Raw genomic sequence first — 57,671 nt, forward strand, 5'->3', positions numbered from 1 at the left:
CTGTGGTTGAGCGATAAACCCTGCCCATTTGTCGATACAAAACCCTTGATCTGATTAAAGTCATCTACTTTTGTTGAAAAGCAAGAAGAGAAGACTATGCAGTATTGGCTATATATCCCAACATTCCTTCAACTCAACTGGGCAGAGCAATTGCTTTGGGTAGCTGCGGTAGTATTTACGATCTTGCTGAGCATTTTTTTGATCCTGCAGTTTTTGATCAGAGATCAAGAACAAGGATGGCAAGCCCCTAAAATTATCGATGCCCGGGTCATTCTAACTTTCTTTGCTTTTTGGGCCTGGACGAGCTTACTTGCCCACGTGTGGGAGCCTGGTTTAATTATTTCACTGATCGACGGCTTGCCTTTTGGTATTATTGCGGCAATGTTTCCTTTCTTGATTTTGCGCTTGCGCAAACCCGTCAAAAAAATTGTGCCCTCAAAAAAACTGGATTTCAACTACCAAGAGGCCTTGTCCAGTACCGGAGAGGTTTTGCAGTACATCCCACCCCACCAGGAAGGACTTGGGCGCGTACACATCAACTTGCGCAGAGCACCATATGCATTGGATGCCATTTCCATTGGCGTTGAAATCAAACCCGGTGATTCTGTTCGGGTAGTGGATATTGTAAACGACCACATTCTGGTCGTAGAGCCGCTTCAAAACATTGGCCCCCAAGCACCATTTTAATAATTCCGCTGACTTCTTTATATTTGGCCTTATTCTCCCAGATCAAAACCGTTCAACCATGACTTTGAATGACCTACTCGTGTATGTCGGCAATCACCCCGAGGCCGTTGTTTTGTATTTTGCCATTTTGCCCATTGCAGCCTTGCTTTTGGCCTGGATAGCAGGAGCAGAAGGGCGCAATGCTCCCTGGAACCTGATCTATTCTTCCATTATTTACCTCAGTGCGGTACCCGGTATTTTTGCACTTTCCTTGAACGTATACCTCTTTTTGTTTGAACGGGGAAGCATCATGAATACCGACATTTATACCCAGGTTTTGCCCATTGTGTCGATGATTCTGACCCTGAACATTGTACGCCGCAATGTAGATTTGAATTACATTCCTGGATTTGAAAAACTATCTGGTTTGTTGGTACTCATTGCCGCAACCATTGGCTTGATGTGGCTGGTAGATCGCACCCGGATTTTTGCGATCATCAGCATGCCTTTTTCCGCAGTAATTCTGATTTTTGTTGCCTTGATGCTGGCCTTGCGGTTTGGGTACCGTCAAACATTTGGAAGGAAAGCATAAGAAAAATGGGTATTGCTAATTGAAATTATAATCATCGTCATCGCCTCCATCCTGTTCTTTGCGGAGGCGCTCTGGACTTACCCGGAAAGTATACTCCCGATCAACGGTATATCCAAAAGTGGCGTGTGGCAGCAAACGCATCAGGAATTTGCTAACCAGTTTTAATTTACTAGCTTGCATGCCAACGGTGAAGTCACTTCCATCTGCCAACTTGAAATGCAGCGTGCCTTTGCGAAAAAAATGAACGCCAAAACTTGTACGCTCGGTGAGTACAGAATAAACCCACACAATATGTTGGGGTTGATACCGAAGATAATTGAGCAGCAAGTGGTTGTCGATGCGTAAATTAGCAGTGGTATCTACTACCAATTTACCGCCAACCATACTGAGACCCAAACCAATGATGGAGAAAACGATATTCATCTTAAACGTCAGCACACAAAGACCTGAGCCAAAAGCAAGCAATACGAGGCTCATGGCAAACTGCATGCGCAGTTCACGTAAAATGGCATTGCGCAAATTGCGCATTGCGGGGTGACGGTAAAGTGTTTCTCTGTTCAAAATGATGCAATTGAAAAAATAAACAACAAAATGTTGTTTGGCAAAATAAATTTGCCGTATATTTAACGCAAAAATACCACTCTTTTCGTTCTTTTGAACTGATTTGCAGTAGTTTTTAATATTTTTTTAACATTGGAGCAAATGGCAGAACAGCAAGTGAGTTACAACGAGGACAATATCCGCTCGTTGGATTGGAAAGAGCACATTCGCCTACGTCCAGGGATGTACATTGGCAAGCTAGGTGATGGGGCATCATCCGATGATGGCATCTATATTTTGATCAAGGAAGTGATAGACAACTGCATCGACGAATTCGTCATGGGGCATGGCAAAGAGATTCAATTGAAAATTGAAGACAACACTGCCGAAATCCGCGACTATGGCCGAGGAATTCCCTTGGGCAAAGTGATCGACTGCGTTTCGAAAATCAATACTGGCGGAAAATACGACTCCAAAGCATTCAAAAAGTCGGTGGGGTTGAATGGCGTAGGTACCAAAGCGGTCAACGCACTTTCGGATTATTTTATGGTCAAAGCTATACGAGATGGCCAAATGAAGGTGGCAGAGTTTGAAAAAGGTGAATTGCTGAAGGATCACCCCATCAAAAAATCGGATGAACCCAACGGCACGCTGGTAACATTTCGCCCCGACAACGTCATTTTTAAAAATTACCGTTTTCAAAAAGACCACCTGGAAAACCAGCTCTGGAACTATGCCTACCTCAATTCTGGCTTAAAGCTCAACTACAACGGCTCCATCATTTCGTCTAAAAATGGTTTGTTGGATTTGCTGGGGCGCAAAAGCAAAAATGAAGATTTGCGTTACCAAATCATCCACCTGAAAGCCGATGACCTGGAAGTAGCCATGAGCCACGGCAACCATTACGGAGAGCAGTATTATTCTTTTGTCAACGGCCAAAATACCACCCAAGGCGGCTCTCACCTCAGTGCGTTCAAAGAGGCTGTGGTGGAAACGGTCAAGAAATTTTACAATGCCAACTACGACCGTACCGACATCCTCGGCTCCATTGTAGCGGCAGTGAGCATTCGGGTAGAAGAACCCGTGTTTGAATCGCAAACCAAAACCAAACTCGGCTCGGTCAACATTGCACCCGAAGGACAAACCATTCGCACTTTTGTTGGCAACGTCATCAAGGAGCATCTGGATAATCACTTGCGCAAACACCCCGAAATTGCCGATGCCCTGAAAAAGCGTATTCTGCAATCCGAACGGGAACGCAAGGAAATAGCCGACATCAAGAAACTGGCCAACCAACGCGCCAAAAAAGCCAACCTGCACAACAAAAAACTGCGCGACTGCCGCCTGCACTTCAATGATTCGACCAAGAAAGTAGCAGAAGACATGCGCCGTGCCACCACCCTTTTCATCACAGAAGGGGATTCGGCAAGTGGATCCATCACCAAGGCACGCGACGTACAAACCCAGGCGGTGTTTAGTTTGCGGGGTAAACCGTTGAACTGTTACGGCCTGACCAAAAAGACCGTTTACGAAAACGAAGAATTCAACCTGTTGCAACATGCCCTCAACATCGAAGATGGCATGGACGACCTGCGCTACAATCGCGTGGTCATTGCTACGGATGCCGACGTGGACGGAATGCACATCCGCTTGCTGATGCTGACGTTCTTTTTGCAATTCTTCCCAGAGTTGGTGCGGGGCAATCACTTGTACATCTTGGATACCCCACTGTTTCGGGTACGCGATAAGCAGCAGCGTTTTTATTGCTACTCTGAAACAGAGAAAAGAGCAGCCATCAAAAAATTGCGCGGCAAACCAGAGATCACTCGATTCAAAGGCTTGGGTGAAATTTCACCCGACGAATTTTCAGCGTTCATCGGCCCGGATATTCGCTTGGAGCCGGTGATCATCAATGACAATACCGACATCGACGATGTGCTGTCTTACTACATGGGCAAAAACACCCCAGATCGCCAGGATTTCATCATTGGTAATTTGCGGGTAGAGCTAAACGATGTGGAAACCGAAGTAGAAGACCTCTCGGAGTTGGAAGAGGCTGAAGTAGAGGCCGTATAACAAAAACATGATCAAGCTCTGGAATTACCTGCCGGAATTGTCCTTGGTGATCACAGGATGGTTGCTGTTGGATTTATTCGGCAGTGGATTGTTTCGCCTGCTGGTGCGGCCTCGCGCCAAGCGCTATTGGACTGCCGCAACGGATGGTTTGCAAAATCAACCCTTGCAGCAAAATCCATTTCCTCAGAACTGGCTTGATTACCTGGCGCAAAGTGGCCCGATCATGGACGAGCCTTCTGGCAGGGTTCGACTGCGCATGAAGGGTGTGGTTAAAGCCCGAGAGCAGGGTAAATGGCACCCTGCCGAGTGCAAAGTTTTTTTTACGCTTGCTCCGCTAACGCTGGTCTGGTATGCCGACATTACCCGCGCTTTTCTGGTTTCGATCAAGGCCACAGAGCAGTTTGCTGCGGGACGTGGATTGAGTACCCGTTGGTTGTTGTCCACCTTTCCTTATCGTTGGAAACAGCCGGTGTTGCCCTACCCTATTGCCCAACGCAATGCATTTTTTGGTCTTGCTGGAGCAGTTTGGCAGCCCCATTGGTGGCATTATTGTACAATGGAATGGAGTGAACAGGAAGCTGATGCAGACGCATTCCGGTGTAGCTTTCAACAGCAAGTCTTTTTTTTGAAAGCAAAATTTTCCGACACCAATGCGCTCGCTGAATTAAGCCTTTGGAACGACAACTGGCAACAAGTTCAGGCTGCCCTGGTTTTTAGTGACTATCAGCCTGTATCCGAGCAATCCCTGCCCTTGAATGTACAAGTTTTGGAGAAAAATGCCCAAGGGCAACTGTTTGTGCGGGCAGATTTGCAAGTGACGGATGTAGTGCAGAAAGGAGCTTATGCGTGGTGGTAGTTGTTTTTGGTACAAGTTCGTTATTCGATCTTCAAAATCAGATAACACAGCAACGCCAAGCTCATTTAACCCAAGGCACTAATCCAGCTTAATTTTCGTTTTTAGTTCTCGATATGCGCTACTACCACCACTTCCTTTTAGGGTTTTCACTACTGCTACTGGCAAATTTTGCCTTCAGCCAAAGCTATACTACCCGTACCACGCTGAACCCTAAATTGCAAAAGCAATTTGAAAAAGTGCGCGTCCATGTCGATGCCAAGGCATTTGCAGAGGCCAAGACCGGATTGAATAAAATTTTACAAGAAGATCCCAATTTTATTGATGGCATCATTTTGTTGGCGAATATCCTCTACGACGAACAAGACTACCTCCAAGCCATAAAATCCTACCAGACTGCGCTGCAATTGGTCCCCGATTACCAAACTCGCTTGTACTATCAATTGGCACTGGCTCAAATGCGTGCTGATGATTTCGAAGGTGCAATTCCTACCTGGGATCAATTTTTGCAGCGCGAAAAAAAGAATACAGACGTCATCCAACGAGCAAAACGCAACCGTGCCGACGCCGTTTTTGCGGCAGAAGCCATCAAAAAACCGTTGCCTTTTCAGCCCGAAAAACTTCCAGCCAGCATCAACAGTCCCGATCAGGCCGAGTTTTTGCCTTCGGTGAGTGCCGATGGGCAAACCATGGTCTTTAGTCGACTGATACAAGGGCAGGAAGATTTTTTTGTGAGCACCAAAAAAGACGGCATTTGGCAAGCCGCAGCGCCAATGGTTGCACTCAATACGCCCTTTAATGAAGCGGGACACTGCCTTTCGGCCGATGGCAAAACCTTGTACTTTACGGGTTGTAACCAGGCCAAAAGCCTGGGTGGCTGCGATATTTACGTATCTTATTTTCAGGACAGTACCTGGACGCAGCCCCTCAATTTGGGTGCGCCGATCAATTCCGGTGCCTGGGAATCCTTGCCATCGGTTTCGGCCAGCGGTCGGGTGATGATTTTTGCTTCCGATCGCTCAGGAGGACAAGGTGGTCGCGATCTTTGGCTGAGTCGGCTTTTGCCCGATGGCAAATGGGCCGTTCCGCGCAATTTGGGGCAGCGCGTCAATTCTTCTGGTGACGAACAAGCTCCTTTTTTACACCCGGATGGAACGACTTTGTACTTTATGTCCAACGGCCACCCAGGCATGGGTGGATTCGATTTGTACCTCAGTCGCCTCGATAGTACAGGCAATTGGGGCACGCCCCAAAATTTGGGTTACCCCATCAACACCCGTGCCAATGAAGGCGCGTTGGCGGTCAGTTTGGATGGCAGTCTGGCCTGGTTTTCAACCGATGTAGAAGACACCCGCAACGCCGAAGGCATCAAATTGGGGCTGTCGGACATTTACCAGTTTGCCCTACCCGAAACAGACCGCCCCAAAATGGTGACCTTCACTCGCGGTAAGGTGTTTGACCTGAATACCAAAGCACCACTGGGTGCAGAAATAGAGGTCGTCGAATTGGCTTCTAAAAAAACATTCTACAAAGCCAAAGTTGCCGATGATGGCACTTTTCTGGTCTGTTTGCCACTCGGACAAAACTACGCGCTCAATGCCTCTTACCCCGGCTATACTTTTTATTCGGCCAATTTTGCGCTTGTGGAAGTGCGCAATGCCGATCAGGCCCATGAACTCAGTGCAGGACTGCAAGCTTTACCTCAATCAGATGCTCCATTTGTGCCAGCAGACAAAACCCCGATTGTGCTGCGCAACGTGTTTTTTGAAACAGCTTCCGCCACCTTGCGCTCCGAATCGGCGCCTGAACTGGATCGCTTGGCTGATCTGTTGCAACAAAACCCTGCCTTACGCATTCAAATCAATGGCCATACCGACAATGTGGGTAAAGATGCCGACAACCTGAAGCTATCCGAACTACGCGCCAAAGCCGTATATACTTACCTGCTTTCTAAAGGAATTGCTGCCCAGCGATTGTCCTACAAAGGTTTTGGAGAAAGCCAGCCGATTGCAGACAATGCGACCGAAGAAGGAAAAAAGGAAAACCGACGGACTGAGTTTGTGGTACAGTAAAATCGGACTTTTTTTGCCCCAGTAACTTTCTCCAACAATTTCGGATTTTTTTTAACGCCGTCCTCAAAATATCCTTCCCCAAAACGCAGTTCTCTTTAATAACCAACCTATTCTCTATGAGTACCATTGTCAACTGTGCAGTGGGAACACTGACTGTATACTCGCCCACTAGCAACAAACCCTGGGATCGCCGCCGGGTACAGCACCTGTACCGCCGCATGGGTTTTGGAGCAAAACCCGCCGAAATTGACGCTGCCTTGAAGCGCAAACCGAGCGAATTGGTCGATGCCCTAGTCAGCGAAGCCCTCAACATGCCCTTGCCTCCTCCACCCGTCTGGGCCAACCAAGGGTACAAAGACTACAAAAATTTCAATCAGGAAATTATCCCACAGTACATCGAATGGACAACCCGCTGGTTGCGCGACATGTACACCAATGGCTTCCGCGAAAAACTGGCGCTTTTTTGGCACAACCACTTTGTCACCAGAGCAGAGGCTTACATTTGCCCTGCTTATTTGTATGCCTACCACAAGATTTTGCAGCAATTTTGCCTGGGTGATTTCAAAGCATTTGTAAAAGCCACCGGTACCACTCCGGCCATGTTGATTTACCTCAACGGGGTTCAAAACAACCGCTTTTCACCCAACGAAAATTATGCGCGTGAGCTTTACGAACTTTTTACGCTGGGGCGTGACAATGGCTATACCCAACAAGACATCGTGGAAAGCGCCCGGGCGCTGACGGGTTGGAATGGTTTCACTGAGATCTGCGCTCCGATTGGATTCAATGCTACTTTTTTTGATACAGGCGCCAAAACTATTTTTGGCAAAACAGGGGCTTTCAATTACGATACCTTGCACGATTTACTGTTTCAGGAGCGTGCCGAGCAAATCTCAACTTTCATTTGCCGCAAAATTTACCGACATTTTGTGCATCCTGAAGCGGACGAAACCATAGTACAAGGCTTGGCAAAAACCTTCCGCGACAATAAATTCCAGTTGGCTCCGGTGTTCCGACAACTTTTCAAGAGTGAGCACTTTTTTGACGACGAAGTCATTGGTACCATTATCAAGAGTCCGATAGAGCTGATGGTTGGTTTTTTCCGCCAAGGCGGTTTTGCTTTTGAAAAGCAGGAAACCACCTTGGGCGTATTTTATCTCGGAGGGGAGTTGGGCCAGGAATTGTTTCAACCCGTAGATGTGGCTGGCTGGCCAGGCAACCGCAGTTGGCTCACCAGTGCTTCCCTGACTGGACGTTGGGCAGCCCTCGATTATGGTTTGTATGGCTTGTATACTGCCGAACCTGAAACCTACCGTGCTTTTGCCAAAGCGCTGAGTCCCAAGCACGATGACCCGGTACTGACCGCCAAGGCCATTGTTGATTTCTGGTTGCCCAAGGGTTTACTGCGGGAAGCGGATTACGCGCAAGCCGTGAAGACCTTCAAGTGGGAAGTTCCTGAAAACTATTACGCCAATGGCTCCTGGAACTTGGAATGGGAGTACGTACCTGCTCAGGTTGCACTGCTTTTTCAGCACATTGCACGATTGCCGGAATTTCAATTGAACTAACCAAGCTCAACAAAAGAAAACATGTCCAATCATAAACAAGGCACTTCGCTGCAAGACCCGCAAGCACACGCCCTTTCGCATGAAGCATGGAACCGCAGAACTTTCTTGCGCATGTTGGGGTTGAGCGGCGCAGGATCTATTTTGCTGGGGGGTACGCCCGTAACCGCTTTGGCCAGTTCACAATTGGCTGCATTGCTCAGCGCCATGGAAGGCGACCGCATCCTGGTGCTCATTCGCCTCAAAGGCGGCAACGACGGGGTGAATACGATCATTCCGGTTTTTGATTACGGTACTTATAAAAATCTGCGGCCTGGAATAGCCATCCCTACCAATCAAATCATCAACCTCAATGCTTCTTTTGGCATCCAAAATCGCATGGGCGCACTGGAGAAAATGTGGAAAGATGGCGATATGAAAGTGGTGCACAACGTGGGCTATCCAGAGCAAAACCTCTCGCATTTCCGTTCTTCCGATATCTGGGCAACGGCCAGTGATGCAAATGTGCTCAATACCAGTGGCTGGCTGGGTCGCTGGTTGGAAAACATCAATCCCGATTACCTGACCAAACCACCCAAAATGCCACCAGCCATTCAGATTGGTGGTGCAGGGAACCTCGCCTTTACCAATACCCAAAGCGACAACATGGCGGTAGTGGTAAACGATCCAGAAGATCTGGCCAAAATTGCCCAGAGTGGGCGCTTATACGATCCTACCGATGTACCCGATTGCTACTACGGTGAACAATTGGCTTACTTACGGACCCTTACCAATACGACTTTTACCTATGCACGGGGCATCGAGGTGGCTTATAAATCGGGCAAAAATACGGTGGAATACCCAGCAAATTTGGGCGCTCAACTGGCGCTGGTGGCTCGCTTGATCAAAGGCGGCCTGGGTACGCGCCTGTATATGGTTACTTTGGATGGATTTGACAACCACGCTGATCAAAACCGCAACCACCCCGCCTTGCTCGAAAACATTGCGCAGTCGGTGAGTCTCTTTTATCAAGACTTGCAAGCCGGGGGCTGGGCTGATCGGGTTTTGGCCATGACCATTTCCGAGTTTGGCCGGAGGCCGGAGCAAAACGCATCTCAAGGTACGGATCACGGTGCCGCTGCACCTTTGATGCTTTTCGGCCCCGGGCTCAATGGCAATGGTTTTGTGGGAAAAAATCCCAACCTCAAAGACCTGGACAAGGATGGCAACCTAAAATTTTCAACCGATTTCCGTCAGATTTATGCTACTGTATTGGAAAGCTGGTTGTGCATCGGCAGCAACGAGGTAGATGCCGTAATGGGCAAGCGATTTGAGCGCATCCCTTCTTTGGGCTTACAATGTGCGGTGAGTACCAGTACTGCTGCTGTACAAAACCGTCGCCTAACCATGAAACTCATTCCTGGACAGCGCGAGGTGCAGATTCAGTTCGATTTGCCAGAAAGTAAAATGGTGCAATTGCGGATTGTGGGCATCACGGGCCAAGTTTTGCAAGAACAAAACCTGGGTTTGCGTGCAAGGGGAGCTCAGCAAAGCAGTCTACAATTGAAAGACAGCATTTTGCCAGGGATCTACATTGTACAATTGCAAGCCGAAAACCTGTTGGGTTCTGAAAAGGTGTTTTTGCATTGATGAAAAAAATGACGCCATTCCTGCTATCTTTGGACGGCAAATTTATCTGATATGCAACTCTACGATCAAATCCAGGAAGCCCTGGCGTTTTTGCGTTCAAAGACCGACTTTGAACCTGATTTTGGCATCATTCTAGGCACTGGCCTTAGTGACTTGGCACAGGAAATTGAACGGGTAGCCGTTTTTCCCTACAAAGAAATTCCTCATTTTCCGGTATCAACCGTGGAGAGCCACAAGGGAGAGCTGGTATTTGGATACCTCGCGGGTCGCAAGGTAGTAGCCATGGCAGGTCGCTTTCATTACTACGAAGGCTATACCATGCAGCAAATTACTTTCCCGGTGCGGGTGATGAAGTTTTTGGGCATTCAGCGCCTGTTCATCAGCAACGCAGCGGGCAGTGTCAATCAGCACATTTATGCTGGTGATCTGGTGTTTTTGAAAGACCACATCAACCTGCAAGCCGATAATCCCTTGCGTGGCCACAACGACGAACGCCTGGGACCTCGCTTTCCCGATATGCTGCACGCATATGATCGGGCTCTGAATGCCCGAGCATTGGCCATTGCCCGGGAGCAAGGCGTAGCGGCACACGAAGGCGTGTATTTGGGCTTGCAAGGACCGAATTTGGAAACCCCTGCGGAATACACTTTTGCCCACAATATGGGGGCTGACGTAGTTGGGATGTCTACCGTGCCCGAAGTACTGGTGGCTCGACACATGAGTTTGCCTTTGCTGGTGGTGAGCATTGCTACCAACCGCTGTTATCCAGTTGAGGACATTCGGGAAACCAGTCTGGACGATGTTGTTTCCATGGCCAAAAGCGCAGAAAAACGCTTGTCGGGAATCATCAAAGCATTGTTGACTGAACTTTGATCCAATCCCCTTGATCCAGTTGTAATTGGTTGCGGTTCTTTACCAGAGTAACCGCAACCAATTAATCGCGCAAAATGCGGTATGCGCCGTAGCCCAAAAGGCCCACCACCACTACAATTCCAATCAAGGAAAACGCACTGCTGGCAAAAATTAGCAGGGTTGGCATCAGTTTGATTATCCCTCCACCAATCATTACTACGACTAAAAGACCCACCAAGAGTTGTTTGTTGTTCATTGTGCACAGGTTGATTTGGCAAAAATATAGGCGCAAATCTGCGTTTTTTTGAGCAAACTTGCTGCGTCAAAAATAGTGGAAATCAAAAAGTTTTTGTTGAAAATCTAATCTTTACAGTGCGAGTACGGTTTTCATGCTCAGGAACACCAGCAGCACCCCCAGCGTCATGCTAAGCAAAACATAGAGCAAGGCCATTCCCAATTGCCCGTTTTCAAGCAGGTTCAAGGTTTCCAGACTCAAGGTAGAAAAAGTGCTGAAACCGCCGCAGAATCCGGTTATGAGCAGGTATTGTGCCGTAGGCTGCAATATTCCTTTGGATCGGAGTCCCGCTAAAACACCTATGATGATGCAACTGAGTAAATTGGTCCAAAATGTAGCCCAGGGAAAACTGGGTACTGGCTGGATCAGCCAACGAGACATGGCCAAACGCGCCAGGCTGCCGATTCCTCCCCCCAAAAAAACCATCCACCAATTGATCATACTGCGTTATTCAAGTGAAGCTGCTTCTTGATTGCCAATACCCGTTTGTGCAGGGTGTAAGTCAGCGCACCTGCCGCCATTGCCATGATCAGGATGAGCAAATGCATGTTCATGGAGGCGTGAAAAGTAAACACGAATAGAATGAAAATGGAATTGACAAAAACCAATATCCCGGTTGCTTCCATGTGGCTATTGCCTGCATCGATCAGCAAATGGTGAATGTGTCTTCGATCGGGTTTGAAAGGAGAGGTTCCCCGCATCATCCGGGTGGTAAATACGCGCAAGGTGTCAAAGATCGGGATGATCATGATACCGATGGCTACTGCCGGACTGTTTGTAAAGCGATAAGCGTGATCGAGGGGCAAATTGTAGTTGAAATCGATGAATTTCACAATAAGAATTGCACAAATCAGACCGATCAGCAAAGAACCTGTGTCTCCCATAAAGATTTGAGCAGGGGTAAAATTGTAGCGCAAAAAGGCCAGAATACTTCCCACCACAGCACAGGAAATAATCGCATATTCAACTTGCGCTGTCAGGTAAAACCAGCAACCCAATACCCCGGAAATCAATGCCCCAATACAACCGGCCAACCCATTGATGCCATCGATCAGATTAAAGGCATTCACCAACACCAAAATGAGAAAAATGGATACCAGCAGGTAGACCAAGGGGTGGAGGGAATTGTGCACACCCAGAAATCCGTGAAAACTATGAAGCTGGACGTGAGATTTGACCACGATAATGGTGGCGGCTAACACTTGAGCTACTAGCTTTTTGGACGGAGAAATTGGCTCAATGTCATCTTTTGCGCCAATTAAAAAAATGATGACGAAAGCACCTAGGAGATACTGAATTTGATTGAACACGCTAGGTGGCGTCCACATGATCACCGCAAAAATAACACCTGCGAAAATCGCAATTCCGCCCAGTGAAGGGGTACTTTCTTTGTGAGAGCTTCTTTCAACTGGCGCATCCATCAGGTTTTTAATCAACGCAATTCTGATGATGGATGGAATAGCAAAATAGGTCAATGTAAATGCCGTTGCAAAGCATTGAAAAATAAGTTCCATGGGATCAGAATTTATTTTGCAAAATTGGGTACTTCGTTGTTTGTGAATATCCACTCTTGCAAAAGAAGTAGGAATAGGAAAACTCTTATATTAAAAGCTGGAGTCGTCAACTCGATCCAGCCAATCGGCAATTTCTTTGGCCACCGTTTCAACACACCCTTTTTGGAAAGGCGAGTTAATTCCGGCCAATTCTACCAATTCCAGGAATGATTTGCTGCCTCCCGCTTTGCACAAGCGAACGTAGCTTTCCCAGGCGCTAGCATGGTCTTGTTGGGCCCATTTCCAATATTGAAAGGCACAAATTTGCGCCAGTACGTAATCAATGTAGTAAAATGGAGTCGAAAAAATATGTCCCTGCTTGTGCCAGAAACCACCATCCTTCAAAAAAGCATTGTCGCCATAATTGCGATGCGGCAAATACTTTTTCTCCAACGCAGACCAGGTTTGATTGCGTTCAGTTGGAGTCATCTCCGGATGGGCATAGATCAGGTGCTGAAACTCATCTACTGCTGTGCCATAGGGCAAAAAGTAGATGGCGTTGGACAAATGCATGAACTTGTACTTATCGGCTTGATCGCCGAAAAACAAACGCATCCATGGCCAGGCAAAAAATTCCATGCTCATGGAATGTATTTCACAAGCTTCATAGGTAGGCCATTTGTATTCACTCAAGCCGATGTCCCTACTGCTGAATACCTGAAAGGCGTGCCCACATTCATGGGTTAGCACATCTACGTCACCGCTGGTGCCATTGAAATTGGAGAAGATGTAAGGTGCGCGGTACTGCTCAATGTAAGTACAATAACCGCCAGTTGCTTTGCCATCTTTGTTTTCCAGATCCATCAGGTGAGCTTCCTGCATCAGCGTGAAAAACTCATTTGTTTCCGGCGACATTTCGCCGTACATCTTTTCAGCTTGTGACACAATCCACTTGGGTTCGCCCTGTGGTTTGGGATTGCCCGATGCAAAACGAAATTCTTCATCGAAATAGTACAATTGGTCCAATTTTAGCCTTTTGCGTTGACGCTCGTACAAACGGCTAGCCAATGGAACAATGAATTGAGCAATTTCTTCCCGAAAAGGGATCAAATCCTCAGCACGATAATCAGAGCGCGTCAGGCGATCGTAAGAAAGATCTGTAAAACTTGGATAATGAAGCTTTTTAGCGATATCGTCCCTGGTTTTGACCAGGTGACCAAAAATGCTTTCAATGGCTTCCGCATTGTTGGCAAAAAAAGACCATTTGGCTTCACTGGCGCTTTGGCGCGTGGCCCGATCTGCCGACAACTCATGAGGCAAAAGTGCAGACAAATTGAATTTTTCACCTTGAAAATCAATCTGTGCTCCTGCTTTTATGCGGATGTATTCTGTGGCCAGGCGATTTTCTTCCTGAAGATCCGAAAGTACTTCTGGTGAAAAAGTGCGGCGATTGAGGTCGGCGAGTCTAAAAAATTGTGGACCCCACAATTTTTCAAAATCACTCCGGTAGGGAGTGGTCAATAATTTGTTGAGTAACTCGGTATTGAAAGCCTGAAAATTAGGCAGTTCCTGGTTGAAGAAGTTGTTTTCTTCCTCATAGAAAGCATCTCTGGTATCAATGGTATGCCGAATGTGGCAAATATTGTACATGCTATTAAAAACCGCACGGATCTCATTGATCTCTTCAAAGGTGGTAAGCTGTTGTTCAAAAGAATCAGCTTGAGTAAATTCATTGAATAAGCGTTCAAATTCAGCGGATAACTGCGCCATATTTGGGCGCTCGTATTCAAAATCTTCGAATTTTAGCACCTCGGTATCGATAGTCTCCCTTATCATACGTCTTCTGGGTTGTTGTGGCGCGATTCAATTTTTTTAAAAAATTTCGGGCAAGATAAGGAAATGCGGTGGCATATGAATTTAAAAACCTAGCATTTCTTTTTAATTTTGCCAGATGGACTTAAAACAACTGATTGATACTGACCGCTTGCCCCAACACATTGCCATCATTATGGATGGGAATGGGCGTTGGGCCAAGCAGCATGGGCAGCCGAGGGTGTTTGGCCACCACAATGGGGTGAAATCTGTACGAGAAACAACGGAAGCAGCAGCAGAAATCGGTATAAAATACCTTACGCTTTATGCTTTTTCTACCGAAAACTGGGGTCGTCCCAAGTACGAAGTGGATGCGCTGATGACGCTCTTGGTTGATACACTGCACAAAGAAATTGCTACGCTCAATAAAAACAACATTAGGCTCCAAGCGATTGGGGATCTCAGCAAATTACCTAGCAGTACTTACCGGGCATTGTTGGATGGCATTGCCAATACCAGTACGAATACCCGCATGACTTTGGTTTTAGCACTCAATTACAGCGCCAAATGGGAGATCCTGGAGGCAACTCGCCAAATGGCAGCCTTGGTCAAAGACGGCAAGCTGGAATTGGATCAAATTGACGAAGCCACCTTTGCAAATGCGCTATCTACCCGAGGTATCCCCGATCCAGAGCTGTTGATCCGGACCAGTGGAGAAAACCGCCTGAGTAATTTCCTTTTATGGCAATTGGCTTACGCAGAATTTCACTTTACGCCTACCATGTGGCCAGATTTCCGCAAGGATCATTTATTTCAAGCCATCATCGATTTTCAAAACCGCGAACGCCGGTTTGGGAAGATCAGTGAGCAGGTTTTGTAATGGACTGGAAGCTAAAATGACTAGACATAAAATTAAGGTGTTGTATTCCAACACAAGCATCAAAAAACCAGAGATTATTGTACTTTTGCACCGCCCTTATCAAAGAGAACTTTTGTTTCACCATCATAAAACTCGTAAGCAGCCATGCCTTTTGATATCGACATGCTGAAGGCTCACTATGAGTCACTTCCCGCCAGAGTAAATGCGGCCAAGCAAGCGCTGGGTCGTCCATTGACACTCACCGAAAAAATACTCTACGCCCACTTGCACGCCGACTCTCCGCTGCAAAGTTATGGCCGTGGCAAGGATTACGTATTCTTTGCTCCCGACCGCGTAGCCATGCAAGATGCAACGGCGCAAATGGCCTTGTTGCAATTTATGATGTGTGGTCGAGACAAAACTGCCGTACCCAGTACCGTCCATTGCGATCACTTGATCCTAGCCAAAGACGGTGCCAATACCGACCTTAAAACCGCAGTAGACATCAACTCCGAAGTCTACGATTTCTTGTCCAGTGTTTCCAACAAATACGGCATCGGATTCTGGAAACCAGGTGCAGGGATCATTCACCAAACCGTGCTTGAAAACTACGCTTTCCCAGGCGGTTTGATGATTGGTACCGACTCTCACACCCCCAACGCAGGTGGTTTGGGCATGTTGGCCATCGGAGTAGGTGGCGCCGATGCAGTAGACGTAATGGTAGGCATGGCCTGGGAATTGAAAATGCCCAAGCTGATTGGTGTAAAACTTACAGGCAAACTGAATGGTTGGGCTTCTCCTAAAGATGTGATCCTCAAAGTTGCCGGTATCCTGACCGTGAAAGGGGGAACCGGAGCGATTGTGGAATACTTTGGCGAAGGCGCTCAAGCGATGTCTTGTACAGGCAAAGGTACCATCTGTAACATGGGTGCAGAAATTGGTGCAACAACTTCTACTTTTGGTTACGACGAATCTATGGGCCGCTACTTCCGCGCTACCGAGCGCCACGATGTAGCCGATTTGTGCGATTCGGTTAAAGAATACTTGACTGGCGACGATGAGTGCTACGCCCATCCTGAAAAATACTTCGATCAAGTGATCGAAATTGACTTGAATACCCTGGAACCACACGTCAATGGCCCTTACACGCCAGACTTGGCCTGGCCCATCTCTGAGTTTGCCCAGGCAGTAAGAGACAATGGTTATCCACAAAAATTGGAAGTTGGTCTGATCGGTTCTTGTACCAACTCCTCTTATGAGGACCTGGATCGCGCTGCATCGATTGCTCGCCAGGCCAAAGAGAAAAAACTGGTTGCCAAAGCTGAGTTTACCATTACTCCAGGTTCTGAGCAGATCCGTTATACCGTAAACCGCGATGGCCAACTGGCTACTTTCGAAGAAATTGGTGGCGTGGTAATGGCCAACGCTTGTGGCCCTTGTATCGGTCAGTGGTCACGCCACACCGATGATCCTAACCGCGCCAACTCGATCATCACTTCGTTCAACCGCAACTTCTCCAAACGCAACGACGGCAACCCACAAACGCGTTCTTTTGTGGCTTCTCCTGAAATTGTAACTGCGTTTGCCATTGCGGGCGACTTGACCTTCAACCCCCTGACCGACACCCTGATCAACGAAGATGGCGTAGCGGTTAAGCTTGATCCACCAAGTGGTGCAGAATTGCCAGCAAAAGGTTTTGCTGTAGAAGATGCAGGCTATCTGGCTCCAGCAGCGGATTCTAGCCAGGTGGTGATTAGCGTAGCTCCTACTTCCAGCCGTTTGCAATTGCTCACACCTTTCACCCCGATCACCAACGATCAGGTACAAGGCATGCGCATTTTGATCAAAGCAAAAGGAAAGTGCACAACGGATCACATCTCTATGGCAGGGCCATGGTTGGAATTCCGTGGTCACTTGCAGAATATTGCCAAAAACACCTTCATCAGTGCCATCAACTATTTCAATGGTGAGGTTAATCAGGTGTTGAACCTAGTGACCAATACCTACTTGGCGGTTCCGGATTCTGGTTTGGCTTACCGCGATGCAGGCATCAGCACAGTGGTATTTGGCGAAGAAAACTACGGTGAAGGTTCTTCTCGCGAGCATGCAGCAATGCAGCCTCGTTTTCTGGGTGTAAAAGCGGTAGTGGTAAAATCTTTCGCGCGCATTCATGAAACCAACCTGAAAAAGCAAGGTGCCCTGGCGCTGACTTTCGCTAATCCAGAAGATTACGAAAAAATCCGCCAGGATGACTTCATTGATATTCAAGGATTCGAGTCTATCGCTCCTGGTCAGCCTGTAACGATGGCATTGAACCACAGCGATGGCACTTCCGAGACCATCGAATTGCTGCATACCTACAACGAACAACAAATCGAATGGCTGCGCTCAGGCTCAGCTTTGAATAAGATCCGTCAGGAAATGGGCGTTGCCTAATCCCTCTTTCGGAATAAAATAAAGCAGAAAGCCTCTCAAGAAATTGAGGGGCTTTTGTTTTTTTGAGAAAAAGGCAGAAAAAACGAAGAAAGAAGTGGAATTCCTCGTAAAAATGAATTATTTTTGAGAAAATTTCTCAAAATGATAGTAGAATTTACTGTAGGAAATTATCGCTCATTCAAAGATAAAGTTACCCTGAGCCTGGAGGCTGGGACGGTAAGTGAATATCCAGAAAATACCTTCAAAGTAAAAAAGCTGAAACTGCTCAAAAGTGCCGTGGTCTACGGAGCCAATGCCAGTGGAAAATCCAATTTACTGCAGGCAATCAGTACCATGCGCGAGGTGTTGCTCAACAATTTCAAAAAGCAAAGCACCAATACCTTACCCGCTGAACCTTTTTTACTGGAAGACAGTTGTGCCCAATTGCCTTGTTTTTTCCAACTGAATTTCATCATTGAGGAGGTGCTGTACCGCTACGGTTTTGAAATAACTGCCGAAAAAGTGAATTCTGAGTGGCTGTACCGCAAAAAAGCCAACATCGAAAAGCCCCTCTTTTTACGCGAAGAGGACGTCATTGAGCTTTTTACAGGGTTTGAAGAAGGCAAGGATTTGGAGGAAAGAACCCTGGACAATGGCTTTTTCCTGGCGGTTTGCGATGCATTCAATGGTGCCATTTCCAAAAAAATCATGCATTGGTTCAACAACCTGAGCATCATCTCAGGCGTACACCACGATGGATACCGCACTCAAACCCTGGAAATGCTCGAAAATCAAGCTACCCATGATGACCTGAAAGCCTTGATTTCCCTGCTTGATTTGGGTTTTGAAGACCTGGAACTAAGCAAAGATACTCCCGAAGAACCCCGAATGATGCAAAGCATTTCCATGGTGGCTGAAAAATCGGTTCAATACATGACCCGTTCTCGGAGAAAGATCAAAACCATTCACAAGGTTTTTGATCAAAAAGGCTTACAAATGCGGGAACAAAAATTCGACCTGGATCAAATGGAATCTTCTGGTACCCAAAAAATATTCGACATCATTGGCCCTATCTTTTGGGTACTCAAAAAAGGTGGTATCGCCATCATCGATGAGTTGGACGCCAAGTTGCACCCCCTATTGACCAGGGCTTTTATCCGCATTTTTAATTCGGAAGAAAATAACCCGCACAATGCCCAGTTGGTGTTTGCTTCGCACGACATCAACTTGCTTTCGTATGGCCATTTTCGCAGGGATCAAATTTACTTTGTAGAAAAAGACCATTTTGGCGCTTCCAATTTGTATTCCCTGATCGAATTCAAAGAAGTGGGCCAAGGCAAAATCCGCAAAGACCGGTCTTTTGAAAAAGACTACATCCAAGGGCGTTATGGTTCCATTCCATTTCTGGGAGATTTTTCAAAATTGATTCAACAATGGCAAGGAGAGGAAAAATTGACCGCGAATTAGGTTTTGGAAAAAATGAAGTCCGTCCCAAGGCTTTTAGATCTGAGCGGAAATTTTTCCTGATTGTTTGCGAAGGCGAAAAAACTGAACCCAATTACTTCAAAGGCTTGAGTCAATTTATACCTCGAGGTACCGTTGAACTGGTCTTAGACATCCATGGAACGGGGCGAAACACCCTGAGTTTATTGGAAAAAATAAAAGCCATCCGCAAAAACAAGGAAGCAGAATACGATCGAACTTACGATGAAACCTGGGCGGTGTTTGACAAGGATGATTTCCCGGATGAGTATTTTAACCGGGCAATTTTGATTGGTAGGAATGAACGTGCCCCCATTTTTTGCGCCTGGTCTAATGAAGCCTTTGAACTCTGGTTTCTATTGCACTTCAACAATTACCCCGAGCCTATGGGGCGAAAACAATATGCTAAATTGCTGGAAAGGGAAATAAGCCAACTCCTAAGCGGGCCGTTCAAATACGAAAAGAACAATGCGGCAATGTATACTCTTTTAAAAACGATCGGAGATGAACCCAAAGCCATAGAGCGGGCCAAAACCTTGCATCAACAATATGAAGATGAAAACTTTGCGACCCACAATCCTTGTACTTTGGTGTATCAACTGGTAGAAAAACTGCTGGAATTAAGTTCATTTTAACCCAAATAAGCTTCCTGTCGATAAAATCTTGCTTTCCAGAGAAAAAAATGGACAGCTTAACGATTTGGTAACAATTTGACCGAACAAATAAAATTCTTGTTCGCAATCACCGACTTAATTTTTGAGAAATGAAAAAAGCAGGCATACTTCTCATTGGCTTCTTCTTGTTCAATCTTGGCAACGCAGAAGCTTCAGATGTAAAAACAGGAAACAAAGTAACGCTTTCCACCGATTCACCCAACAACATTTATATCGCTGCGGGCGAAGTAAATGTGAATGCCAATGTCGCTGGAGACTTGGTGGCTGCTGGTGGTGAAATCCGCATCAATGGCATTACCCAGCAAGATGTATTGCTAACGGGTGGCAAAATCAGCTTCGACGGTCAAAGCGAAGGGGATGTACGCTTAATGGGCGGCGAAGTTCGCATTACGCAAAACATCAAAGGCGATTTAACCATCACCGGTGGCAAAATCAGCATCGACAAAGGGGTTACGATTGGCGGTGATTTGATCATCGTGGGGGGTGAAGTCAACCTATTTGGGGATGTAAAAGGCAGAGTGTTCATCGCCGGAGGCAAATTCTTCCTCAATGGCAATGTAGAAGGCGGCATTGAAGCCAAATCAAGTTTCCTCGAAATAAACGGTCGCATCAATGGCGAATGTGAATTGGCTGCACAAAAACTCATTTTGAGTAGCCATGCCTTTTTTGGCGGCAATGTAAAATACTGGACCAAACAGCACAGCCCCAGCTTTGATGGCAAATTGGCTTCTGGTGCAAAAGCAACGTATGATTCCTCTCTCAAGCCCGATTGGCTGGATTGGGAATACAAAGCGGGAGATCTTTCCCAGAAGGTAAAGCGCGGGGTTGGTTTCTTTCAGGTATTCAGTGGCCTGTTGATGACCTTGTTGTTGATCGCCTTTGGAGATAAATTGTTTACACGCTATGCTGGTCAGGCCAGCAAAAATGCTGGGCCAGCCTTTGGCTTGGGTATGTTGCTGTTGTTTGGTGTCCCGATCCTTTCAGGTATCGCTTTCATCACAATCATCGGTATTCCTGTGGGCGTCGTTGGTATGGGTGCCTATGGCATCATGCTGAGCATGTCTACTGCATTACCCTCTGTTATTGCTGCTTATGAGTGGCGGAAGCTGAAAGATCAAAATTGGACAAAAGGCGGTGTAACCCTCGTTGCCGTGGGCATCTTCCTGGGCTTACGTTTGGCCTCCAAAATTCCTGTTTTTGGCTCGCTATTGTCCTTCATTGCTGCCGCCGTTGCCTTCGGATACATCTACATGATCATCCGCAAGAAGATTGATGTTGAAGCTACTGCTGCTGCGAAGTCAGACGACGAAGATCATAAGGATGGAGAGGATTTTGTGTAATTGAATCCAGTTGTCCCGAATTAAATTCTGAACGCATCATTAAAGCCTAAAGTAAAGATAATCTTTGCTTTAGGCTTTTTTATTGATTGGATGTAGAGCCAATCATACAACCTTCCAGCTGAGCAATCAACTCTTCCATTTTCTTCTTTGGCAAGCGAGGATTGCAGCGCTCTAGCCTCTTGAGCAGGGTGATGCCAATTTGGGGAGTACAAATGGCCTGTTCTACCAATTCTTTGATGACCCATAACGAACCAAATACGGTCAGGCCATTGTCCTGCGCTTCTTTGCGCAGATCGCCGTCGCCACTAAGCAGTGGGCATTGGCGTTGTACCGCCAGGAAAAGCACGGATTTATCGGTAAGGCGCTTCAAGTTGCGGCGGGTGTGAAAGCGGAGGATGTGCAGCATCTCTTCGCCACTGAAATCGATGATTTCGACCCCCTCGGATGTCAAGAACCGATTCAAGGTGGCCATTTGTTCGGGATGATTGATCTCGTTGACCACAAACCCGGTTGTCAGTATCCGGTATTCCAGTTGCATGAAGTATTCCAAAGCCCCGGCTTTGATCAGGTCAATGAATACGTTTGTATCGGTGATGATGAGGTCTTTCATGCCAATTGCTCAAGTTTGTCCCGAAATTCGCCCAGGTTCATCTCTGCCAGATGAGCGGCATGATTGATCGAAATGACTTCTTGCCCTATTGCCCGATACAGCAATTGGATGAAGCGCCGAGGGCGCTCACGCCCCCCAAAATCTCCAGGTTCATTGCGGTGGTAGCCTTTCACCCGGTAATTGGTATTGAGTCTGCGGTAAGTATTGGCATTGATGATGCCCAGGTGCAGAGCCCTCGGAAACAATGCCGCAATGGAAATTCCCCAACGCTCCTTGATCAATTCCAATTCTTGCAAAAAGAAATGAAACCGCTCTTGTGCCATTTCCGTACGTGCAATTTCGGCGGGATAAAGCACCGCTGAGGCAAAAGTATGGCAAAGCCGCTCTACATCTTTTTCTTCCAATCGGGTATCAAAAGGCAGGCTATGGTGGGCCAGCTCATGCAAAGCCGTGAAACGCTTGCGCACTGCATTGTGCTTTTTGTTGAGCACAATCACCTTGTGTCCTTGCACCAGGGCTTTGAGGCCATCAAAGGCATCATTGGCATCAATTTCCAAAACTTTGAAGCCGTGGTCTTCCAACATTTCGATCACGCTGGGAATGGGGTCTGAGCCCAGGTTCCATTGCTTGCGCAAGGATTCTGCCGCAATTTGTGCATCCGGAGCATTGGATACAGGTACTGCGTACTGAAAATCGCTGAGATGCAAGGGGATATTCAGCAGATTTTCCAATTCCAGGTAGCGTTCCAAAAAAGCGCGGGCTTTTTCGATTACCGCCACTTCTGCGGTTTTGCTGAGTCGGGATATTTTTTTGCGAAACTCAATCCCTTGCAGGTCAATTTTCACCTCTGGTTCTGAAAAGAAAAAATCTACTGTTACACTCAAAGCGTTGGCCATACGGATCAATACGGTGCTGCCTGGCAGCATTTCTCCTTTCTCATACTTGTTGAGCGCCTGCCGGGTTACGGCATTCTCCATTTTGTCGGCTAAGTCTTTTAGCGACAATCCTGCCATTTTTCGGGCACTCGTAAGCCGTTGACCAAATAGATTTTCCATCGTTTTTTCCTTTCCCCTTGGATAAATTCAATAAACCTGCTGTGGTATTTACAATTCAGAATCTTGTTGACAAAATTACAAAAAAAATTAAATTTGTCAACCAATTTCAAGAAAAAAATTACAAAATGTTGCGTAGGTGATGGACTAGATCGTATTGGTGTAGAGCACAAAGAGGAGACGGGAGCACATCAGATGGCGCTGAAAAGATGCTTACAGCAGGTTTAGATACAAGGTGTCGTCTTTCAAATACCGGTCAATTACCCTCGGAAAAGCATACAAACCAAGTTCTTCGCGGCGGATTTGTATCCAGTTTTCGGGCAGATTTGATTCGATGGCACTGAGTTCAAGTTCCCAAAACCGCACATTGACAACCTGGTGGGTCAAGATTTGTTGAAAAACCTGGGTGCCTGCGCGGAGAGTAGACAGTTTCAACCCCATCCAATTTTCCTGAATTCTTTGGTGTAAATCAGGCCATTCCATTTCCAGCGATGCTGTTTCTAGCAGTGGGAACTGGTAAAGGTCTTGCCAAATGTCTTTTCCTTCCCGCTTTTGAACATAGACCTGCTCTTGGTGATTGAGGATCAGGTAGTGAAAAAAGCGGGTGGTTTTGACTATCTTTTTTGACTTTACCGGAAGTTCTGCAATCCGTTTTTCATTGAAGGCTACGCACTGATCTATCATTGGGCACTGCTGGCACTTGGGGTTGCGGGGCAAGCAAACCGTGGCCCCGAAATCCATAATGGCCTGGTTGTACAAACCTGGTACTTCCTGATCAAGAAGCGAATCGGCCAACTGACTAAATTGTTTTTTACCCGTTGTACTGTCCTGCGGAGTACTGATGCCAAAAAAGCGCGCCAACACCCGGAATACATTGCCATCCAATACTGCATGTGGCAAATTAAAGGCAAAAGAAGCAATAGCAGCGGCGGTGTAAGAACCTACACCTTTCATCGCCAAAATGCCTTCGTAAGATTCCGGGAATACGCCATTCAGCTCATTGGCTACATAACGCGCTGCTGCCAGTAGATTGCGGGCTCGGGAATAATACCCCAAGCCTTCCCACCGTTTCATCACCTCATCATCGGGGGCAGCAGCCAGGTCTTGAATGCATGGATAGGCCTCTACAAAACGCAAATAATAATTCATGCCTTGCTCCACGCGGGTTTGCTGTAAAATAATTTCGGAGAGCCAGATGTGGTAGGGATTCTGGATCGACTTCCAGGGCAAAGGGCGATCGCTTGGCTTGTACCAGGCCATTAAACTGCGTTGAAAAAAACGCTCTTTGTTCATTGAAAAAAATTAGACACTGAAGAGAAATCTCCACCGCCAAAGTTAACCATCTGTAGAATAAAGAGGGAAGTATCGGGTGATTTCAAAGAAAAATAAATGCGTGTGAAAGCCTAAGTTTGACGCAAAGAATAGAGCAAGCATTCTCAAATATAGCCTTCGGGGTGGTTAGTCGTAATCCATTGTGGTATCTTTATACCGTTTGCCAATCAAGTCTTTAAGTTCTTTGCGGGCAAAAAAGATACGGCTCTTCACGGTACCGAGTGGCAGATCCAAGTAATCGGCAATCTCCTGGTATTTGTATCCCTGGTAGTGCATGAGGAAGGGAACTCTAATGCTGTCGTCCAACTGCTCCACCAAGCTAACGAGTTCTTTCATCATAATACTGGATTCTGCACGATTGGAAATCGTATTGACCGAAGAGTTGATGTAATATAGATTGTCGGTTGAATCAACAATGGTGTTTGCCTTGGCCTTTTTGCGGTAGTTGTTGATAAAGATGTTCTTCATAATGGTAAACAACCACGCTTTGAAATTGGTGCCTGGGCGAAATTTATCCATATTGGTCATGGCCCGATAAGCCGTCTCCTGATAAAGGTCTTTGGCGTCTTCGGCATTCTTGGTCAGGTTGAATGCAAAGGAGTGGAGCAAAACGGACATTTTATCTAGCTGGGTATGGAATTCTGTTGCTTGAGACATGCTTACTGATTTTGTTTAACCTTGGAAAGGCCCAATGTTTTTCGTTGAATCAAAATTAGGCAATAGTTAAACAAAATGCAAAATTAAAGACCTTTTTTTAGCTTTTCGGGTGTTTTTATTTTTAAACTTTTAAAAATAAATTTATAAAAAATTGACCTTTAGATATTTATGAATAAATCTAAAAAACCAGCCTTCTATTTTATTTTCAGAACAAAATGAAAGATAAGTCTGAATTCCAGAATTTTTGATTTCATACTCCTTGAATATTAATACAACGTTAAACAAAAAACCCTTTCTGGACGTCCAGAAAGGGTTTTTTGTTTAACGTTGTATTCGACGGATGTGAAATATCTACTTTTGTGCAGTTTGGATTAATCTTAATGCAACGAAAGAGAAAACAATATTCGGCAACCAGGCACCCAACCACACCGGGATGGTTTGTCCCAGGGCAAATACGTTGGTAAATTTGGACAAAAAAACGAAAATGGCTCCAATTCCGATTCCTAAAGCCAGATGAAAACCAAAGCCACCGCGTACTTTGCGGGAAGCAATGGCCATCCCGATAAAGGTCAGAATGAAAATGGTAGCTGGATCAGCGGTACGGCGATACAGTTCAAATAGGTACTTGCGGGTGTTGCTGGCGCCTCGCTCATTTTGTTGCTGAATGTATTTCATCAAGCGAGGAGTCGTCATCATGCTTTGTTGGCTGGTGTAGTCTACAAAATCTTCAGGAAATAAACTCAAGGTTGTATCTATTGATTCTGCTGTGTGCATTTTCAATGCTTCTTTCAAGCCTTTGAATGTGTGTGTGCTGTAATCCCAAAGTCTCCATTTTTTGGTTTCCGGCATCCATTCTGCCCGATCTGCTTTGGTATAGCTTACCAGTTCCTGTCCTTCAAAATGTTCGATCCGAAAATCGCGGGCTGTACTGTCACTTTTGCTGTAAAAGCCGATGAAAACCTTCGTTCCTGGAGCTACAAAGAGATGGATGTTGGCCGTTTTTCCTTTATCGTCCGTTTTGTCGATGTATTTATGGGTAATATCCTGGCGGTATTTCTCCCCAATGGGCATAATGAAGTGGGTACAGACGAGGTAAAGCAGGGTTAAAAAACCAGCGCCAAAAAAATAGGAACGCATCAGGCGGTTAAAACTGACTCCTGCATTAAAGATCGAGATGATTTCAGAGCTGTAAGCCATACGAGATGTAAAAAAAATCACCGCAATCAAAGTACACACCGACCACAATTGCCCACCGATCCAGAGCATAAAACTGGGGTAGTATTGCAGGATGATTTCGGCATTCGAAATAGGTTCCTCAATAAATTTCTCCACTTTTTCACTGAAATCCAGGATCACGGCAATCATCAAAAAAATGAGTATGGTAAAAAAGAAGGTCGCCAAAAACTTTTTGATGATGTACCAATCCAGAATCTTTACGTAGCTATTCATGCCTTAAAAATTGAATTACAAAAGTAGTTTATTTAAAGGAGTACCCAAACCTACATTGTGTACATTGTTTTTTTGGGGAAACGACAAAAAAGTTGTAAAATCGTCGTTCATAACGAAACGTTTCCCGGTGAATTCAACATTTTTATCCTCACGGTTCTTTTTGGCTTGCGGTGCCTTGATTCTGGTAATGGCATTGGGCTTTGCTTTGCCTTTCCTTTTTCCCATTGCTCAATTTTTGTTGTTCATTTTCATGGCAATCGTATTAGCAGATTGGATGCTGCTTTTTCAAGCTTCGGTTACGCTGAGCGGTACCCGGCGTTTGCCCCGCATGCTGAGTTTGGGCGATGAAAATCCAATTTACCTCGATCTGGGTAATGACTCCAACCTGCTGCTGAAAGTAATCATCATCGACGAACTTCCGGTTCAGTTTCAGATACGGGATTTTTCGAAAAAAATCACTTTGCAAGCTGGCGAATTGTCCTCTGTACGTTATGAACTGAGACCCCTCGAACGCGGAGAATACATTTTTGGCGCAACCAATTGCTACATTTCCGGCTTTTTTGGCCTGATCGAACGGCGCATCAAAATCAATGAAAGCCCCATGCGAGTGGCGGTATATCCTTCGATTATCCACATGAAACAGATGGAAATGCGGGCCTTTGAACGCATTACTACCCGGGAAGGCATCAAACGCATTAGACGCATCGGCCACAGCTACGAATTTGAACAAATCAAAAATTATGTGGCTGGAGATGATTTTCGCAGCATCAACTGGAAAGCCAGCAGCCGCAGAGATGGCCTGATGGTCAACCAGTTTGAAGATGAACGCGCCCAACAAGTCTATTGCCTGATCGACAAAAGCCGCGTCATGAAAATGCCTTTCAAGGGCTTGAGTTTGGTGGATTATGCCATCAACGCTACTCTGGCCATCTCAAACATCATCATCAAGAAATATGATAAAGCAGGATTGATTACCTATTCGGATAAAATTGGGGCTACCATCAAGGCGGACAACCGCCCAACCCAATTGAATTTCATCATGAATGCCTTGTACAATGAGAAGGAACGAGCGCTGGAGGCGAATTATGAATTGCTGTTTCACATCAGCAGCAAACTCATCAACGGGCGGAGTTTGATCCTGCTGTTTACCAATTTTGAAAGTGCTTTTGCGTTGGAGCGGGCACTGCCCATTTTGCGGCGTATCAATCGGCGGCATCTGTTGGTCGTGGTGTTTTTTGACAATACCGAAATCCGCGAATTCGCAGAACGCGATGCGGCTGATCTGGAAGGGATTTACCAACAAACCATGGCACGTAAGTACCTGAGCGAAAAAGCACAAATGGTACTTACCCTAAGACAATACGGCATTCAATCCGTACTTACCCGGCCTGAAGACCTATCCATCAACACCATCAACAAGTATTTGGAACTAAAAGCAAGAGGCTTGATTTAGAGACGAAAGATGAGAAATGACCCCACTTCAATTCTGGCCCAATTCTCATCTTTTATCTCTCAGCATTATTCCTTAGGAACGGAAACGAAATAAAGTAAACGAGTTGGCTGAGCTATTTTTTGATTTGGCAAGGCGCGAGGAAGGCGCATAGTGTACTACGCAACTGACGAGCAACGCAGCAAAATCAAAAAAGAGCTAGTCAAGTGTTTACTTTATTTTATTTCCGTTCCTTACTCTTCTAGGTGAGGAATATGCTGCCCCCCAACAATGCGAGAGACAGGATTGCCAGCCAGAGGCGCAAATCCTGGGTGTAGTGATTTTGCTTTTGGTTCGTCACATTCGTTTTGGGTTGGTTGCAGAATGTTTTTGTCTCTACTATTAAACCAAAAAGGATGCCAGACCGACGAATTAAGAAAAAATAATTATATTTTTATTAGATGCACTTGCAATAAATTGATTATAAGCTCTTTTTAACCTTTATTGCACCCGTTGAATTTTGCGACTTCCATTGGAGGATGTACATGCCTTCGGGCATTCCCGCCAGGTCAAGTTGGTTTCCGTTCCTTCGGACTGGCCAATTCTTTCCCCTAAAGTCCAGTAAGATCAAATCAACCTGATCCAAATCGAAGGGTAAAATCAGATGAAGTTTGTCGTTGGTAGGATTGGGATACACTTTGGCAGGAAATGAAGTAACCTGATCGAAACAAACGGCCTGGATTGCCGACCAAGCCACTGTACCATCCAGATCTACAATTTTTAAGCGGTAGTAATTGCAGCCAAACCGGGGCGCAGAGTCCAGGAATTGATAATGTCGGGCTTGAAAGCTATCCCCTTGACCACTGAGGCGGCCAATCTCTTGGAAAATCATGCCATCCGCGCTTCTTTCAATGGAGGTATATTCCACGTTGGTTTCGGTTGCCGTCTCCCACTGCAAGGATACGGTTTGGTTGGCTTTTTCAGTGGCACTAAAATCAACCAGTGTGATGGGTAAAAACCGCGATCCCGAAATTTGAACATTGTCAATCCTCAACGTTGCGGCCATAGCAGCTGGATCTTGCCCGTATGGATGAATGCGCAGCCCTATGCTCGCTCCCTTAGGCAAAACTATTCCCAATCCAACCCCATCACCGCTGCATCCGCCCGCACCGAACCCCCCATAAGTCAACAGTCCAAAATCCCCAACCGAGGTATAATAGGAGACCGCAAAACTTTGAGGTCCGGATGAAGAAGACAGGCTGGACGAAAAACTGAAGTCGGAAATCAGCAAATCCGTGGTTTTGGCAGTGAGGGTGAATTCCAAATATTCTCCATCAGAATAGGTATCCGAAGTAGACCAAAAATTGGTGGCCCAAGTATTTTGACCCGAACAAACCGCTGGAGTACCTATGTTGTTGCCGCCAGATTGGTAAGCATCTGCCCCACTGCAAGAAGGTGCAGTGTAAGAGGCCCGAATCGGTATTGAAGCGATGGCGGAGGTAACATTTTCAAACGACCATTCTGCCAAGGATTGTCCATTCAGCGCAAAGCCCACCCAGAGCGCGCACATTGCGCACCAACATGTTTTCATTTCCATTATGTTTTGAATTGAAAAAAATGTGGGTGAAGAACAAAACTGACGCAAACATAAACAATCGCCAGGGCTGAATCAAGTCTAACCCTGGCGATCAAGATTGGTCAAAAAGGCACACTAAATGAGCATTTAAAATTACAAGGTATTGATTTTAAAAATTTTATACAAAAAACCTAAGCCCCTATCAAGCGAACTGCACTGGAACCAAGGCTGTTCAAGTGTCGGCTGTTAAAGGTGCTGCTCAAAGCGTTACTTCTTGGCCCAGTTCCGGGATTTCTACGGCAGCAAACCCCACACTGAGCAATAGCGCACTGAATGATTTTTGGGTGTCGTAATCCCCGTGCACCAGGAAAATCTTTTTGGCGCTTTCACGCTGATTGCGCAAAAACTCCACCAATTCCAGTTTGTCCGCATGTGCAGAAAAGGAATCCATAACTTCAACGTCCGCTTTTACGGGTTTAAAATCGCCAAAAAGTCTCAGTTCTTTGGCACCATTCCTTAATCGACCTGCCGGAGTATTGGGGGTGGCGTAACCCACAATCAGCACTGTATTCTTGGGGTTGTCGATGCCGTGGTACAAGTGGTGTTTGATGCGGCCTACATTGCCCATCCCTGAAGAAGCGATGATGATGCAAGGTTCTTCGGAAACATTGAGTTTTTTGGAGTCTTCGGTTTGGCGGATGTAATTCAGGCCATTGAATCCAAAGGGGTTTTCATCAATGGTAAGATAATCCGACAGTTCTTCGTCAAAACACTCGGGATGGGAACCGAAAATCGCCGTGGCATTGATGGACAACGGACTGTCTACATAAACCGGAATTCTCGGGAGCTTACCTTCATTGGCCAGTTTGTCAAGAATGTACACGATCTCCTGGGTACGGCCCACACTGAATGCGGGTATGAGCAGCTTGCCCCTTTTCTCCACGCAAGTATGGCGAATAATTTGCAAAAGGCGATCGGTTTCTTCTGGAGCTTCATCATGGGTGCGATCACCGTAAGTAGACTCACAAATGACGTAGTCCATTGCTGGCATGGGTTGTGGATCGCGCAGAATGGGTCGGTGAGGGCGACCAACATCGCCACTAAAGCCCAAATGGATGGTGTGGCCATTTTCTGCTATGCTCAGGCTTACGTTGGCGCTGCCCAGAATGTGGCCTGCGTCCCTAAGCATCACTTCTACATTGGGATGAACCTTGAATTTTTTTTCATACGAATAAGAAACGAAAAGCTCCATCGTGGTGCGTACATCTGCCCGGGTATAAATCGGCTCTTCAAAGGCGATATCGTCAAAATTTTTGTTCTTCTTTGACTGTTGTTGCTTGTATTCAACTTCGCGTTCCTGGATCATGGCGCTGTCCATGAGCATCAGTCCGCTCAAGTCGCGAGTGGCGTGGGTTGCATGAATGGATCCTCGAAAACCGTCTTTTACCAGTTTGGGAATCCGCCCTGCATGGTCGATGTGGGCATGTGACAGGATCAGGCAGTTGATTTCTGCTGGATCAAAAAGCCACTTTGCGTTGAAATCTTCGAGGTTTTTGTCGGCTCCTTGATATAGGCCGCAGTCCAGGAGGATTTTGAATCCATCTTCCAGGGTAATCAAATGGCAACTTCCGGTTACTTCCCGGTCTGCACCGCAGAATTTTATTTTCATTAGAGCTGATTTCGTTTAGGGTGATTAATTCCAGGTCTAATGTAAAATAAAAATGCCATTCCAGCAGAACTATGTCTTGCTAAAATGGCATAATTAAAATTATAGGTATGGAACAGAATTAATTCGCAATCAGCTTGATTCCTCCGTAATTGACATTGGCCTTAATCATTGGGGAATCGCCTTTGCCAACATGTCCCTTTACGACGTGTGAAGTAGGTTTTTGTACTTCATAAGTCACATCCATGGCTTGTGGATAACGTACTCCAGCATAATTGGCAGCGGCATCCAGTTGATAGCAACAAAGATCAGGCAGTACTTTGAGGATTACATCCGTATAGTTGGCTTTCACCGTGGCATTGGTCAATCCTTTGGAAAACGATACATTGCAACTGCCATAATTCAGATCGAGATCCAGGCTCTTGGAAATATCGCCCATCGAAACCGAGTTGTATTGGCCGCTGATGTTGACGCTTCCAGCGTTGGTGGCTGCAAACTTGCTGTACATACCCGTAGCTTTCAGGTTTTTTACATTGCCCAGGTTGTAATTGTCGTATTTGGCGGTGGTGGTCAGTGAATTCAGTTTGGGCGCGTTCAAACCTGAATAGGCACTATTGACGGTGAGGTCGTTGGCATCGCTGACGGTTAATTTTGAATAGCTCAGTCCAATGTAGGCATCTTCAGCCTGGCCGATGGTGCCATTGCCGTAGGCCAATTCAAAGTTGGAGCCATTTCCTACCGATTCAGTTTTGAAATTGCCGTATTTTACCGTGAGTTTGGTTTTGCCACTCACCGATGCCAGGTAAACATCTCCATAGCGTTGGTCTACTTGCAGGTTGATCGTGGCAGGAACGTATACTTCGTAGTTGATTTTGTAGTCGGCTTTATCGTTGTCCCAAATCCAGGAACGCCGAATGGTTTCGATTGCCGTTTCGGCCTTTACGTAATCAGCACCATCGGAAAAATTGACACTGATGGAGTTGAAAACTTTCTGGGCATCCTCTTCCGTGCCTTCTTTCACCACGATGGTGACGGCGATTTTTACGCGATTTTTGTCCCAGGTTTTCACCTCGATTTTTCCGTACTTGTTGCTCAAGTAAGTGGTTCCGTTGGCGGAAATGTCAAACTCTCTTTTGATGGTTTTGGTAAATTCGCCTGAAGTTGTAAAACTGCACAAAGAACAGGCGATTACACTGAATAGCATCATCATCGAGAGGGCTTGCTTCCAATCATAAACTGACTTCCTCATTGCTCGTGGTTTTTTTGGGTTGCGGTTTGGACGACCGCATTTGCTCCAATACCCGCTCCAGAATGGCGACTTTGGTTTGATAAGTTTGAATCATGGTCGCAATGATTTCCTCTTCCTGGCCTTTGGGGGCTACGCAGAGTTCTTCCTTCAGCTCGGCCATTACCTGATCCATTTTTTTCATGTCGGCCATGAAACTTCCATTTGGCTCAAAACGGGCCAACTGCTGAACCTTGGTGCTGATTTGCTGCCGATAGTACTGCTCCAACTCAGGGTATTCGGGATTCACTTGCTCGATGATGGCGACAGGATCGGACTGTTGCCAACGGGTGAACATGCTGCCACCAATACCACCAACGACCAGAATGGCTGCCACTGCTGCTGCCAACTTAAAAAACCGCTGTACGGTGAGGGGGCTACTGCTCGAACGTTTATTTAACTTCCGGTCAATATCGGCCCACACCTTCAAACTGGGAATCGCGTCATCAAATGCTTCGCGGTTGTCCAAAACAAAATTTTCAATTACATCTCGTTGCATGATAAAAACAAATTTGAAACACAAAAACTCAACAAACTAACAATCAATACACAAAACTTAAAACCCCAACGCCCTCCGTTGGTTTTGTTGGGTCAAAATATCTCTTAGCCGCTGTTTTGCCCGACTGTATTGTGATTTTGAAGTTGCCTCGCTGATGCCGAGGATTTCCCCAATTTCCTGATGGTCGTATCCCTCCAGCATGTAGAGGGAAAAAACCACCCGGTAGCCGTCGGGCAATTCAAACAGCGCACTTTTTATGGCTTCAACGCTCATCCCTTCTGCGCTGGCGTCCAGGTGATCATCGGATTTAATGTTGCCGTGTTTGTCTTCCAACTCACTGAATTGCAGGCGCCTTTTTTTGAGCGCGTTGATGCAATTGTTGACCACAATCCGCTTGATCCAGGCCCCTACTGCCGATTCAAATTTGAAGGTATTCAGCTTGGTGAACACATCCAGGAAAGCATTTTGTAGAATGTCTTCCGCCTCGAATTCGTCTTTCACCATCCGCAAACAAATGTTGTACATCGACTTGGAATAAAGACGATACAACTCGAACTGCGACTGTCGGTCGCCTCGTTTACACTTCTCTACCAGTTCGCGGTGTGTGTTAACGTAATCCAATTTTACAATCTTATAGGTTGTTAAGCAACGCAGAAAAATTAACTTCCCGATTTTGGGTTTTGAATAGGAAGTCGAACGTTTCATTTCAAGTGAGCTTCCTTTTCAAAACCCTCTAAAAAAATTGGGAAGTAATTTTTTGCGTCATACTTAAGGCCAGGTTTCCTCTCAACGGGTCTATTTACTTCCAAGGACAACAAGTGTTAAAAAGGGTTGCACGTAAAATAAAAAAGTTTGGACGGAAATGTTCTTCTGCCCAAACTTTTTCATTTTCAACCCAAAAATCGGTGGTTTATTTCTCGATTACCACTTTTGCGCTCAGCACTTCCTGGTTGATGGTGATTTTGTAAAAGTAGTTTCCAGCGGGCAACTGGCTGCCATTCAGCTCATTGGTATAAACGCCGGGAGCCGCTTTATCGTTGCGAATTACCTTGACCAATTTTCCATCGGCACTGTACAAACTGATGTTCAATTGGGCAGTTTCGGAGAGCGAATAGTGTAAGGTATTCGTTTGCTGAAATGGATTGGGGTACAAACCCAACAAGCTAAAGGAAGATGTCTTCAACTTAGCATTCCGCAAGGAAGTAGCTACCGGGGGATTGAGTGGTGCAGGTGCATCCAAAACGGTTTTGGCCGCACTGGCCGCGCTGGCTTTACGGAGGCGGTTTTCACCATTGCGGCTGTACCAAGCTTCTACAAAACGTTCGGTTTTGTTTGGCTTCAACACATCGCTGAAATAGTAATTGGCTTGTACGCTATCCGCCTTGATGTCGAGGATAAAGTGGCCATTTTCTACCAGATCTACAAATTTCAAGTGTGGATTGGGAATCCCGAGATTGGCGCCAGGAAAAGGCACAATTGGCGTATTCATTTGCTTTTGTAAGGCCAGTGCAGTGGGACGGCTGCCTAGGTTTTCGTCAAAGTTGGCGGAAGTGATACTTGGAGTCATGAATTCAACCGCCAAAGAACCTTGTCCGGTAGCTGGATTGTAACCAGGGTTGGCCGTGTAGTTCGGCAATTTGCCAATACCGGGTAAATCAAGAATGGTAAGGTTATTGGGCTTTTCAGGTACATCGTACGCAAAAGAACAATGGAAATCTCCAGTCAGCATCACTACGTTGTTGATTTTATTGTTTTTGAGGTGGCGCAAAATCTGTGCGCGCTCAGCTGGATATCCGTCCCAGATATCGAGAAACAGGCCTTCCAGGCTTTCAAAGGTGAACGCCGGATTGTTGAGGCCAAAGGCAGCCCAACCCACGTTGAATTCTGCAAACATCACCTGCTGTCCGATTACTTTCCAGCGGGCTTTGGAGGTAGACAATTCTTTGAGCAACCAGGCTTTTTGGGCTGCGCCCAAAATGGTGCGGGTAGTATCTTGAAGTGCAGGGTTGCTGATGCTGGCCAATTGCAGTTCGCGGCCTTCAAGGCGAGTATCCAACATCAACAGATCCAACAGGTTTCCGTAAGAGATTTTGCGGTAAACGGAAAACTGAGCGTTGTCGCGAATCGGCATCCATTCAAAATAAACCTGCTTGGAAATGGCTTTGCGCGCATTCCAATCTCCTTCGTTGGTCTGGTGGTTTTCGGCACCGTCTTTGTACGAATCATTGGCGCTTTCGTGGTCGTCCCATACGGTGATGAACGGATGCTGCTGATGAACACGAATCAAGCTGGTATCCAAACGGTACAAAGAATAACGGGTGCGGTAATCTGCCAAGGATAAAATTTCGGTTTTGGGCTCAAGCATGCGGGTTTTGGCAATGGTTGTATCTCCATAACCTCCTTGGGCGTATTCGTAGATGTAATCACCGAGGTGAATGATGGCATCAAGGTCGCGGCGCTCGGCCAAACGCTGGTATACATTGAAGTAACCCGCCTGGTAGTTGGAGCAGGTAACTACGCCAAATTTCAAGTGGCGGTTTTGATCAGCGGTTGGGGTTGTTTTGGTTTTGCCGGTAAGCGAATTGCGGCCCAGCGCTGTAAATCCATAATAATAGGTAGTGCCTGCCTGCAAGCCTGTCACATCGATCTTTACGGTGAAATCACGCGCTACGTTGGTGGTAAAGCTACCGTTGCGTACTGCGTTTTTTAGTTCAGGGTCGGTTGCTACCCGCCAGCGCACTTCAATTGGGCCTCGTTCGGGTGACTCAGGGGTAACCCGCGTCCAAATGATGACGCGATCTTCCAGGGGATCTCCACTGGCTACGCCATGAAAAAACGGCGCCCATTGGGGATTGGCGGTGGTCAAATCCAGCCGGTTTTGAACGGTGGCACCGTGAAATGGGTTCTGGTTATTTTGCCCAAAGGCTACGCTGATAGCAAAGCAAAATAAAATTGCAAGGAAAGGTGATTTCATTGGAATGGTTGTTTTTGTATCATTTCCTCAAAGGAAGGCGAGAAGAATGAACTAAATATAAATGCATGGTTAATTCTGTACACAGATGTCGCATTTAAGTCTATCCAAATGGAATTAAAGTCTAAAACATGGTGAAGACTATCGACAAGTTGCCTATTTTTAGGAACATTAACCAAAATCCAAAAATCTATTTATGAGCGCACATGAAATTGACTACCACATCCATGGCGAAGAGATGCAGTTTGTGGAAATTGAACTCGACCCGATGGAAACCGTCATCGCGGAAGCTGGTAGCTTCATGATGATGGACGATGGCATTGAGATGGCCACAATTTTCGGTGACGGGAGTCAATCTGACACTTCAGGGCTGTGGGGCAAGTTGCTTTCGGCAGGCAAGCGCCTGATCACTGGTGAAAGCTTGTTCATGACCGCCTATACCCACGCCGCAGCCGGCAAAAAACGCGTTTCTTTTGCTGCGCCTTATCCCGGAAAAATTATTCCCCTGGATTTGAGCACATTGGAAGGTAAAATCATCTGCCAAAAAGATGCTTTCCTGTGCGCCGCCAAAGGTGTTGCCGTAGGCATTGAGTTTTCTCAGAAATTAGGCCGTGGTTTTTTTGGTGGAGAAGGCTTCATCATGCAAAAACTGGAAGGCGATGGCATGGCCTTTGTACACGCAGGGGGCAGCATCATTGAGAAAAAACTGGAACTGGGCGAAGTGCTAAAAATTGATACAGGTTGCCTAGTGGCTTTTACCCGGGATATTGACTACGACATCGAAATGGTGCGCGGGGTTCGCAACATGATTTTCGGCGGCGAGGGCATTTTCTTTGCCCGTTTGGAAGGTCCCGGTACTGTCTGGATTCAATCGCTGCCCTTTAGCCGACTGGCTGATCGGGTACTGCAAGCTTCTCGCCATTATGGCAAAGGCGGCAAGGATGAAGGAAGCATTTTAGGTACTCTTGGCAATTTGTTGGACGGCAATTGATGATTAAGTACTGATGATCGCTCCTAAGTCGTATTTTTGAACATGCTAATCATCGTTCGAATCTTAATACTGCTTTTCATTATTGCCCTGATGGTTTTTATGGGGCACCTTTCAGTGCGTCTGGACAAACGAAAGCAAAAGGAAAAATACCGCAATTTTTTTCAGGATACCCTGGGTTCGATTTGGACAACCGGCGGGGAAAGTTTTTTACCCGTACCTTACCTAAAACCAGAAGAAGACCCTTATTGCGAGCGCTTGCGAAAAAAACGCAACCTCATTGTGGCCCTTTTTTGGTTGATTTGGGTTGTCATCATCGTTTTTTTTATCTTTCTATAAAAAAAGGGAAGCAACCAATATCCATTGCTGCTTCGCCTTTTTTTATCTCGATTGATGAGTGCTAATTCTGCGCAATCAAATCGTGCATAATGCGCAGGGTTTCACGGATGTAAACATCTTTGGAAACCCCATCAATGAAGTCTTTGTTTCTGGCTAAAGTCTTTTCGTTATCCGGGCTAGATTCCATTTTCTTGGCGTCCAGGGCAATGTTACGGGCCCCTTTGTTGATCACATCCTTGAAGGCATTGCGGAAATCGTTGGAAAGCTTTTCCTCAGCTGTTTCATCCTTGCGGAATTGATCGATATTGAGCATCACCGAAGAGTTTTTGCGCTCTGCTTCGATGTACTTCGCATGACCCAATATTTTTTGGAAACCAGGATCTTGCTCCAGTCGCGCTTTGCTGCGACGCTTCAGCTCTTCCAGGTTTTTGATTTTGAACGCATTCTGGCTATAGGTTGCGGCTGGAATTTCAGTCCAATTCAGCGGATAATCCTCTTCGCGCTCACCAACGGGCAGGTAATGGTAAGTATCCGGCAAAACGATGTCAGGCGTGACTCCACGCAATTGGGTAGAACCGCCATTGATGCGGTAAAACTTCTGGAGGGTAATTTTGATATCGCCCAATGGCTTGAACTGATCGTACCCGCTGATGGCCTGATCGAGGTTGAATACCCGTTGTACTGTTCCTTTCCCGTAGGTGGATTTACTGCCCACAATCACGGCACGACCATAATCCTGCAAGGCTGCTGCCATAATTTCAGAGGCCGAGGCCGAGAAAGAGTTGACCATGATGACCAGTGGGCCACCGTATTGTACTGCCGGGTTGCGGTCGTAATTGATTTCGGGCTGATCAGTGCGACTCTTCACCTGTACTATCGGGCCACTTTCGATGAAAAAACCCGACATTTTCACCACATCGTTCAATGATCCACCGCCATTGTTGCGCAAGTCGATGATCACCCCTTTGACATTTTCGCCCTTGAGTTTTTCCAATTCCTTGGCAACGTCGGGTGCGCAAAAGCGGCCATCTGAGCGTTGGAAATCGGCATAAAACTTGGGCAAATAAACGTATCCTACCTTTTCTTCAGGTGTAGCGCCATCCAGAATCAGCGATTTGACATAGCTTTCTTCAAATTCCACTACATCTCTGATGATGCTGATTTCTTTGGTGCTGCCGTCTACTTTTTTGATCATCAGGCGCACTTTGGTACCTTTCTTGCCCCGGATATGCGTCACTACTTCATTGGTCAGCATGCCTGTGAAATCAACCCATTCGCCGTCGTCACCTTGGGCAGCTTTGAGGATGAAATCATTTTCTTGTAATTCCTTGCCTTTCCAGGCAGGCCCTCCGACCACCACTTCGGAAACTTTGGTAAAATCCCCTACGTTTTGCAGGCGAGCACCAATTCCTTCCAGGCGACCAGAGATATTCAAATCAAAGTCTTGCTTGTCGGCAGGTTCCAGAAAATCTGTATGTGGATCATAAAGGTGCGTAAAGCAATTGAGGTAAAGACTCAATCTGTCGTTGCGCTTGGTTTTACTCAAACGGCTGTACCAGTCGTCATAACTCTTGAGCAATGCTTTACGGGCTCCGGCTTCGATGCTGTCGGGAGTGCTTGGTGCGGCGGTTTCTCCGGGTTTGGCAGATTTTAAGCCTTCCTCTTTGTCCATGATGCGCGCCAAAGTCTCGTATTTGAGCATTTTGTGCCACATTTCTTTGAGTTCGGCATCGCTTTTGGCGAATGAGCGTTTTTCCGGATCGGTTTCATATGCTTCTGTGACACTAAAATCGAAAGGTTGAGCCAAAATCTCACGGTAATACCCCTGAGTTTTGAGCATTGATTTTTCCATCAAGCCAATCGAAAGGTCAAAAAAAGTGGAGTTGCCACTGTTCACCTCATCGTCCAATTTAAGGCGATAAGTGTCCAGTTTTTTGACGTCATCCTGCGTAAAAAACCGTTTGCTGGGATCAAGAGACTCCAGGTATAATTTGTAAAATTTTTCGGAAAAGCTGTCGTCCATGGTTTTTGGATCGAAATGAAGCTCGTTCAAAAAAGAGACGATTAACTTCATCAACACGGCATCTTTTTCTGCACTCACTGCTGCCCTGCGTGGATAAAAGGCAACCAGGAGAAAACCGGCTAACACTACCGATAGAAATATTGGTCCTCTAAACTTCATAATCACCGCTTTTAACGATTGAACGTTTGTCTTTTTAACGAATTGGTTTTGTTCCATGGGTTACGCGCCAAATAATTAACGAATAAATAACAACTTTGGGAAATTATCAGCGAAAGTTACGAAGAAAGTTAAAAATCAGGGGCATTGCATTCTCAACCCGAATTCTTCAAAGTTTCATTGCTTCCATTATTTTAACGCTGATTGATCAAAAGTAGTTGCAAAAATTAATTTTCAATATTTTCAAAAAATATTGAAAATACGCTTTTTTTTCTTACCTTTGTACCAATCAATTCCGAAAAGCTATGGTCTCTCGAGTACGCATGAAGTTAGATTTATTTGCACAATCCTTTCTATTGCTTACCCTAATCTTGGTTTTTTCTTCCGAATCTAAACAAAGTTCCATCATCACGCTGATTGCCCTGGTATTGGTTCAAATTCTCAGTATTGCTCAGTTGTGGTTGAAGCATGCCTATCGACCAGCAAGAGTTTACTTGGGGCTGTTTTTGGCAACGGGAGTTTTACTTCCTTTTGGCTTGTATTTTTTCAACCCTTTGGCCTGGCTGATTTTGCTGGCATTAAGCCTGATTTATTATACCCATACCATTAGAATTGCTTTGGTGGTGTTGCGGCGTCCCAGGTCTTTTTGGGACATTAGTTAATTACCAATGTATTATGAAGAGATATTTTTAATATGCTAAAAATTAATATTAATATCTAGCATAGTGGAATTTACACCCTTGAAGATAGTGTTGCCTTTACACTTCCAAAAAAATAAATTATTCTACCAAAAGCCGTAGAAATTCATCCAAAAACCTAAAATAAACATTACTTGCTAATAGATAGGCTATCTTTGTTCCATCACATGAAAGTAAGTGATCATCTAAAAGAAATTTAGTACGCAAGGTTGACTTGCAAATCATAAAGATATTCTTGGCAACTTACACACTTCTGTGTGTATTGTCAAGGGTTTTGGGAATAGGAAGTTTGGTTGCCCCACTTCAAGCCGGTGAGACGGTTTAAAGTGGGCAACTTTTTTTTGTACCTACCTTTTACATTATTACACTTTTCGTTAACATCATCCCACCGTTTAGTGTTATCTTTGAGACAGCACGCGATTCTTCAATCGTCCTTGATACACCAAGTTGTTCATTCCATGCTCAAATGTCTAATCGTAGATGATGACCTGATGGCCCGCACTGCAATGGAAAACCTTTGCAAGCGTGTCGAAAATCTCGAAATCGTAGCCAGTTTCGATTCGGCAGAGTCTGCTCTGGCCTTTCTGAACAACGATCGGGTTGACCTTGTCTTTTTGGATATCGAAATGCCTGGATTAAGTGGCATCGAGTTTATGGATCGCCTGACTAGTTTTCCGCACATTATCATTACTTCCTCTCGGACAGAATATGCTTACGAAGCATTTGAATATCAGGTAATCGATTACCTCAAAAAGCCCATTTCTTTTTTGCGTTTTCAACGGGCACTGGAAAAAGTAATGGATGCGGAACGACGTATCCAAAAATACAAAGAAGATGCCAAAGACATTTACATCCGCGAAGAGGGAAAGTTGGTGAGGATAAGTTTGGATGACATTTTGTTTTTTGAGAACCTGGGAGATTACGTTACCATCCGAACCGCCAATGGCAAGCGGCACATTATTCATGGTACAATGAAAGGGATTGACTCAAAAATGATCGATCCTCGATTTGTAAAAGTGCACCGTTCTTACATCATCAACCTGGACAAGATTAAAGACATCGAGGAAAATACCTTGGTCATTGCGGAGACCGTCATCCCCATTAGCAGGAGCCATAAACAAGGGCTGCTGAATCGGCTCAATTTTCTATAAGTATGGACAACATCTCTCAAACGGAAGAGAATTACCTCAAATCCATTTATAAAATTTCGGAAAAAAGTGGCGCCAAAGCCAGTACCAACGCCATTGCTGCAGATCTGAATACCAGCGCAGCCTCGGTAACGGACATGATCAAGCGCTTGAATGAAAAAAGCCTGGTGCTGTATGAGAGTCGCCGCGGAGTGAGCCTCACCACTGAAGGCTTGCGCCTCGCCACCGAACTCATTCGCAAACACCGCTTGTGGGAGGTTTTTTTGGTAGAAAAACTGCGTTTTTCCTGGGATGAAGTGCACGATATTGCAGAGCAACTGGAGCACATCAAATCCGAAGAGTTGGTCAAAAGGTTGGATACTTTTTTGGCTTTTCCAAAATTTGACCCCCATGGAGATCCCATTCCGGATGCCGAGGGCAATTTTACTTTTCGAAAGCAGGCTCCGCTTTCCGATTCAAAAACAGGCGATTGGGTGATTGTCGTAGGGGTGCAAGACCACTCCCCTGCCTTTCTGCAATACCTGGATCGACTTCATTTAGGATTGGGAGCCACCTTGTCCGTTTTAGATTGTCATGAATACGATGAATCGATGAAAGTGCGCCTCTCCAATGGAGACGAAGAAACGTTGTCGAGGAAAGTCTGTGAGCATTTGCTGGTACAAAAGCAGAATAAAACATAAAGCCGTAGAGCAAACCCCACGGCTTATTTATGGTAATAAATCAAGCATTGCCATTTTGATTTCAAGCTACGCTCGCTTGCAGATCAATTCACTTTCAACCATTTCATGGGTATTCAATGCATCAAAAGTATACCCTAAGGCAGTAAAATGCTCCAAAACTTTAGGTAACGCATATTCAAGCCGCTCCTGAGATTTGACGCTGTCGTGAAACACAACAATCGATCCTGGAGCAACATTTTGAACCACATTCTTGAGGACTTGATCCGGTGAAATGTTGGTATCAAAATCTCCACTCAATACATCCCACATCACAATCCGGTAATGGCGCAGCAAAAACTGAGTTTGCTTGGGCGTAACGCGGCCATAAGGAGGCCGAAACAATGAAGTGTTAGCCTGACTTGCTCCTTGGCGGATGTTGTGGAAATAAGTCAAATTTTCGGTAACCCAGCCATTGAGGTGATTCATGGTATGGTTGCCGATGGTATGACCCGCATCTCTTACTTGTTGGAAAATTTCCGGATACTTGCGAATGTTGTCACCTACACAAAAAAAAGAGGCTTTGGCCTGGTACTTTTCCAACTGATCCAGCACCCAGGGGGTGACTTCTGGAATGGGGCCATCGTCAAAAGTGAGAAAAATTTGTTTCTCACTGGTAGGTATCCTCCACGTAAAATGGGGGAACATGTTTTGGATAAACTGGGGTGTTTTGATCAAATACATAGTGTTGAGTTTTAAGTGTTGCCGCTATTTTTTTGCAGCAACGCTACTGTTCATGGGAAAAAAAACGACAAAAAAACAGCACGCTGAGCAACTCGCAAATGAAATCCTCGAATGTTGCATACCAGACCCACTTAAATTTGTACTTTTGTTGGTCTAAAATGCGCAAGCACTGTTTTCTGTATAACGCAAAAAATCGAAAATGGGCTGCTCAAAGGCGTATTTTTTTTCAGAATTTTTGAAAATAATTCTATCGACCTTTTTTCATGGAAAATATCCGCGTTCGTTTTGCGCCCAGTCCTACCGGAGCGCTGCACATTGGAGGGATTCGTACCGCGTTGTACAACTATCTCCTGGCCAAAAAATTTGGTGGCACTTTCATTCTGCGCATTGAAGATACCGATCAAACTCGATTTGTACCTGGCGCAGAAGCCTACATCATAGAATCACTGCGCTGGGCGGGTATTGTCCCCGTAGAAGGCCCCGGTTTTGGTGGAGAATACGGCCCCTATCGTCAGTCTGACCGCAAAGCAATCTACCTGGATTATGCCATGCAGTTGATTGAATCCGGTCAGGGCTATTATGCCTTCGACACCCCGGAAGAATTGGATGCTGCACGCAGTGCCGATGAAAACTTTAAATACGATAGCAAAACGCGTCTATCGCTTAAGAATAGCTTGAGTTTGAACCCAGAGGAAGTCACTCGCCGCCTGGCTGCTGGAGAAGCCTATGTGATTCGACTCAAGGTACCCGAAAACGAAACCGTATTGATTCAAGACCTGGTGCGCGGAGAGGTGTCTTTTCAAAGCAATGAGCTGGATGACAAAGTCATGCTCAAAGGAGATGGCATGCCTACGTATCACCTGGCCAACGTACTAGACGATCGGTTGATGAAAATCACCCACGTCATTCGCGGCGAAGAATGGCTGCCTAGTACTGCCCACCACGTGTTGTTGTACCGGGCTTTTGGTTGGGAAGCAGAAATGCCCCGCTTTGCGCACTTGCCGCTTATTCTCAAGCCCAACGGACAAGGGAAACTGAGCAAACGCGATGGGTCTCGCCTGGGCATTCCGGTTTTCCCAATTTCCTGGGTGAGCGAAACGCCAGAGGATTCCTTTGTTGGCTTCCGGGAATTTGGTTTTGATCCCCACGCCATGGTCAATTTTATGGCCTTCATGGGCTGGAACCCTGGCACCGAGCAAGAAATATTCAGCATGGATGAACTCGCAGCAGCTTTTTCGGTTGAAAAAATTGGAAAATCTGGAGCGCGGTTTGATTTTGATAAAGCCAAGTGGTTCAATCAGCAATACATCATGGCCAGCAGTAATGAGGAGCTGGCACAGACCATTCGCCCGCTCATTGAAGCCCAAGGACATCAGCCCACTGAAGCTTTTTTATGCAGCTTTGCAGGCATGATGAAGGAGCGGGTGGTGCTTTTCCCCGATTTCTGGACCAATGGTGCGTACTTCTTTGAGGATTTTACCGTTTTTGATGAAGCAACCATCCGCAAAAAGTGGAAAACCGATGGCAGTCGTGCTATCTTTACTCCATTGGTAGATCAACTGGATCAGTTGACGGATTACAATGCTGGAGCAGTTCAGGCTTGTGTCGAAGCATTTACAAGTGTTGCAGGATTGAAGTTTGGGGATGTATTGCCTATCCTACGGGTAGGACTTACGGGTACGATGAAAGGCCCCGCAGTATTTGACATGATGGCGCTCCTGGGCAAGGCTGAATGCCGCCGGCGTCTGGAAAGAGCGTTTGATTTATTTGATAAAGTATATTAAATTGTTTGTTTTGGAGCAGGAGCCTTGTCTCCTGTCCCAAAACAAAAATCAAAATATTGACCAAAAACCGAACACATCATCCCATGGACCAATTGTACATTGTCCAACAGAAAGTCATTTGTTTTTCCTCGAACAGGAAGAAATCCCGCCTTTTTATCGATATTGTAATCACTGCATTTATGGTTGTTCAAGAATCCGTAAAACGCAAAACTTCCGTTTTGTTATGAAGCATTTGATTTACACTGTCTCGATATTGGCTCTTTGCTCGATGCTGGGTTCTTCCTTGTATGCAAAAACAGAGAAACCCACCAGCCATTACTTCTCAACCCGCCTGGTTGAAGACACAACTGTTGTTGCCTGTGAAGATGCAGATACTGCTTACAGCACCTGGTTCAACACCTTGCAGTTGCAAGTGGTATTGCCTGCCCAACTCAGCGGCAACACCGTCACCATCTCGCCAACACCGCCGGAAACATTTACGTTTCGAGGCCCTTGCAATGATACGTTACGGTTGACCTTTACGGTCAAAAATGGTGGTGGCACCCAAATATCCAATGCGACTTACGTGTTTATTGTGCAGGATACCTTGGCGCCACGAATCGTTTCCAGCATTGCAGATTCTTTGATCCTGGGGTGTAAAGATCTTGTGCCGGATTCTTCTACTGTCAAAGTCACCGACAACTGTGCGCTCGATACCGTCATTTACAATCAAACCATCCAGGGCAGTGGCAATTGTGTGTTTCGCCGCAAATACATTCGCACCTGGAGGGCCATTGATGCCTGTGGCAATCGCAGTGATTACCGACAGGTTATTGTCGTAACCGATAATGATGCCCCCGAATTTGGGCGATTCCCTCGGGATACCACCCTTTCTTGTAGCGCTTCCATTGCTCCAGAATCACTGGGGAGGCCGATATTGAGAGACAATTGCGACCTAAATCCCGTATTGAGTTTTACCGATGAAATAGTACCGAATGTAGACCCCAATTGCAAGCGAACTTACGAATTGCGCCGCTTGTGGAAAAGCGAAGACGCTTGCGGCAATAGCGCCGTGCGCAGACAAATCATCAATGTGGTGGACAATATTGCGCCAACCTTTACGCCACCACGCGACACCATCATCGATTGCCGTTTTGCCGAAGATCCTCAGTATTCAGGCAGGCCGCGCAACATCCGCGACAATTGCAGCAATTTAACCGCAGCGAATCTCAGCTTCAGCGATGTACTTCAAAATGGCACCTGCAACAACAACTACATTGTGCTGCGTACCTGGAGACTTACGGATAGCTGTGGCAATTTTGTCACCGCTCCTCAACGCATTGAAGTAATAGATCGGACGGCGCCTGAAATTACCCGCGCTCCGATTAATCTTATTTTAAATTGTGATGCCAATCTGGACGCCGAAGCGCGCTTCATTACCTGGATCAACACTTTGGGCAATGCTCTGGCAGTAGACAACTGTACCACTCCTTCGTCGGCTCTGCGCTGGATTCTGCAAGACGCCCGAAGCAACGGACAGGTTACGTTTCCGTCTTTAAGTTGCTCAACGGGCAGCAAGGTCATTCTAGAGCGGAGGGTACGCTTTATCGTAGAAGACGAATGTGGCAACCGCGATACCGCAACGGCGATTTTTCAGGTCATTGACGATCAGGCACCCGAATTGAGCAATTGTCCCGCAAATGCAGCAATCAATACCGACCTGGGTTCCTGCACCGCCAGCTTTACCCTACAGCCCCCCCAAGTAGAAGACATCTGTCGCTTTGCTGCACCAACGAAGGAAAACCTTTTTTATGGTTATTCGATCAATAAAGGCCCAATTAAAACCATACCAGGTTTTGTCCCCGTGCAAGTGACTTTAAATGCCGGGGTCAATTTGATTGCCTATTACGTAAGAGATTGTGCTGGCAACACCGATTCTTGTAGCTATACCGTCACTGTTCGCGACCGGGAGCGACCTGAGATTGTTTGCCCCAGTGATTACAATCTGGTATTGGCCACCGGAGCTTGTACGGCACCACTTACCCTACCCAGACCAGTTGTAACCGACAACTGTAGCCTGGCAGGCAGTTACAATCGGACTTTGCCCCTGGATAGCGCCAGCGCATTTTTGACCTATACATATACTGCTATATTGAACAGTTATCTTGCTGGAGGCAAATTGTTGCGTTATGATGGCGTAGCGCCCAATGCCACCGGGGATGCAACAATCATAGTAGACTACAAAGGGGATTTCAATTCACCCAACGCTATATTGGAAGTTTTTGGAGAAAATGGCCGTTTCTTGGGCAGTTCAAAAGAAGGTGATGCCTCTTGTAGCCAGGCGGGTAAACTCATTTTGAGCATTCCCCGGGATACCTTCAATCGCTGGGCCGCAGATGGAATCATCAATCTGCGCGTAGCGCCACGGCGCATCAGCACTCCATCGGGTCGACCAGGGGAAGGGGTCAATCCTTGCAACCCCTCCGCAATTGTCAATGATGGAGATACAGATAGGAAGGGTTATATTTTTGCCAATTTAGCTTACCCCAGCATTTTGCCAACTTATTATGCCCAAGGCGTGACTGCACTTACCCCTACGCGCATGCCTGTTCCGCCAGACAGTGTTCGCGTGCAATTTGCCGTAGGCGAAACCCGGGTATCTTATCTGATTCTCGATTCCAGTGGCAATGCCGATACTTGTACCTTCAAAGTAACGGTAAGAGATGCTGAACTTCCAATTGCCAAGTGTAAAGCCACTACCCTGTTCATCAATCCCTCTGGATTGGAAGCCGAACAAGTAAAAGCCAGTGAAATCGATGCCGGAAGTACCGACAATTGCAGTATCGCCAACCTTACGTTAACTCCCAGCACGTTTACCTGTACTCAGGCAGGGTCGGTTCAAAATGTTACACTTGCGGTAACCGACCGCGCGGGCAATGTGGCCAGGTGTTCCACCATTGTACGCATTGAAACCGAGCGCCCGGCTCCTGCAGCCAATTCTGGTCTTTGCGGAAATGACACCCTTTCCTTGTACGCCAATCCACCAATTGCCAATGGTGGAACCGTATTTACCTTCCGCTGGACGGGGCCAAACGGATTTACCTCCAACTTGCAAAACCCAATCATCCCCAGGGTAAGCTCGCGCAATGCAGGATCCTATTCCGTCGAAATCACCGGAATCACCAACTGTAAATCTACGGGTGTGGTAGAAGTTTCCATCGAAGACCTACCCGTAACTCCTAGCCTTTTGTTGACCAAAGAAAATTATTGCGCCGACGAAAACATCATTCTAAATTCTTCCATTGCGCCATCTGGCACCAATGTAACTTACCGATGGTACAAAGGGGAAGCGCCTAATGGTACACTGATCAGCCAAACGATAGTGCCCAGCTTTACTTTGCGCGCACCCCATGCCGAGAGTCAGGAAAATTATTACCTGACCATTGAATCGGCAGGTTGTGTGTCATTGCCATCTGCGCCCAAAATGATCCGTATTTTCAAAAAGCCCTTGGCGATTCCCAAAACAAGCAGTTATTCGCTGTGCGAAGGACAGTCCATTGTGTTGGGTACCGAAGTAGCCGGGCCAGGCATCACCTATTTGTGGACGGGCCCCAATGGATACAGCTCAACCAGCCAGTTTCCCCTGGCCATTACAGCCGCAACTGCTGCCAATGCTGGAGTGTACACCCTGGTTATTTCCCGCTTCAATTGTACCTCCGATCAAGCCTTCATTCCTGTGAGTATAGTGCCCCGCCCGCGTCAGCCCCAGTTGACCTATTCTGGCGCGATCTGCGAGGGGGGCAAAATTACCTTGCGCACCAACTCAACGGCATCTTTGTATACCTGGGTAAGCCCTAGTCTGGAAGAGTTTCGGACCAGCGTACCCAGCTTCGACATCAACAATACCAGCAATGCCCAGGAGGGAAGCTGGCGTTTGTACCTCACGACTCAAGAATGCAGTTCGGATCTTTCTCTTGCACAGGAAGTGATCGTTTATGACAAACCCAAACCCAAAGCCTCTGCTACTCCTCCCAATGTTTGTGAAGGCAGCCGCCTCGAATTGCGGGTTACCCCCGCCACCCCTAATGCTGCTTTTCAATGGTCGGGGCCAAACAATTACAGTTCGGTAGGCAATACCGTTGCGATTGAAAATACCCGCCAGGTCAATGCAGGGCGCTATTTGGTAAAAGTTACCAGCATTGAAGGTTGCGTTGGCATGGATTCTTTAGTGGTAGAGGTAATCAACAGCATCCGCATATTCAATGTCACCAACAATGCCCCGCGCTGTTTGCCTGGGCCTACTGACATTACGCTATCGGCCAATTTTTTTCCACCAGATGACGGCAATTTCCGCTACAGCTGGACGGGGCCAAACAACTATACTTCCAACAAGGCTCAGGCTGTACTTCCCAACGCAACCCAAGCCAACAGTGGCAATTATTCGGTGGTCATCACGACTGCGGGAGGTTGTGCATCAGAAGCAGTAAGTACCCTGGTCAATGTGACAGATCCACCGCTGACGCCGATGGCGCCCAAGCTTTCGGAAACGACCGTTCAACCTTTATGTGCAGGAGGCGCCATTACCCTGTGTACCAATGCGTATCAGGGCAATACCGTAACCTACAACTGGATCACGCCTACCAAGGGCATCATTTTGAGCAGTACCCCTTGTTTTTCTATTCCCAAGTCTGCTGCGGATGATTCGGGGATTTACTCGGTATTTGTAAGCATCGACGGCTGTAATTCACGAGAGTCTGGAGAAGTACTGATCGAAGTTACGCCCAAACCCTCTATCACCGCATCAACCAGTGGCCCCGTTTGTCAGGGACTGCCTTTTAAATTGAAATCTACCTTTGTGCCAGGTGCACAATACAATTGGAGTGGCCCCAACTTTAGTTCTTCGCTGGTCAATCCAGTTGTACCTGAGGCTGACTCAGCCCAGCACGCTGGAATTTACTCCGTTTTTGCAACGCTGAATGGCTGCAAATCAGTAGTAGCCACTACCAAACTCGAAGTATTACCGGGGGCTCGACGGCCCTCAGTGGTGGGCAATAGCCCTTTGTGCATCAGCAGCCCAGGTACCCGATTGCGCTTGTCATTGCGACCAGGCACCGCCACACCTGGCGCTTTGTACACCTGGAGTGGCCCCAAAGGAGTGCTGGGAAGCAGTTCCACAACCGATTTTGACTTAACCGATTTCAGCAATTATGCCGAAGGAATCAATGCCTTCACCGTACAAGCTACCCTGGGGGTTTGCAATTCCAAGGCATCGGAGCCATTCCCGATTTTATTCAGCAAAGTCCCCGGTGGACAAGCGTTTGCTGGCGCAGATCAATTGGGCTGCGAAAAAGTACCGGTCACGCTGAATGCGCAAGCGCCTGGACAAGGAACGGGGGCATGGAGCCTGGTAAAAGGAGACACTACCGGAATCCGTATTGTAGACCCAAGTCTGGCAAAGACCTTGGCCAATGGCCTTAAAGGGGGAAACATGTACACTTTCCGCTGGTCGCTTTCCAATGGTGCCTGTACCAATTATTCCACCGACGACATCAATGTTACGGTTAGCAAACCGGATACTTCTTTTGCGGGAACAGATATTTTGGCTTGTTTTTCCAGAGAAATTAAACTGAACGCCAAGCCTTCCACTAATGCACCGGGTAGCTGGTCGCAATCGGAAGTACAAGGCTTATTGGGCGTGACCATTCTGGACACCAATTCACCCAAGACAGGCGTAACGGGAATGCAACCCGGCAACTTGTATGCTTTTACCTGGACACTTCGCGCTGGCGGCTGTGGCAACATCAAAGATGAAGTGCTGGTACTCATTTCTGATCCTGGGCCGTATGCAGGGATGGATCAATCCATCTGCAATACCGAATCCATGATTCAACTGGATGCCGACAAACCAACAGATGGCAGTCGGGGACGCTGGACGAGCCTCACTCCCGGAGTCAGCATTCCCAATCCGGATGAAATCAATGCCCAGGCTCGCAACCTTAAAGTAGGAAACAATCTTTTCGTTTGGGAGGTCGACAATGGCATTTGTGGCAAAGACTCCAGGGATACCGTAATCATCACTTACAAGCGATCACCCAAAGCGGTAAAAGATCAAGTGGTAGGTGGGTTTGGGGTAGACGTTCCTATCAACGTGCTGCTCAATGATACCATTCCGGCCAACACACAGGTTAAGGTAATTCGGGAGCCCTTCAATGGTGTATTGGTGGCCAAAGGTAACGGTTTGTTCACCTACACCCCGCGCACCAATTTTGTGGGCAAAGATAAATTCACGTACGAACTCTGCAGTGTAGGGTGTGATTGCTCGCAGGCAGAAGTTGAAATTGAAATCGGGGCAGACATCAATTGCAAAATACCTTCGGTGATCACCCCAAACAACGACCAAATCAACGACGTATTCACTATTCCTTGCCTTTTGGATGCCAGTCAGTATCCTGAAAGTCAGGTTGTCATCTTCAACCGATGGGGTGATGAAGTGTACCGTTCTGGAAAACCGTACAAAAACACTTGGTCGGGTACCTACAATGGGGAGGATTTACCGGCAGATACTTATTTCTACATCGTCAATTTTGGAAAAGGAGAAAAACCAAAGAATGGATTTTTAGTTATTCAGCGATAAATTTCCCGGCGAAATCTGCGGGACAAACAAAACGGCTATGAGGAGAGTTTACCTATTTATCGTGTGCATAGGATTGGGATTGGCAGCAAAAGCGCAACAAGAAAACCAGTTTACACAGTTCCAACACTACAAGTTGGGATTCAATCCTGCTTATGCTGGCAACGCCGAAGGCATCTCTATTGCCGCATTGGTGCGCAGTCAATGGTTGGGCATCAAAGGGGCGCCTCAAGTGCAACTGTTATCGCTGAATATGCCAGTACTCAACAACAGGGTGGGGATTGGCGCCAATTTCGCCCGTGCTTCGATCGGCGTAACCCAGCAATACACCGCTGAGTTGGCCTACGCCTACCGCATCCCAGCCCCTCGTGGACACCTCAACCTCGGGCTGATGACTTCGATTCGCAATTTTCAAATGAATTTTGATGCCTTGCAAGGCTCTCAACCTTTGACCAACGACAGCGCTATTCCGGTAGGTTTACAGAGCAAGTATGTTCCCAATTTTGGTGCAGGTATTTATTATGATGCCCAGAATTTTTACATCGGTGTTTCTTCTCCCCGATTGCTGAACGTGAATGTGGATCTGGCGGATGGAAATGGGACGATCTCCCGGGAAGTGCCGCATTTTTTTTTGATGACAGGGGTACTTATTCCCTTGGGCGCAAAGATAAAATTTCAACCACAAACCCTGCTCAAGTACGTCAAAGGTGCCCCCTTTGATGCAGATGCCAACTTGAGCCTGATTTTCAACGACCGCCTCACCGTTGGGGTGTCTTACCGGTTGGGGGGTTCTCGTGTGACGGGTTTAGGCGAAGCGGTTTCGGGGATGTTCAACGTACAAATGGGCAAAAACATCATGCTGGGTATGTCTTATGACGCAACTTTATCGGAGCTGCGCAGGTACAACAACGGCAGCGTAGAGGTGGTACTCCGGTATTTCATCAATGGTCGGAGTTCAGGGGATGTGATTTATGAGAATCCACGGTTCTTTTTTTAACGAAAATATGTTTTTTTTCGTTATCTTTCTAAATATCCGTTTTCAACCCAATCCCTATGTACCGCATCTACACTGGAATATTTTTCCTTATGCTGATTGGCCTGAGTGACCTTAATGCTCAAAATGCTGCCGTAACGCTTCGCAATTGCACCCGCATCAATAGTACTGCACTGGAATTTTCCCCCGCTTTTTATGGCAACGGAATGGTTTTTGTGACCACCCGAAAGCGAACGGGGGAAGTAGATAAAGTTACCGGTGAGACCTATTTTGAATTGTTTTACGCCGATTTTGACGAGGATGGAATGCCCACTCATCCAGAACCTTTTTCTGCTGAACTCAATTCAGATCGGCACGAAGGGCAAGTGAGTTTTAATAAGAGTTCTGATAAAATGTTCTTCAGTCGCAACAACATCAGCAAGGGCGTGCCACAAGCGGGCAAAGATGACACAGTGCGCATGCGGGTTTATGAGGCATTCAAAGGGCCTTATGATTGGGAACGGGTACGGCCATTGCCCTTCAACAACCTGAACTATTCCTATATGCACCCTTCGTTGAATTACGACGGAACGCGCTTGTTTTTTGCTTCCAATATGCCCGGAGGTTATGGAAAAATGGACATCTATTTTGTAGACTGGGATGGCACTAGGTGGTCAGAACCCATCAACCTGGGGCCGGAGGTCAATACTTCCGGCAATGAGGTATTCCCTTACATCCACGACAACGGAGGCTTGTTTTTTGCCTCAACCGGATTGCGAGGTTTGGGAGGACTAGACCTGTACATGATCGATTTGAGTGGGGCTGAATGGGGCAAGGTGGTCAATTTAGGGCAACCCTACAACTCTAAAGCCGATGATTTTGGGCTGATTTTAGACAAAGAAAGCACCCGAGGCTTCTTTTCCTCCAACCGCAATGGAGGAGCCGGAAAAGATGATATCTACGCCTTTGAAGCTCCCGCGGGTTTGCAAGGACTAAAACCAGTGGTGCAGGTTTCGCTGCGCGTTGCGGCCATTGACGAAGAAAACAATGCAGCGATGCCCAATGTGAATGTACGCGTGTTTGAACGCTCCACGGATGGATTGATCAAGGATGGGAATACCTACGCCGCGACTTTGGTCCCAACTTCGGATCAGTCTCAGGAACTGATCATGAAACTCAACCGTAAAAGCGATGACGAATTGGGCAACCCAACCGCAGTTACTGGCCGCGATGGCGCGGCTACGATCTCTTTAGCGGCCAACCGGGAATACGTCATTTTGATTTCCAAAGCGGGCTTTAAAACCCAGGAGCTTTCTTTTTTCCCAAAAGCTCAGACCTTGAAAAACACCTTGGAGGTTCGGATGGAACACATCAATTGCATGCCATTACACGGGATTGCACTGACGGATAAATACGACAAACCCATTCCCAACGCCAAGATCAGGGTCATCAGCAATTGCAATGGCAAAGAGGTCTTGCTTACTTCCAGTTTGGATGGCAGCTTTGAATATTGCCTGGATTTAGGCTGCACATATACCATTTGGGCTGAAAAATATGGATTCAAACCTACCCAAACCCAGCTTTCTACCGAGAATGTACGCGGAAGCCGGTCTTTTTCTATCAGTATGCGCCTGGCTCCGATCAATGATGAGGTGATGCGAAAACCCCTTGCCGAGGGTACCATTATTGTAATGGAAAACATTTACTACGATTTCAATAAGGCGGCTATCCGTACTTCCGATGCCCGCGACCTGGAAGCTTTGACTCGCCTCATGCTCAAATACCCTACGATGGAAGTGGAGTTGGGCGCACACACGGATTCTCGTGGTACCAGTGAATACAACATGCAACTCTCGATTCGTCGCGCGGAAGCAGCCAAAGAATTTCTGGTGCGCAAAGGCGTTGCCGCCAATCGCATCCGGACAACGGGCTTTGGTGAAACCCAAATCCGCAACCACTGTAAAGACGGGGTAGACTGTGTGGAGAAAGACCACCAGTTCAATCGCCGTACCGAAGTGAAGGTCTTGAAGATCAATGAAACGGCCTTGTACGAAGTGAAACCGGGTGGGAATTGATACCCCGTTCTACAAATGCGATGTCATCAACAAATCCAGATTGGTGTATTTGATTTGGAAGCGTTCGCTTAGGTACTCATTGCACAGACAACCTTTGTAGGTGTAAACTCCATGCCGCAGGCCAGGATTGCTAAACAGCAATTGCTCCATGCTGCTCGCTGATCCAGACCGCAATAAAATCGAGGTCAGGATATTGCTGATGGCCATGGAGGAAGTGCGGGGCACTTGAGAGGCAATATTGGGCACACAATAATGAATGATGCCGTGGCGGATAAAAGTTGGTTTATCCAATGAAGTCACCTGCGAAGTTTCAAAACAGCCGCCTTGATCGATGCTCACGTCCACAATGACGGCTCCAGGGCGCATCCGCGAAACCATTTCCTCACTGACAATAATCGGAGCACGGCCACTCTTAGAGTGAATGGCCCCAATGGCCACATCTGCGGTCAACAACTCCTCATTGAGGTAATACGGGTCGATGGAGGAAGTATACAATTGGCGGCCTACCTGGTTTTGCAGGCGTTTGAGCTTATAGATGTTGTTGTCAAAAATGCGTACTTCTGCGCCAAGCCCCAAGGCTACGCGGGTTGCGTTTTCGGCCACAATGCCTGCACCCAAAATGACAACTTTGGAACTAGGTACACCAGAAATTCCCCCCAACAGTACACCCTTTCCACCACCAGTACTGGTAAGCAGTTCGGCAGCAGTAAGCATGGCGCGAATACCGGCCATTTCGCTCATGGTGCGCACTACCGGGAAGTTGTCCAAATCGTCTTTGATGTATTCCATGGCCAGGGCGATCACTCGCTTTTGGCGCAATTTGTTGATGTATTCACCCGATATGATGGGCAGATGCAATGGCGAGATAAGGATTTGATTCGGGTGCATCAATTCAATCTCTGCCAAGGTAGGCGGAGCTACTTTGAGCAAAATTTTGGCCCGAAACACTTCTTCTTTGCTGTGTGCAATTTCAGCTCCCGCTTCAGAAAACTGGTGATCTGTAAAATGCGCTTTTTCACCCGCTCCACTTTCAACCACAATCCGATGGCCGTAGCCCGTCAGGATAGAAACCGAAGAGGGAACCAGCGCTACGCGGTTTTCTTGCAAGGTACTCTCCTTGGAAATGCCAATGAATAGTTTTTCCGGGCGCTGTTGGACATCCAACATTTCCGGTTGAGTCTGATATTGGAAGTCGGTTAACGACTTGGGTATGGCGATGGCGGATCCGCCATTTCCTTCTTTTCCACCACTCATGTTTCAGAAAATAAAACGGGCAAATGCCTCGATGTAAGGCTTTGGCCCCTTTGGGTTCTCACAAAAATAACATTTTCCGCTGGGAATCGCTCAGAATTTCCAAATGAATCCGCAGGGTATCTTCCGGTAGCAGTGGTTCTACGATTTCTGGCCACTCTACAAAGCAGTATTGCTGGCTGTATAGGTAATCTTCTACTCCAATGCCCAGCGCTTCATCAAAACTGCGTAGGCGGTACAGATCGAGGTGATAAGCCGATTGAGCCTGGCCACTGGCCGCATCCAGATAGGGGTATTCGTTCACAATTGAAAAAGTAGGGCTGGTTACATGCGATTTTACGCCCAGGGTTTTGCACAAACCCTGAATAAAAGTCGTTTTGCCCGCGCCAACTTCACCGGTAAAAGCAAAAACCCGCACTTCCGGGAAGGTCTCTAACAATTTTTGGCTGTATTGTGGGATTTCTTCCAAATGCTCAATCTGCCACTCCATCGGCTCAATTTTAAAGGTATGCACAAAAATAAGCAATAATCAAATACCACATTGGATCAATCAAAAGTCAGTAGAATTCCAAAAGCTATGATTTATGGTATTTTTAAATATCTAAATGACTGATTTATTTGTATTTAAAATTGTATCATTCCGGTTTTTTGTGCATTTTTTTCTTCTAAATACCATACTTTTCTGTATCTTTGCAAAATGGATATGGTAAAAGAGACGGAAGAGAATCTACACGATGATTCTAATGGCGCCGATGATTACGGCGCGAGTAACATCCAGGCACTTGAAGGCTTAGAAGCCGTTCGGAAACGACCTGGGATGTATATTGGCAGCACAGACTCCAAAGGGCTGCACCACCTGGTTTGGGAAGTTGTGGACAACTCCATTGACGAGCACCTCGCCGGTTTTTGTACGTCCATTGATGTGACTGTTCACGAAGACAACTCAGTCACCGTAAAGGACGATGGTCGCGGTATCCCTACAGGCATGCACCCCAAGCTGAAAAAATCAGCATTGGAAGTAGTCATGACGGTGTTGCACGCCGGTGGTAAGTTCGACAAAAACACTTACAAGGTTTCGGGTGGTTTGCACGGTGTGGGGGTTTCCTGCGTCAACGCGCTGTCTGACTACCTTCGAGCAGAAGTGCACCGAGAAGGCAAAGTTTTCGTTCAGGAGTTTGCCAAAGGCAAGCCACTGGGCGATGTACAAATCATTGGAGATTCCCCACTGCACGGTACAACCATCACTTTCAAACCGGATGGTACCATCCTTGAAGACCTGGTGTACGAGTACGATATCCTGGTGCGCCGGGTCAAGGAACTGTCTTACTTGAACAAGGGCTTAAAGTTGAGCCTGACCGATGAGCGTACCGGCAAAACCGAGTCTTTCCTTTCAGAAGGGGGCTTAAGAGAGTTTGTAAAGTACCTTGATGGGGCCAAGAAGCCATTGCTCGACGAACCGATCTACGTCATGACCCGCAAGGACGACGTAGAGGTGGAAGTGGCCATGATCTACAATGAGTCCTACCAGGAGAACATTTATTCCTACGTCAATAACATTCACACCCGCGAAGGGGGAACCCATGTTAGGGGCTTCCGTATGGCTTTAGCCCGAGTGTTTAAACAATACGGCGAAGACTCTGGGGCTTTCAAAAAGCTCAAAGAAGAGATTTCTGGTGAGGATTTCCGGGAAGGCCTGACCGCAGTCATCTCGGTGAAGGTACAAGAACCACAATTCAAAGGCCAAACCAAGGGCGAATTGGGCAACTCCGAAGTGACCACCATCGTGTCGCAATGTGTAGGGGATGTGCTCAAAAACTTTGTGGAAGAAAACCCCCGCGAAGCCAAGCGCATCGTCGAAAAAGTAATCCTGGCAGCTACCGCTCGCCATGCTGCGCGCAAAGCCCGCGAAATGGTGCAGCGCAAAAACGTACTGACTGGCGGTGGATTGCCTGGCAAATTGGCCGACTGCGCTTCCAAAGACCCCTTCGAAAGTGAGGTATTCCTGGTAGAGGGAGATTCGGCGGGTGGTACAGCCAAGCAAGGCCGCGACCGCAACATCCAGGCCATCTTGCCCTTGCGAGGAAAAATCCTCAACGTGGAAAAGGCCATGGAGCACAAGATCTACGAAAACGAGGAAATTAAGAATATTTTTACCGCACTCGGTGTAAGCATCGAAGAAGATGAAAACGGCGACCGCATCCTCAACATCGCCAAGCTGCGCTACCACAAAGTGGTGATCATGACGGATGCCGACGTGGACGGTAGCCACATCACCACGCTGATCCTGACTTTCTTTTTCCGCTACATGCGCCCACTGGTCGAAAATGGCAACGTGTACATTGCCGCTCCACCATTGTACCTGATCAAAAAAGGCAAACAAGAGCGCTACTGCTGGAATGAAGAAGAGCGCAGGGCAACCACCGAAGAGTTTGGTGGCTCCAACGAAAACAGCGTCAAAGTACAACGATACAAGGGTTTAGGCGAG

General features: G+C 46.7%; 45 protein-coding genes (1 of these 45 only partly in view). 24 read left to right on the top strand and 21 right to left on the bottom strand.

What is annotated here, in order from left to right; translation table 11 throughout:
• Positions 1 to 96: 96 nt before the first annotated feature.
• Together ABW391_RS07725 and ABW391_RS07730 are read left to right on the top strand one after the other, a co-directional pair.
• A complete protein-coding gene (locus ABW391_RS07725; protein ID WP_353481271.1) occupies positions 97 to 687 on the top strand; it encodes an NfeD family protein in 591 nt (196 codons plus the stop codon).
• 58 nt (positions 688 to 745) lie between these two features.
• Positions 746 to 1,258 (top strand): hypothetical protein, encoded by a 513-nt coding sequence (locus tag ABW391_RS07730; protein ID WP_353481272.1) that lies wholly within the window; start codon positions 746 to 748, stop codon positions 1,256 to 1,258.
• A gap of 15 nt (positions 1,259 to 1,273) precedes the next feature.
• On the opposite strand, the gene ABW391_RS07735 is transcribed toward ABW391_RS07730, so the two are convergent.
• Complete coding sequence (locus ABW391_RS07735) at positions 1,274 to 1,819, bottom strand: hypothetical protein (RefSeq protein WP_353481273.1); 546 nt, start codon at positions 1,817 to 1,819, stop codon at positions 1,274 to 1,276.
• Between the two features lie 141 nt (positions 1,820 to 1,960).
• On the opposite strand from ABW391_RS07735, the gene ABW391_RS07740 reads away from it, so the two are divergent.
• The 6 genes from ABW391_RS07740 (at position 1,961) to ABW391_RS07765 (ending at position 10,866) form a co-directional block, all read left to right on the top strand.
• Positions 1,961 to 3,874, top strand: coding sequence for a DNA topoisomerase IV subunit B (locus ABW391_RS07740; RefSeq protein WP_353481274.1), 1,914 nt, complete (start codon positions 1,961 to 1,963; stop codon positions 3,872 to 3,874).
• A 7-nt stretch (positions 3,875 to 3,881) separates the two neighbouring features.
• On the top strand, positions 3,882 to 4,730 hold the full coding sequence (locus ABW391_RS07745; RefSeq protein ID WP_353481275.1) for a DUF6920 family protein: 849 nt from the start codon (positions 3,882 to 3,884) through the stop codon (positions 4,728 to 4,730).
• A gap of 113 nt (positions 4,731 to 4,843) precedes the next feature.
• Positions 4,844 to 6,799 (top strand): OmpA family protein, encoded by a 1,956-nt coding sequence (locus ABW391_RS07750; protein WP_353481276.1) that lies wholly within the window; start codon positions 4,844 to 4,846, stop codon positions 6,797 to 6,799.
• Between the two features lie 116 nt (positions 6,800 to 6,915).
• A complete protein-coding gene (locus ABW391_RS07755; RefSeq protein ID WP_353481277.1) occupies positions 6,916 to 8,367 on the top strand; it encodes a DUF1800 domain-containing protein in 1,452 nt (483 codons plus the stop codon).
• A 21-nt stretch (positions 8,368 to 8,388) separates the two neighbouring features.
• Complete coding sequence (locus ABW391_RS07760) at positions 8,389 to 9,993, top strand: DUF1501 domain-containing protein (protein ID WP_353481278.1); 1,605 nt, start codon at positions 8,389 to 8,391, stop codon at positions 9,991 to 9,993.
• 51 nt (positions 9,994 to 10,044) lie between these two features.
• A complete protein-coding gene (locus ABW391_RS07765; protein WP_353481279.1) occupies positions 10,045 to 10,866 on the top strand; it encodes a purine-nucleoside phosphorylase in 822 nt (273 codons plus the stop codon).
• Positions 10,867 to 10,927: 61 nt separating this feature from the next.
• Here the strand turns inward: ABW391_RS07765 and ABW391_RS07770 are convergent, their stop codons facing one another.
• From ABW391_RS07770 to ABW391_RS07785, 4 genes are all read right to left on the bottom strand, one after another.
• Positions 10,928 to 11,101 (bottom strand): hypothetical protein, encoded by a 174-nt coding sequence (locus tag ABW391_RS07770; RefSeq protein ID WP_353481280.1) that lies wholly within the window; start codon positions 11,099 to 11,101, stop codon positions 10,928 to 10,930.
• Positions 11,102 to 11,212: 111 nt separating this feature from the next.
• On the bottom strand, positions 11,213 to 11,581 hold the full coding sequence (crcB, locus tag ABW391_RS07775) for a fluoride efflux transporter CrcB (RefSeq protein ID WP_353481281.1): 369 nt from the start codon (positions 11,579 to 11,581) through the stop codon (positions 11,213 to 11,215).
• A complete protein-coding gene (locus ABW391_RS07780; protein ID WP_353481282.1) occupies positions 11,578 to 12,654 on the bottom strand; it encodes a glycosyltransferase family 4 protein in 1,077 nt (358 codons plus the stop codon). Before ABW391_RS07780 ends, crcB begins: the two co-directional genes overlap by 4 nt.
• Positions 12,655 to 12,744: 90 nt before the next feature.
• Positions 12,745 to 14,469 (bottom strand): M3 family oligoendopeptidase, encoded by a 1,725-nt coding sequence (locus ABW391_RS07785; protein ID WP_353481283.1) that lies wholly within the window; start codon positions 14,467 to 14,469, stop codon positions 12,745 to 12,747.
• 115 nt (positions 14,470 to 14,584) lie between these two features.
• On the opposite strand from ABW391_RS07785, the gene uppS reads away from it, so the two are divergent.
• The 5 genes from uppS (at position 14,585) to ABW391_RS07810 (ending at position 21,215) form a co-directional block, all read left to right on the top strand.
• Positions 14,585 to 15,325: an undecaprenyl pyrophosphate synthase gene (uppS, locus tag ABW391_RS07790; protein ID WP_353481284.1), complete on the top strand. Its 741-nt coding sequence runs from the start codon at positions 14,585 to 14,587 to the stop codon at positions 15,323 to 15,325.
• 144 nt (positions 15,326 to 15,469) lie between these two features.
• Positions 15,470 to 17,740 (top strand): aconitate hydratase, encoded by a 2,271-nt coding sequence (locus ABW391_RS07795; protein WP_353481285.1) that lies wholly within the window; start codon positions 15,470 to 15,472, stop codon positions 17,738 to 17,740.
• A gap of 141 nt (positions 17,741 to 17,881) precedes the next feature.
• Positions 17,882 to 19,186 carry an AAA family ATPase gene (locus tag ABW391_RS07800; protein ID WP_353481286.1) on the top strand — a complete coding sequence of 435 codons (1,305 nt, stop codon included), beginning with the start codon at positions 17,882 to 17,884 and terminating at the stop codon, positions 19,184 to 19,186.
• Positions 19,153 to 19,836: an RloB family protein gene (locus ABW391_RS07805; protein ID WP_353481287.1), complete on the top strand. Its 684-nt coding sequence runs from the start codon at positions 19,153 to 19,155 to the stop codon at positions 19,834 to 19,836. Before ABW391_RS07800 ends, ABW391_RS07805 begins: the two co-directional genes overlap by 34 nt.
• A gap of 128 nt (positions 19,837 to 19,964) precedes the next feature.
• Complete coding sequence (locus ABW391_RS07810; protein ID WP_353481288.1) at positions 19,965 to 21,215, top strand: DUF8173 domain-containing protein; 1,251 nt, start codon at positions 19,965 to 19,967, stop codon at positions 21,213 to 21,215.
• A 79-nt stretch (positions 21,216 to 21,294) separates the two neighbouring features.
• Here the strand turns inward: ABW391_RS07810 and ABW391_RS07815 are convergent, their stop codons facing one another.
• The 6 genes from ABW391_RS07815 to ABW391_RS07840 form a co-directional block, all read right to left on the bottom strand.
• Entirely contained in the window at positions 21,295 to 21,825 is a 531-nt protein-coding gene (locus ABW391_RS07815; protein WP_353481289.1) for a PIN domain-containing protein, read from the bottom strand.
• On the bottom strand, positions 21,822 to 22,880 hold the full coding sequence (locus ABW391_RS07820; RefSeq protein ID WP_353481290.1) for a helix-turn-helix domain-containing protein: 1,059 nt from the start codon (positions 22,878 to 22,880) through the stop codon (positions 21,822 to 21,824). Before ABW391_RS07820 ends, ABW391_RS07815 begins: the two co-directional genes overlap by 4 nt.
• A 210-nt stretch (positions 22,881 to 23,090) precedes the next feature.
• Entirely contained in the window at positions 23,091 to 24,170 is a 1,080-nt protein-coding gene (mutY, locus tag ABW391_RS07825) for an A/G-specific adenine glycosylase (RefSeq protein ID WP_353481291.1), read from the bottom strand.
• A 165-nt stretch (positions 24,171 to 24,335) separates the two neighbouring features.
• On the bottom strand, positions 24,336 to 24,866 hold the full coding sequence (locus ABW391_RS07830) for an RNA polymerase sigma factor (protein WP_353481292.1): 531 nt from the start codon (positions 24,864 to 24,866) through the stop codon (positions 24,336 to 24,338).
• A 351-nt stretch (positions 24,867 to 25,217) separates the two neighbouring features.
• Positions 25,218 to 26,315 (bottom strand): LptF/LptG family permease, encoded by a 1,098-nt coding sequence (locus ABW391_RS07835; protein ID WP_353481293.1) that lies wholly within the window; start codon positions 26,313 to 26,315, stop codon positions 25,218 to 25,220.
• Positions 26,316 to 26,330: 15 nt separating this feature from the next.
• Entirely contained in the window at positions 26,331 to 26,540 is a 210-nt protein-coding gene (locus ABW391_RS07840) for a hypothetical protein (protein WP_353481294.1), read from the bottom strand.
• A 25-nt stretch (positions 26,541 to 26,565) separates the two neighbouring features.
• On the opposite strand from ABW391_RS07840, the gene ABW391_RS07845 reads away from it, so the two are divergent.
• On the top strand, positions 26,566 to 27,768 hold the full coding sequence (locus ABW391_RS07845; RefSeq protein ID WP_353481295.1) for a DUF58 domain-containing protein: 1,203 nt from the start codon (positions 26,566 to 26,568) through the stop codon (positions 27,766 to 27,768).
• 457 nt (positions 27,769 to 28,225) lie between these two features.
• On the opposite strand, the gene ABW391_RS07850 is transcribed toward ABW391_RS07845, so the two are convergent.
• The 6 genes from ABW391_RS07850 to ABW391_RS07875 form a co-directional block, all read right to left on the bottom strand.
• Positions 28,226 to 29,335, bottom strand: coding sequence for a T9SS type A sorting domain-containing protein (locus tag ABW391_RS07850; protein ID WP_353481296.1), 1,110 nt, complete (start codon positions 29,333 to 29,335; stop codon positions 28,226 to 28,228).
• Between the two features lie 244 nt (positions 29,336 to 29,579).
• Complete coding sequence (locus tag ABW391_RS07855; protein ID WP_353481297.1) at positions 29,580 to 30,989, bottom strand: MBL fold metallo-hydrolase RNA specificity domain-containing protein; 1,410 nt, start codon at positions 30,987 to 30,989, stop codon at positions 29,580 to 29,582.
• Between the two features lie 118 nt (positions 30,990 to 31,107).
• Entirely contained in the window at positions 31,108 to 32,235 is a 1,128-nt protein-coding gene (locus ABW391_RS07860) for a hypothetical protein (RefSeq protein ID WP_353481298.1), read from the bottom strand.
• Positions 32,216 to 32,770: a hypothetical protein gene (locus tag ABW391_RS07865; RefSeq protein ID WP_353481299.1), complete on the bottom strand. Its 555-nt coding sequence runs from the start codon at positions 32,768 to 32,770 to the stop codon at positions 32,216 to 32,218. The genes ABW391_RS07860 and ABW391_RS07865 overlap by 20 nt, the downstream gene beginning before the upstream one ends.
• A gap of 57 nt (positions 32,771 to 32,827) precedes the next feature.
• On the bottom strand, positions 32,828 to 33,391 hold the full coding sequence (locus ABW391_RS07870; RefSeq protein WP_353481300.1) for an RNA polymerase sigma factor: 564 nt from the start codon (positions 33,389 to 33,391) through the stop codon (positions 32,828 to 32,830).
• Positions 33,392 to 33,680: 289 nt separating this feature from the next.
• A complete protein-coding gene (locus tag ABW391_RS07875) occupies positions 33,681 to 35,744 on the bottom strand; it encodes an alkaline phosphatase D family protein (protein ID WP_353481301.1) in 2,064 nt (687 codons plus the stop codon).
• Between the two features lie 193 nt (positions 35,745 to 35,937).
• Here ABW391_RS07875 and ABW391_RS07880 point away from each other — a divergent pair, with 193 nt between their 5' ends.
• Positions 35,938 to 36,732, top strand: a complete 795-nt coding sequence (locus ABW391_RS07880; protein ID WP_353481302.1) for a TIGR00266 family protein — start codon at positions 35,938 to 35,940, stop codon at positions 36,730 to 36,732.
• A gap of 42 nt (positions 36,733 to 36,774) precedes the next feature.
• Positions 36,775 to 37,068: a hypothetical protein gene (locus tag ABW391_RS07885; RefSeq protein WP_353481303.1), complete on the top strand. Its 294-nt coding sequence runs from the start codon at positions 36,775 to 36,777 to the stop codon at positions 37,066 to 37,068.
• A gap of 61 nt (positions 37,069 to 37,129) precedes the next feature.
• Here ABW391_RS07885 and ABW391_RS07890 read toward each other — a convergent pair whose 3' ends face one another.
• Complete coding sequence (locus ABW391_RS07890; RefSeq protein ID WP_353481304.1) at positions 37,130 to 39,250, bottom strand: carboxy terminal-processing peptidase; 2,121 nt, start codon at positions 39,248 to 39,250, stop codon at positions 37,130 to 37,132.
• 353 nt (positions 39,251 to 39,603) lie between these two features.
• Here ABW391_RS07890 and ABW391_RS07895 point away from each other — a divergent pair, with 353 nt between their 5' ends.
• The 3 genes from ABW391_RS07895 (at position 39,604) to ABW391_RS07905 (ending at position 41,773) form a co-directional block, all read left to right on the top strand.
• Positions 39,604 to 39,909, top strand: coding sequence for a hypothetical protein (locus tag ABW391_RS07895; RefSeq protein ID WP_353481305.1), 306 nt, complete (start codon positions 39,604 to 39,606; stop codon positions 39,907 to 39,909).
• A gap of 494 nt (positions 39,910 to 40,403) precedes the next feature.
• Positions 40,404 to 41,096, top strand: a complete 693-nt coding sequence (locus ABW391_RS07900; RefSeq protein WP_353481306.1) for a LytR/AlgR family response regulator transcription factor — start codon at positions 40,404 to 40,406, stop codon at positions 41,094 to 41,096.
• Positions 41,097 to 41,098: 2 nt separating this feature from the next.
• Positions 41,099 to 41,773 carry a metal-dependent transcriptional regulator gene (locus ABW391_RS07905; protein WP_353481307.1) on the top strand — a complete coding sequence of 225 codons (675 nt, stop codon included), beginning with the start codon at positions 41,099 to 41,101 and terminating at the stop codon, positions 41,771 to 41,773.
• A 66-nt stretch (positions 41,774 to 41,839) separates the two neighbouring features.
• On the opposite strand, the gene ABW391_RS07910 is transcribed toward ABW391_RS07905, so the two are convergent.
• Positions 41,840 to 42,493 (bottom strand): polysaccharide deacetylase family protein, encoded by a 654-nt coding sequence (locus tag ABW391_RS07910; protein ID WP_353481308.1) that lies wholly within the window; start codon positions 42,491 to 42,493, stop codon positions 41,840 to 41,842.
• Between the two features lie 263 nt (positions 42,494 to 42,756).
• Here ABW391_RS07910 and gltX point away from each other — a divergent pair, with 263 nt between their 5' ends.
• The 4 genes from gltX to ABW391_RS07930 all read left to right on the top strand — a co-directional run bounded on the left by gltX (position 42,757) and on the right by ABW391_RS07930 (position 53,935).
• Positions 42,757 to 44,277 (top strand): glutamate--tRNA ligase, encoded by a 1,521-nt coding sequence (gene gltX, locus ABW391_RS07915; RefSeq protein ID WP_353481309.1) that lies wholly within the window; start codon positions 42,757 to 42,759, stop codon positions 44,275 to 44,277.
• A 223-nt stretch (positions 44,278 to 44,500) separates the two neighbouring features.
• Positions 44,501 to 50,890 carry a T9SS type B sorting domain-containing protein gene (locus ABW391_RS07920; protein ID WP_353481310.1) on the top strand — a complete coding sequence of 2,130 codons (6,390 nt, stop codon included), beginning with the start codon at positions 44,501 to 44,503 and terminating at the stop codon, positions 50,888 to 50,890.
• Between the two features lie 37 nt (positions 50,891 to 50,927).
• Positions 50,928 to 51,884, top strand: a complete 957-nt coding sequence (locus tag ABW391_RS07925) for a PorP/SprF family type IX secretion system membrane protein (protein ID WP_353481311.1) — start codon at positions 50,928 to 50,930, stop codon at positions 51,882 to 51,884.
• A gap of 56 nt (positions 51,885 to 51,940) precedes the next feature.
• Entirely contained in the window at positions 51,941 to 53,935 is a 1,995-nt protein-coding gene (locus ABW391_RS07930; RefSeq protein ID WP_353481312.1) for an OmpA family protein, read from the top strand.
• A 9-nt stretch (positions 53,936 to 53,944) separates the two neighbouring features.
• On the opposite strand, the gene ABW391_RS07935 is transcribed toward ABW391_RS07930, so the two are convergent.
• A complete protein-coding gene (locus ABW391_RS07935; protein ID WP_353481313.1) occupies positions 53,945 to 55,189 on the bottom strand; it encodes an alanine dehydrogenase in 1,245 nt (414 codons plus the stop codon).
• Positions 55,190 to 55,247: 58 nt separating this feature from the next.
• Positions 55,248 to 55,676 carry a tRNA (adenosine(37)-N6)-threonylcarbamoyltransferase complex ATPase subunit type 1 TsaE gene (gene tsaE / locus ABW391_RS07940; RefSeq protein ID WP_353481314.1) on the bottom strand — a complete coding sequence of 143 codons (429 nt, stop codon included), beginning with the start codon at positions 55,674 to 55,676 and terminating at the stop codon, positions 55,248 to 55,250.
• A 207-nt stretch (positions 55,677 to 55,883) separates the two neighbouring features.
• Here tsaE and gyrB point away from each other — a divergent pair, with 207 nt between their 5' ends.
• A protein-coding gene (gene gyrB, locus ABW391_RS07945) for a DNA topoisomerase (ATP-hydrolyzing) subunit B (protein WP_353481315.1) crosses the window boundary here: on the top strand, positions 55,884 to 57,671 show its 5' portion. 180 nt of this gene lie beyond the right edge of the window; the window shows 1,788 of its 1,968 coding nt (coding positions 1-1,788); its start codon is at positions 55,884 to 55,886; the stop codon falls past the right edge of the window.

Source organism: Haliscomenobacter sp. (genome assembly GCF_040403615.1).
Classification (GTDB): Bacteria; Bacteroidota; Bacteroidia; order Chitinophagales; family Saprospiraceae; genus Haliscomenobacter.

Coding starts and splice junctions, on each gene's coding strand:
- ABW391_RS07725 (WP_353481271.1), top strand. CDS start 97: ATGCAGTATTGGCTATATATCCCAACATTCCTTCAACTCAACTGGGCA.
- ABW391_RS07730 (WP_353481272.1), top strand. CDS start 746: ATGACTTTGAATGACCTACTCGTGTATGTCGGCAATCACCCCGAGGCC.
- ABW391_RS07740 (WP_353481274.1), top strand. CDS start 1,961: ATGGCAGAACAGCAAGTGAGTTACAACGAGGACAATATCCGCTCGTTG.
- ABW391_RS07745 (WP_353481275.1), top strand. CDS start 3,882: ATGATCAAGCTCTGGAATTACCTGCCGGAATTGTCCTTGGTGATCACA.
- ABW391_RS07750 (WP_353481276.1), top strand. CDS start 4,844: ATGCGCTACTACCACCACTTCCTTTTAGGGTTTTCACTACTGCTACTG.
- ABW391_RS07755 (WP_353481277.1), top strand. CDS start 6,916: ATGAGTACCATTGTCAACTGTGCAGTGGGAACACTGACTGTATACTCG.
- ABW391_RS07760 (WP_353481278.1), top strand. CDS start 8,389: ATGTCCAATCATAAACAAGGCACTTCGCTGCAAGACCCGCAAGCACAC.
- ABW391_RS07765 (WP_353481279.1), top strand. CDS start 10,045: ATGCAACTCTACGATCAAATCCAGGAAGCCCTGGCGTTTTTGCGTTCA.
- ABW391_RS07770 (WP_353481280.1), bottom strand. CDS start 11,101: ATGAACAACAAACAACTCTTGGTGGGTCTTTTAGTCGTAGTAATGATT.
- crcB (WP_353481281.1), bottom strand. CDS start 11,581: ATGATCAATTGGTGGATGGTTTTTTTGGGGGGAGGAATCGGCAGCCTG.
- ABW391_RS07780 (WP_353481282.1), bottom strand. CDS start 12,654: ATGGAACTTATTTTTCAATGCTTTGCAACGGCATTTACATTGACCTAT.
- ABW391_RS07785 (WP_353481283.1), bottom strand. CDS start 14,469: ATGATAAGGGAGACTATCGATACCGAGGTGCTAAAATTCGAAGATTTT.
- uppS (WP_353481284.1), top strand. CDS start 14,585: ATGGACTTAAAACAACTGATTGATACTGACCGCTTGCCCCAACACATT.
- ABW391_RS07795 (WP_353481285.1), top strand. CDS start 15,470: ATGCCTTTTGATATCGACATGCTGAAGGCTCACTATGAGTCACTTCCC.
- ABW391_RS07800 (WP_353481286.1), top strand. CDS start 17,882: ATGATAGTAGAATTTACTGTAGGAAATTATCGCTCATTCAAAGATAAA.
- ABW391_RS07805 (WP_353481287.1), top strand. CDS start 19,153: ATGGCAAGGAGAGGAAAAATTGACCGCGAATTAGGTTTTGGAAAAAAT.
- ABW391_RS07810 (WP_353481288.1), top strand. CDS start 19,965: ATGAAAAAAGCAGGCATACTTCTCATTGGCTTCTTCTTGTTCAATCTT.
- ABW391_RS07815 (WP_353481289.1), bottom strand. CDS start 21,825: ATGAAAGACCTCATCATCACCGATACAAACGTATTCATTGACCTGATC.
- ABW391_RS07820 (WP_353481290.1), bottom strand. CDS start 22,880: ATGGAAAATCTATTTGGTCAACGGCTTACGAGTGCCCGAAAAATGGCA.
- mutY (WP_353481291.1), bottom strand. CDS start 24,170: ATGAACAAAGAGCGTTTTTTTCAACGCAGTTTAATGGCCTGGTACAAG.
- ABW391_RS07830 (WP_353481292.1), bottom strand. CDS start 24,866: ATGTCTCAAGCAACAGAATTCCATACCCAGCTAGATAAAATGTCCGTT.
- ABW391_RS07835 (WP_353481293.1), bottom strand. CDS start 26,315: ATGAATAGCTACGTAAAGATTCTGGATTGGTACATCATCAAAAAGTTT.
- ABW391_RS07840 (WP_353481294.1), bottom strand. CDS start 26,540: ATGGGAAAAAGGAAAGGCAAAGCAAAGCCCAATGCCATTACCAGAATC.
- ABW391_RS07845 (WP_353481295.1), top strand. CDS start 26,566: ATGGCAATCGTATTAGCAGATTGGATGCTGCTTTTTCAAGCTTCGGTT.
- ABW391_RS07850 (WP_353481296.1), bottom strand. CDS start 29,335: ATGAAAACATGTTGGTGCGCAATGTGCGCGCTCTGGGTGGGCTTTGCG.
- ABW391_RS07855 (WP_353481297.1), bottom strand. CDS start 30,989: ATGAAAATAAAATTCTGCGGTGCAGACCGGGAAGTAACCGGAAGTTGC.
- ABW391_RS07860 (WP_353481298.1), bottom strand. CDS start 32,235: ATGAGGAAGTCAGTTTATGATTGGAAGCAAGCCCTCTCGATGATGATG.
- ABW391_RS07865 (WP_353481299.1), bottom strand. CDS start 32,770: ATGCAACGAGATGTAATTGAAAATTTTGTTTTGGACAACCGCGAAGCA.
- ABW391_RS07875 (WP_353481301.1), bottom strand. CDS start 35,744: ATGAAATCACCTTTCCTTGCAATTTTATTTTGCTTTGCTATCAGCGTA.
- ABW391_RS07880 (WP_353481302.1), top strand. CDS start 35,938: ATGAGCGCACATGAAATTGACTACCACATCCATGGCGAAGAGATGCAG.
- ABW391_RS07885 (WP_353481303.1), top strand. CDS start 36,775: ATGCTAATCATCGTTCGAATCTTAATACTGCTTTTCATTATTGCCCTG.
- ABW391_RS07890 (WP_353481304.1), bottom strand. CDS start 39,250: ATGAAGTTTAGAGGACCAATATTTCTATCGGTAGTGTTAGCCGGTTTT.
- ABW391_RS07900 (WP_353481306.1), top strand. CDS start 40,404: ATGCTCAAATGTCTAATCGTAGATGATGACCTGATGGCCCGCACTGCA.
- ABW391_RS07905 (WP_353481307.1), top strand. CDS start 41,099: ATGGACAACATCTCTCAAACGGAAGAGAATTACCTCAAATCCATTTAT.
- ABW391_RS07910 (WP_353481308.1), bottom strand. CDS start 42,493: ATGTATTTGATCAAAACACCCCAGTTTATCCAAAACATGTTCCCCCAT.
- gltX (WP_353481309.1), top strand. CDS start 42,757: ATGGAAAATATCCGCGTTCGTTTTGCGCCCAGTCCTACCGGAGCGCTG.
- ABW391_RS07920 (WP_353481310.1), top strand. CDS start 44,501: ATGAAGCATTTGATTTACACTGTCTCGATATTGGCTCTTTGCTCGATG.
- ABW391_RS07925 (WP_353481311.1), top strand. CDS start 50,928: ATGAGGAGAGTTTACCTATTTATCGTGTGCATAGGATTGGGATTGGCA.
- ABW391_RS07930 (WP_353481312.1), top strand. CDS start 51,941: ATGTACCGCATCTACACTGGAATATTTTTCCTTATGCTGATTGGCCTG.
- ABW391_RS07935 (WP_353481313.1), bottom strand. CDS start 55,189: ATGAGTGGTGGAAAAGAAGGAAATGGCGGATCCGCCATCGCCATACCC.
- tsaE (WP_353481314.1), bottom strand. CDS start 55,676: ATGGAGTGGCAGATTGAGCATTTGGAAGAAATCCCACAATACAGCCAA.